57 protein-coding genes and 2 tRNA genes (2 of these 59 only partly in view) are annotated in these 55631 nt (G+C 70.5%); 18 read left to right on the top strand and 41 right to left on the bottom strand.

From position 1 onward, the window contains the following. Positions 1–528, top strand: the 3' portion of a protein-coding gene (locus HCT63_RS04935) for a sigma-70 family RNA polymerase sigma factor (RefSeq protein ID WP_167001648.1). The gene continues 45 nt to the left of window position 1, outside the view; 528 of the gene's 573 nt are visible here — the last part of the coding sequence; its start codon lies off the left edge, out of view; its stop codon occupies positions 526–528. After that, complete coding sequence (locus tag HCT63_RS04930) at positions 525–1517, top strand: DUF4349 domain-containing protein (RefSeq protein WP_167001646.1); 993 nt, start codon at positions 525–527, stop codon at positions 1515–1517. Before HCT63_RS04935 ends, HCT63_RS04930 begins: the two co-directional genes overlap by 4 nt. Before the next feature lie 99 nt (positions 1518–1616). Here HCT63_RS04930 and HCT63_RS04925 read toward each other — a convergent pair. From HCT63_RS04925 to HCT63_RS04895, 7 genes are all read right to left on the bottom strand, one after another. Next, positions 1617–1689: transfer RNA gene (locus HCT63_RS04925), tRNA-Ala, on the bottom strand. Between the two features lie 63 nt (positions 1690–1752). Further along, entirely contained in the window at positions 1753–2661 is a 909-nt protein-coding gene (locus HCT63_RS04920) for a hypothetical protein (RefSeq protein ID WP_167001644.1), read from the bottom strand. A gap of 88 nt (positions 2662–2749) precedes the next feature. Further along, positions 2750–3319, bottom strand: a complete 570-nt coding sequence (locus HCT63_RS04915) for a GNAT family protein (RefSeq protein WP_243842885.1) — start codon at positions 3317–3319, stop codon at positions 2750–2752. A gap of 35 nt (positions 3320–3354) precedes the next feature. Further along, positions 3355–3852: a MogA/MoaB family molybdenum cofactor biosynthesis protein gene (locus HCT63_RS04910; protein ID WP_167001642.1), complete on the bottom strand. Its 498-nt coding sequence runs from the start codon at positions 3850–3852 to the stop codon at positions 3355–3357. Beyond that, entirely contained in the window at positions 3849–4319 is a 471-nt protein-coding gene (moaC, locus tag HCT63_RS04905; RefSeq protein ID WP_167001641.1) for a cyclic pyranopterin monophosphate synthase MoaC, read from the bottom strand. Before moaC ends, HCT63_RS04910 begins: the two co-directional genes overlap by 4 nt. Then, a complete protein-coding gene (gene glp, locus HCT63_RS04900; protein WP_167001639.1) occupies positions 4319–5539 on the bottom strand; it encodes a gephyrin-like molybdotransferase Glp in 1221 nt (406 codons plus the stop codon). The genes moaC and glp overlap by 1 nt, the downstream gene beginning before the upstream one ends. Positions 5540–5549: 10 nt before the next feature. Next, a complete protein-coding gene (locus HCT63_RS04895) occupies positions 5550–6935 on the bottom strand; it encodes a UTP--glucose-1-phosphate uridylyltransferase (RefSeq protein ID WP_167001637.1) in 1386 nt (461 codons plus the stop codon). Between the two features lie 30 nt (positions 6936–6965). Here HCT63_RS04895 and HCT63_RS04890 point away from each other — a divergent pair, with 30 nt between their 5' ends. Next, the gene (locus HCT63_RS04890) at positions 6966–7538 is read left to right on the top strand and encodes a 5-formyltetrahydrofolate cyclo-ligase (RefSeq protein WP_167001635.1); all 573 of its coding nucleotides are present in this window, start codon (positions 6966–6968) and stop codon (positions 7536–7538) included. 67 nt (positions 7539–7605) lie between these two features. On the opposite strand, the gene HCT63_RS04885 is transcribed toward HCT63_RS04890, so the two are convergent. The 3 genes from HCT63_RS04885 to HCT63_RS04875 are packed head-to-tail and all read right to left on the bottom strand — an operon-like array spanning position 7606 to position 12621. After that, positions 7606–10179 (bottom strand): penicillin acylase family protein, encoded by a 2574-nt coding sequence (locus tag HCT63_RS04885; protein WP_167001633.1) that lies wholly within the window; start codon positions 10177–10179, stop codon positions 7606–7608. Positions 10180–10228: 49 nt separating this feature from the next. After that, entirely contained in the window at positions 10229–11275 is a 1047-nt protein-coding gene (locus HCT63_RS04880) for a hemolysin family protein (protein WP_167001631.1), read from the bottom strand. Then, positions 11272–12621 carry a hemolysin family protein gene (locus HCT63_RS04875; RefSeq protein WP_167001629.1) on the bottom strand — a complete coding sequence of 450 codons (1350 nt, stop codon included), beginning with the start codon at positions 12619–12621 and terminating at the stop codon, positions 11272–11274. Before HCT63_RS04875 ends, HCT63_RS04880 begins: the two co-directional genes overlap by 4 nt. Before the next feature lie 146 nt (positions 12622–12767). Between HCT63_RS04875 and HCT63_RS04870 the strand changes: the two genes are divergently transcribed. The 3 genes from HCT63_RS04870 (at position 12768) to mscL (ending at position 14347) form a co-directional block, all read left to right on the top strand. Beyond that, the gene (locus HCT63_RS04870) at positions 12768–13073 is read left to right on the top strand and encodes an FmdB family zinc ribbon protein (RefSeq protein WP_167001627.1); all 306 of its coding nucleotides are present in this window, start codon (positions 12768–12770) and stop codon (positions 13071–13073) included. A 140-nt stretch (positions 13074–13213) separates the two neighbouring features. Beyond that, a complete protein-coding gene (locus HCT63_RS04865) occupies positions 13214–13837 on the top strand; it encodes an SAF domain-containing protein (RefSeq protein ID WP_167001625.1) in 624 nt (207 codons plus the stop codon). A gap of 90 nt (positions 13838–13927) precedes the next feature. Further along, on the top strand, positions 13928–14347 hold the full coding sequence (gene mscL, locus HCT63_RS04860; protein ID WP_243842884.1) for a large conductance mechanosensitive channel protein MscL: 420 nt from the start codon (positions 13928–13930) through the stop codon (positions 14345–14347). 9 nt (positions 14348–14356) lie between these two features. Here mscL and HCT63_RS04855 read toward each other — a convergent pair whose 3' ends face one another. From HCT63_RS04855 to HCT63_RS04835, 5 genes are all read right to left on the bottom strand, one after another. Beyond that, positions 14357–14557, bottom strand: coding sequence for a hypothetical protein (locus tag HCT63_RS04855; protein WP_167001623.1), 201 nt, complete (start codon positions 14555–14557; stop codon positions 14357–14359). Next, complete coding sequence (locus HCT63_RS04850; protein ID WP_167001621.1) at positions 14550–15464, bottom strand: NAD(P)-dependent oxidoreductase; 915 nt, start codon at positions 15462–15464, stop codon at positions 14550–14552. Before HCT63_RS04850 ends, HCT63_RS04855 begins: the two co-directional genes overlap by 8 nt. Positions 15465–15569: 105 nt before the next feature. Next, complete coding sequence (gene mgrA / locus HCT63_RS04845) at positions 15570–16643, bottom strand: L-glyceraldehyde 3-phosphate reductase (RefSeq protein WP_167001619.1); 1074 nt, start codon at positions 16641–16643, stop codon at positions 15570–15572. Between the two features lie 14 nt (positions 16644–16657). Further along, complete coding sequence (locus HCT63_RS04840; protein ID WP_167001617.1) at positions 16658–17461, bottom strand: HAD-IIA family hydrolase; 804 nt, start codon at positions 17459–17461, stop codon at positions 16658–16660. Between the two features lie 84 nt (positions 17462–17545). Beyond that, positions 17546–18004, bottom strand: a complete 459-nt coding sequence (locus HCT63_RS04835; RefSeq protein ID WP_167001615.1) for a DinB family protein — start codon at positions 18002–18004, stop codon at positions 17546–17548. Positions 18005–18445: 441 nt separating this feature from the next. On the opposite strand from HCT63_RS04835, the gene HCT63_RS04830 reads away from it, so the two are divergent. Further along, positions 18446–19480 (top strand): LLM class flavin-dependent oxidoreductase, encoded by a 1035-nt coding sequence (locus tag HCT63_RS04830; protein WP_167001614.1) that lies wholly within the window; start codon positions 18446–18448, stop codon positions 19478–19480. Beyond that, on the top strand, positions 19480–19971 hold the full coding sequence (locus tag HCT63_RS04825) for a GNAT family N-acetyltransferase (RefSeq protein ID WP_167001613.1): 492 nt from the start codon (positions 19480–19482) through the stop codon (positions 19969–19971). The genes HCT63_RS04830 and HCT63_RS04825 overlap by 1 nt, the downstream gene beginning before the upstream one ends. A 5-nt stretch (positions 19972–19976) precedes the next feature. Here the strand turns inward: HCT63_RS04825 and HCT63_RS04820 are convergent, their stop codons facing one another. Further along, positions 19977–20564: a TetR/AcrR family transcriptional regulator gene (locus HCT63_RS04820; protein ID WP_167001612.1), complete on the bottom strand. Its 588-nt coding sequence runs from the start codon at positions 20562–20564 to the stop codon at positions 19977–19979. A 97-nt stretch (positions 20565–20661) separates the two neighbouring features. Here HCT63_RS04820 and HCT63_RS04815 point away from each other — a divergent pair, with 97 nt between their 5' ends. After that, on the top strand, positions 20662–21678 hold the full coding sequence (locus HCT63_RS04815; RefSeq protein ID WP_167001611.1) for a hypothetical protein: 1017 nt from the start codon (positions 20662–20664) through the stop codon (positions 21676–21678). Between the two features lie 2 nt (positions 21679–21680). On the opposite strand, the gene HCT63_RS04810 is transcribed toward HCT63_RS04815, so the two are convergent. Then, positions 21681–21753: transfer RNA gene (locus tag HCT63_RS04810), tRNA-Arg, on the bottom strand. A gap of 27 nt (positions 21754–21780) precedes the next feature. Continuing rightward, complete coding sequence (locus HCT63_RS04805) at positions 21781–22347, bottom strand: protein-L-isoaspartate O-methyltransferase (RefSeq protein WP_167001610.1); 567 nt, start codon at positions 22345–22347, stop codon at positions 21781–21783. 21 nt (positions 22348–22368) lie between these two features. On the opposite strand from HCT63_RS04805, the gene HCT63_RS04800 reads away from it, so the two are divergent. Further along, entirely contained in the window at positions 22369–22713 is a 345-nt protein-coding gene (locus tag HCT63_RS04800; RefSeq protein ID WP_167001609.1) for a hypothetical protein, read from the top strand. A gap of 11 nt (positions 22714–22724) precedes the next feature. On the opposite strand, the gene HCT63_RS04795 is transcribed toward HCT63_RS04800, so the two are convergent. The 3 genes from HCT63_RS04795 to HCT63_RS04785 all read right to left on the bottom strand — a co-directional run bounded on the left by HCT63_RS04795 (position 22725) and on the right by HCT63_RS04785 (position 26492). Further along, positions 22725–23261 (bottom strand): PGPGW domain-containing protein, encoded by a 537-nt coding sequence (locus HCT63_RS04795; protein ID WP_167001608.1) that lies wholly within the window; start codon positions 23259–23261, stop codon positions 22725–22727. Positions 23262–23311: 50 nt separating this feature from the next. Further along, on the bottom strand, positions 23312–25675 hold the full coding sequence (locus HCT63_RS04790; RefSeq protein ID WP_167001607.1) for a bifunctional diguanylate cyclase/phosphodiesterase: 2364 nt from the start codon (positions 25673–25675) through the stop codon (positions 23312–23314). 115 nt (positions 25676–25790) lie between these two features. Beyond that, entirely contained in the window at positions 25791–26492 is a 702-nt protein-coding gene (locus tag HCT63_RS04785) for a metal-dependent transcriptional regulator (RefSeq protein WP_167001606.1), read from the bottom strand. 393 nt (positions 26493–26885) lie between these two features. On the opposite strand from HCT63_RS04785, the gene HCT63_RS04775 reads away from it, so the two are divergent. Both HCT63_RS04775 and HCT63_RS04770 read left to right on the top strand, forming a co-directional pair. Next, positions 26886–27611 carry a hypothetical protein gene (locus HCT63_RS04775; protein WP_167001605.1) on the top strand — a complete coding sequence of 242 codons (726 nt, stop codon included), beginning with the start codon at positions 26886–26888 and terminating at the stop codon, positions 27609–27611. Positions 27612–27687: 76 nt separating this feature from the next. After that, a complete protein-coding gene (locus HCT63_RS04770; RefSeq protein WP_208322267.1) occupies positions 27688–29328 on the top strand; it encodes a glycoside hydrolase family 13 protein in 1641 nt (546 codons plus the stop codon). On the opposite strand, the gene HCT63_RS04765 is transcribed toward HCT63_RS04770, so the two are convergent. Further along, a complete protein-coding gene (locus tag HCT63_RS04765) occupies positions 29289–30119 on the bottom strand; it encodes a hypothetical protein (RefSeq protein WP_167001604.1) in 831 nt (276 codons plus the stop codon). The two genes, HCT63_RS04770 and HCT63_RS04765, sit on opposite strands and share 40 nt — an antisense overlap. 121 nt (positions 30120–30240) lie before the next feature. Here HCT63_RS04765 and HCT63_RS04760 point away from each other — a divergent pair, with 121 nt between their 5' ends. Continuing rightward, positions 30241–30825 carry a PadR family transcriptional regulator gene (locus HCT63_RS04760; RefSeq protein ID WP_167001603.1) on the top strand — a complete coding sequence of 195 codons (585 nt, stop codon included), beginning with the start codon at positions 30241–30243 and terminating at the stop codon, positions 30823–30825. 11 nt (positions 30826–30836) lie between these two features. Here the strand turns inward: HCT63_RS04760 and HCT63_RS04755 are convergent, their stop codons facing one another. Next, positions 30837–32102 carry an MFS transporter gene (locus HCT63_RS04755; RefSeq protein ID WP_167001602.1) on the bottom strand — a complete coding sequence of 422 codons (1266 nt, stop codon included), beginning with the start codon at positions 32100–32102 and terminating at the stop codon, positions 30837–30839. A 354-nt stretch (positions 32103–32456) separates the two neighbouring features. Here HCT63_RS04755 and map point away from each other — a divergent pair, with 354 nt between their 5' ends. Next, positions 32457–33224 (top strand): type I methionyl aminopeptidase, encoded by a 768-nt coding sequence (map, locus tag HCT63_RS04750; RefSeq protein WP_167001601.1) that lies wholly within the window; start codon positions 32457–32459, stop codon positions 33222–33224. Between the two features lie 7 nt (positions 33225–33231). Here map and pdxH read toward each other — a convergent pair whose 3' ends face one another. Beyond that, positions 33232–33873 (bottom strand): pyridoxamine 5'-phosphate oxidase, encoded by a 642-nt coding sequence (gene pdxH / locus HCT63_RS04745; RefSeq protein WP_167002367.1) that lies wholly within the window; start codon positions 33871–33873, stop codon positions 33232–33234. Positions 33874–33925: 52 nt separating this feature from the next. Here pdxH and HCT63_RS04740 point away from each other — a divergent pair, with 52 nt between their 5' ends. Beyond that, positions 33926–35044 (top strand): citrate synthase 2, encoded by a 1119-nt coding sequence (locus HCT63_RS04740; RefSeq protein WP_167001600.1) that lies wholly within the window; start codon positions 33926–33928, stop codon positions 35042–35044. Between the two features lie 69 nt (positions 35045–35113). Here HCT63_RS04740 and HCT63_RS04735 read toward each other — a convergent pair whose 3' ends face one another. The 6 genes from HCT63_RS04735 to HCT63_RS04710 all read right to left on the bottom strand — a co-directional run bounded on the left by HCT63_RS04735 (position 35114) and on the right by HCT63_RS04710 (position 43064). Continuing rightward, positions 35114–35929, bottom strand: coding sequence for a DUF559 domain-containing protein (locus HCT63_RS04735; protein ID WP_167001599.1), 816 nt, complete (start codon positions 35927–35929; stop codon positions 35114–35116). Positions 35930–36136: 207 nt separating this feature from the next. Then, a complete protein-coding gene (gene meaB, locus HCT63_RS04730) occupies positions 36137–37120 on the bottom strand; it encodes a methylmalonyl Co-A mutase-associated GTPase MeaB (protein WP_167001598.1) in 984 nt (327 codons plus the stop codon). Further along, positions 37120–39303 (bottom strand): methylmalonyl-CoA mutase, encoded by a 2184-nt coding sequence (gene scpA / locus HCT63_RS04725; RefSeq protein WP_167001597.1) that lies wholly within the window; start codon positions 39301–39303, stop codon positions 37120–37122. Before scpA ends, meaB begins: the two co-directional genes overlap by 1 nt. Further along, positions 39300–41147 (bottom strand): methylmalonyl-CoA mutase family protein, encoded by a 1848-nt coding sequence (locus HCT63_RS04720; protein ID WP_243842883.1) that lies wholly within the window; start codon positions 41145–41147, stop codon positions 39300–39302. Before HCT63_RS04720 ends, scpA begins: the two co-directional genes overlap by 4 nt. 85 nt (positions 41148–41232) lie before the next feature. Continuing rightward, positions 41233–42057, bottom strand: a complete 825-nt coding sequence (locus HCT63_RS04715; RefSeq protein WP_167001595.1) for an ABC transporter permease — start codon at positions 42055–42057, stop codon at positions 41233–41235. Beyond that, positions 42054–43064 (bottom strand): ATP-binding cassette domain-containing protein, encoded by a 1011-nt coding sequence (locus HCT63_RS04710; RefSeq protein ID WP_243842882.1) that lies wholly within the window; start codon positions 43062–43064, stop codon positions 42054–42056. Before HCT63_RS04710 ends, HCT63_RS04715 begins: the two co-directional genes overlap by 4 nt. A 55-nt stretch (positions 43065–43119) precedes the next feature. On the opposite strand from HCT63_RS04710, the gene HCT63_RS04705 reads away from it, so the two are divergent. Then, positions 43120–43980, top strand: a complete 861-nt coding sequence (locus HCT63_RS04705; RefSeq protein WP_167001594.1) for a TetR/AcrR family transcriptional regulator — start codon at positions 43120–43122, stop codon at positions 43978–43980. On the opposite strand, the gene HCT63_RS04700 is transcribed toward HCT63_RS04705, so the two are convergent. Beyond that, on the bottom strand, positions 43971–44843 hold the full coding sequence (locus tag HCT63_RS04700) for an alpha/beta hydrolase (protein ID WP_167001593.1): 873 nt from the start codon (positions 44841–44843) through the stop codon (positions 43971–43973). The genes HCT63_RS04705 and HCT63_RS04700 overlap by 10 nt on opposite strands. A 101-nt stretch (positions 44844–44944) precedes the next feature. On the opposite strand from HCT63_RS04700, the gene serC reads away from it, so the two are divergent. Then, a complete protein-coding gene (gene serC, locus HCT63_RS04695; protein ID WP_167001592.1) occupies positions 44945–46057 on the top strand; it encodes a phosphoserine transaminase in 1113 nt (370 codons plus the stop codon). A gap of 51 nt (positions 46058–46108) precedes the next feature. Here the strand turns inward: serC and HCT63_RS04690 are convergent, their stop codons facing one another. The 5 genes from HCT63_RS04690 to HCT63_RS04670 all read right to left on the bottom strand — a co-directional run bounded on the left by HCT63_RS04690 (position 46109) and on the right by HCT63_RS04670 (position 51343). Further along, entirely contained in the window at positions 46109–46999 is an 891-nt protein-coding gene (locus HCT63_RS04690; protein WP_167001591.1) for a hypothetical protein, read from the bottom strand. Positions 47000–47114: 115 nt separating this feature from the next. Beyond that, positions 47115–47882 carry a maleylpyruvate isomerase family mycothiol-dependent enzyme gene (locus tag HCT63_RS04685; protein ID WP_167001590.1) on the bottom strand — a complete coding sequence of 256 codons (768 nt, stop codon included), beginning with the start codon at positions 47880–47882 and terminating at the stop codon, positions 47115–47117. Between the two features lie 52 nt (positions 47883–47934). Next, entirely contained in the window at positions 47935–49350 is a 1416-nt protein-coding gene (locus HCT63_RS04680; protein ID WP_167001589.1) for an MFS transporter, read from the bottom strand. Continuing rightward, positions 49347–49760 (bottom strand): MarR family transcriptional regulator, encoded by a 414-nt coding sequence (locus HCT63_RS04675; RefSeq protein ID WP_167001588.1) that lies wholly within the window; start codon positions 49758–49760, stop codon positions 49347–49349. The genes HCT63_RS04680 and HCT63_RS04675 overlap by 4 nt, the downstream gene beginning before the upstream one ends. A 131-nt stretch (positions 49761–49891) precedes the next feature. Further along, positions 49892–51343 carry an NCS2 family permease gene (locus HCT63_RS04670; RefSeq protein ID WP_167001587.1) on the bottom strand — a complete coding sequence of 484 codons (1452 nt, stop codon included), beginning with the start codon at positions 51341–51343 and terminating at the stop codon, positions 49892–49894. Positions 51344–51542: 199 nt separating this feature from the next. Between HCT63_RS04670 and HCT63_RS20365 the strand changes: the two genes are divergently transcribed. Further along, positions 51543–51938, top strand: a complete 396-nt coding sequence (locus HCT63_RS20365; RefSeq protein WP_243842881.1) for a DUF2530 domain-containing protein — start codon at positions 51543–51545, stop codon at positions 51936–51938. 81 nt (positions 51939–52019) lie between these two features. Here HCT63_RS20365 and HCT63_RS04660 read toward each other — a convergent pair whose 3' ends face one another. The 5 genes from HCT63_RS04660 to HCT63_RS04640 all read right to left on the bottom strand — a co-directional run. Further along, a complete protein-coding gene (locus HCT63_RS04660; protein WP_243842880.1) occupies positions 52020–53585 on the bottom strand; it encodes an MFS transporter in 1566 nt (521 codons plus the stop codon). After that, the gene (locus tag HCT63_RS04655; protein WP_167001586.1) at positions 53582–54112 is read right to left on the bottom strand and encodes a MarR family transcriptional regulator; all 531 of its coding nucleotides are present in this window, start codon (positions 54110–54112) and stop codon (positions 53582–53584) included. The genes HCT63_RS04660 and HCT63_RS04655 overlap by 4 nt, the downstream gene beginning before the upstream one ends. 124 nt (positions 54113–54236) lie before the next feature. Beyond that, the gene (locus tag HCT63_RS04650) at positions 54237–55049 is read right to left on the bottom strand and encodes a DUF3027 domain-containing protein (RefSeq protein ID WP_167001585.1); all 813 of its coding nucleotides are present in this window, start codon (positions 55047–55049) and stop codon (positions 54237–54239) included. A 56-nt stretch (positions 55050–55105) separates the two neighbouring features. After that, positions 55106–55501: a cold-shock protein gene (locus HCT63_RS20650; RefSeq protein WP_167001584.1), complete on the bottom strand. Its 396-nt coding sequence runs from the start codon at positions 55499–55501 to the stop codon at positions 55106–55108. Positions 55502–55558: 57 nt separating this feature from the next. Then, positions 55559–55631 carry the end of an HAD family hydrolase gene (locus tag HCT63_RS04640; RefSeq protein ID WP_243842879.1) on the bottom strand. Its footprint extends 569 nt past the window's final position, so 73 of the gene's 642 nt are visible here — the last part of the coding sequence; its start codon lies beyond the right edge, outside the window; its stop codon occupies positions 55559–55561.

The following is a 55631-nucleotide window of genomic DNA, read 5'->3' as shown; positions in this document are numbered from 1 at the left end:
CTGCTCGCCCGTACGCGTCGGGGTGACCGCGACGCGTTCAGCGACCTGTACGCACGCCACGTCACGCCCGTCTACTGGCAGGCGTACCGGTTCGTTGGCACCGCCCACGATGCCGAAGAGGTCACGCAGGACGTCTTCGTGACCGCGTGGCGCCGGCGTGCTGACATCCACCTCGTCGACACATCGGTGCTCCCCTGGCTGCTCGCGACCGCGAAGTACGTCGCGCTCAACCTGCGCCGCAAGCGCAGCCGCAGGCTGTGGGCGGAGCTCGACGACTCGCTGCCCAGCGCGGACCAGGATCCGGTCGACGAGATCGTCTCCGCGATGCTGCTCGCCCGGGTGCGTGCGAGCGTCGCCGGCCTCTCGCCGCTCGACCAGCAGCTGTTCGAGCGCTGCGTCGTCGGCGACCGCACCTACGCCGAGGCGGCCGACGAGCTCGGCGTGAGCCACGGCGCCGTACGCAACCGTGTCGCGCGCATCCGTAGCCGGGTCCGCGCCGCCACCCACGACCTGAGGGGGCCCGCATGAGCATCCAGCCCGAGATCCCCGAGCTGACCGACGAGCAGGTCGACCGGATGTACCGCCGCGTCACCGGTCGGATCGACCTCGACGCGTCGCTCGCCCGTACGAGGAGCCGCAAGATCGCGCTCACGGCGGCGTCCGTCGTCGCCGTCCTCGGACTCGGCGGCGCGGTGGTCGGCGGTGCCGTCACGTTCCTGCCGCAGGGCGGCTCGGACCAGGCGGGTGACTCGGCTTCGATCGAGGCGCCGCCTGCGGCGGAGGACGCCGGGGGTGTCGCCGACGGGCCGAACGAAGGCATGTCGGATCTCAGCAAGTCGGGAGACGGGACGAGCGCCGAGGCCGGTGTCCGCGAGATCGTGACGACGGCGTCCGCTTTCGTCACCGTCGACGATCCCGCGGCCGCTGCCGACGCGCTCTCCCGTTGGGCAGAGGACGAGCGCGGCCGGGTCGAGTCGCGCTCCGAGTCGTCGGACGACGAGCGCTCGAGCGTCTCGCTCCGGCTGCGCATCCCTGCAGGCAGCACCGGTGACACGACGCAACAGCTCCGCGAGCTGGGCGAGGTCGCCGGCCTGTCGATCGACTCCGAGGATGTCTCCGCGCAGGGTCGCGACTTCGACGCGCGGATCAAGGCGCTCGAGATCTCCGTCGTCCGACTCCAGGATCTGATGGCGAAGGCGTCCACGACGGCCGACCTGCTCGCCGCCGAGCAGACCCTGTCGCAGCGCCAGTCCGACCTCGAGGCCCTCCAGGCCCAGCGCCGCGGGCTGTCCGACCAGGTCGCGATGGCCACGTACGACGTGGAGATCTCCTCCGAGGACAAGCCTGACGCACCGAGCAGCTCCGGATTCGTCGGCGCGCTCGAGGCGGGGTGGGACGTGCTGGTCGGGACGCTCGGGGTGGCCCTCCGCGTCGTCGGGTTCCTGCTGCCCTGGGCCGCACTCCTCGCCCTGCTCACGGCCGCGTACGTCGCCGGTCGCCGGCTGCTGCGGCACTGACCCGGCGGGCGTGCCCGGCTGGTCACCGCCGGGACGTCGGGACGCCGCAGACGCAACGACGAAGGCCGGATCCGCGGTGCGGATCCGGCCTTCGGAGGGTGGAGCTACGGGGATTCGAACCCCGGACCTTCTCATTGCGAACGAGACGCGCTACCAACTGCGCCATAGCCCCAAAGCGAGATTGAGATTACCACGCGACCCACCCGGATCCGAATCCGGGGGGCCGTCCCGGGCGTCAGTCGCCGACGGCCCGGCGGGACTCGGCGCGACCCTCGTCGGAGGTCACCGCCGTCTCGCCGAAGTCGACCGTCCGGACGGTCCGCGGAGCGGCCGGCTTCGTGACGTACGTGGGGAGGGTGACCGGCACCGGATCCCACAGCGTGACGCCCGACGTGGTCGTCATCGCCGTGGCGTCGACGATCTGCTGGTCGAGTGCTCCCTGCGGCAGCGGGGTCTTCTCCATGACGTTGCGGCGTTGCGGGTCGTGGTCCTCGAACTGGCCCGAGAGCACCACGGTCGTCTCGAGATCGGGATCCACCACGACCGCCTTCTTCTCCTCGCGCTCGGAGGCGGCACGACGCTCCGTGCGCCGGGCCGCGCGTGCCGCACTGCGCTCGGCGCGTGCCTCGGCGCGCACCTCGCCACCCCCTAGTCGCAGGATCTGCACGGGGCGTCCGATCTCGCTGCGCACCATCACACGGCACAGGACCAGCCAGGCGACGACGATCCCGGCCGGGATCGCGGGCGCCCACGGAAGCAGGAGTCCGGCGACAGCGAGCCCACCGACGATCGCGCAGGCCGCGAGCAGCACGAGCAGCACCCGGCGACGACGGCGGGCGGCGATGCGCGCCGCGCGCCGGTTGTACGGACGCCGCGGCGCTTCGGGCTTCGTCTCGACCGGCATCGCCGGCTCGGTCTCACCGGTGGAGTCCGACGTGGAGTCCGCCGAGGGCGAGTCCGGCGCGGTCGCCGTGGCCTCGACCGGAGCGGTCTCGTCCTTGCGCTGGGTGAGCACGCGAAGCGCCCCGGAGAACGACGTCACGCCCCCTCCGCGGGTGGCTTCCTCGTGTCGGCGCAGGAGCAGGGGTACGCCGTACGCCACCCAGATGGCGATCACGGCTGCGAAGATCAGGCCCGTACCCACAGACGAACCGTACGCGGTGCGAACGCCTCCGTTCGGGGACCTCGGTCGGTGTGTCGCAAAGCGATCACGGCAATGCGAGGCAATGCGCTCAGCGATCGACGCTGCGGGAGTCGACACGTGCGAGCAGCCCGCCCGGCACGACCTGCTCGGCGGTGATGGCGAACAGCATGTGGTCGCGCCACGCGCCGTCGATGTGCAGGTAGCGCGGCGCGACGCCGATGCGGTCGAAGCCCAGCTTCTCGACGATGCGCAGGCTGGAGCGGTTCTCGGGACGGATCGCGATCTCGACGCGGTGCAGGCCGAGCGCCTCGAAGCAGTGGTCGGCCGCCATCGCCACCGCGGTCGTCGTGATGCCACGACCCGCGTACGGGCGCGCGATCCAGTAGCCGATCTGCGCCCACCGTGCCGAGCCCCACGTGATCCCCGAGACGGTCACCTGGCCGATCATCTGGTCGCTGTCGTACGTCGTGACGAACGGCAGCGCACGCCCCTGCGACGCCTGCTGACGCAACGAGCGCACGGCGGCCCCGTACGAGCGTCCGGCCGAGGGCACCGTGCTGGGCAGGGTCGCCTCCCAGCGTCCGAGCCAGTCGGCGGAGTCCTGGCGCAGCCGAGCCCACGCTCGGGCATCGCTTCGCCTGATCGGCCGCAGTCCCACCGGCCCGTGGTGCAAGGTGGCGGGCCAGCCCGTGCTCAGGACGCACCGCCGTCGTCGGTGCGTTCGTGGTCCACGCCCGCGACCTGCTCCACGGCGTGCAGCAGCACGTCGGACAGGACCGTGAGCCCGTCCTTCACGCCACCGCGCGAGCCCGGCAGGTTCACGATGACCGTCTGGTCGGCGACACCGGCCATGCCGCGCGAGAGCATCGCCGACGGGACCCCGGCGGCGACCCCGTACGCCCGGATCGCCTCGGCGACGCCGGGCAGCGTCCGTTCGAGGACGGCTTCGGTCGCCTCTGGCGTCGCGTCGGTGGGGCTGATACCCGTGCCGCCGGTGGTGACGACGGCCTCGTAGCGCAGCTCGACCGCCTCACGCAGCGCCTCCTCGACCGGGAGGCCGTCGGGCACGACGAGCGGGTCGGCGACCTCGAAACCCCACGACCTCAGCGCCTCGACGATCAGCGGACCGGTGGTGTCCTCGTACACGCCCGCGGCGGCACGGTTGGAGCAGGTGACGACCAGGGCCTTCACGCCGACCAGTCCCCGCTCTTGCCGCCGGACTTCGCCCGTACGCGGACATCGGCGATGACGGCGTGCTTGTCGACCGCCTTGATCATGTCGACCACCGTCAGCGCGGCCACGCTCACCGAGGTCAGCGCCTCCATCTCGACCCCGGTACGGCCGGTGGTGCGGACGGTCGCGGCGATCTCCACACCCTCGTCGGTCACGTCCAGGTCGACCTCGACCCCGGTGATCGCGAGCGGGTGGCACAGCGGGACGAGGTCGGGCGTGCGCTTGGCGGCCATGATCCCGGCGACGCGCGCGACCCCGAGCGCATCCCCCTTGGGCACGTCGCCCGCACGCAGCAGCGCCACCACCTCGGGCGTCGTCCGGACGATGCCGGTGGCGGTCGCCTGCCGGCGGGTCTCGTCCTTGCCGGAGACGTCGACCATCCGGGCGGCACCCTGCTCGTCGAGGTGCGTGAGCCTGTCGCCCATCAGAACTCCCGGTCCAGGAACATCACCTTGGCGGTGTCACCGACGTGCAGAGCGGTCTCGTCCTCCTCGACGACGATGAGGCAGTTGGCCCGAGCCAGCCCCGCGACGAGGTGCGACCCCGGCCCGCTGACCCGGGTGACGCGCACGCCACGACCGTTCACCTCGAGCCAGCCGCGCAGGAACTGCCGACGGCCGGAGGGCGAGCGGATCTCCTCGGTCATCGTGGCCTGGACGAGCGGGCGTCGGTAGGGGAGTTTGCCCATCATCCGCCGCAGCATCGGCAGCACGAACACCTCGAACGAGACGTACGAGGACACCGGGTTGCCCGGCAGCGTGACGATCGGGGTCTTCTCCTCGCCGACCGTGCCGAAGCCCTGCGGCTTGCCCGGCTGCATCGCGACCTCGGCGAACTCGACGGTGCCCAGCTCGGACAGCGCCGCCTTCACCACGTCGTACGCGCCCTTGCTGATGCCGCCGCTGGTGACGACGAGGTCGGCGCGCACCAGCTGGTCGTTGAGCTTGTCGGCGAACTCGCGCGGGTCGTCCGAGGTGATCCCGACCCGGTACGCGATGGCGCCGGCGGCACGCGCGCAGGCGGCGAGCATGTAGGAGTTGCCGTCGTAGATCGAGTCGTAGTCCAACCGCGCCCCGGGCTCGCGCAGCTCGGCGCCGGTGGACAGCACGACCACCCGGGGGCGGGGGCGGGCGCGCAACCGGGCGAACCCGAGCGACGCCAGCAGGCCGACCTCTCGCGGCCCGAGGATCGTCCCGGCCTCGGCGACGATCTCCCCGGCGGCCACGTCCTCGCCGGCCGGCCGTACGTTCTCGCCGGCGCGGCGGGCCTGGTAGATCCGCACGTCGGCGTCGCCACCGTCGGTCAGCTCGATCGGGACGACCGTGTCGGCACCCGACGGGATCGGCGCCCCGGTCATGATCTTGACGGCGGTCTTGGCCGTGAGGGCGGTGGGGGTGCTCGAGCCGGCGGCCTGCTCCCCCACGACGGGCAGGACGACGGGGAACTCACGGTTGGCACCGACCACGTCTGCAGCCCGCACCGCATACCCGTCCATCGCCGAGTTCGTGAAGCGTGGCAGGTCGATCGGACTCACCACGTCGTCGACCAGCGGCAGCCCCAGCGACTCCAGCAACGGCTGGTCGTACGGCTGCAGCGGGCCGATCAGGTCGAGCAGCTTCTCGAGGTGCTCGTCGACGGTACGCATGGGCGACAGCCTATGACCCCTCGAGCGTCGTGCCGTCGGGGATCGTCCCTGTGGACCCCGCCGCCCCCACGCTGACGTCGCCCACGGCACGCACGTCCGCTCCGAAGGTCCAGTCGCCCTCGACGGCGAACGAGGCGGCGTCGACGAGGCTCACAGGCCCCTTCGGGAACCGCGTGTCGAAGTCCTGGACGAGCTTGTAGTAGCTCTTGTCCAGCCGCACGAGGGGCGACTCGTCGTGCGCGGCGACCAGGTGGAAGTCGTCGTCGAGCGTGTAGAAGTCCGACCGTACGAGCAGCAGGTCGTCGGTGGTCTTCACCGGCAGGAACCGGCTGCGCTCGACCTCGATCGCGGTCGCGCCGTCGAAGACCTGCACGATCGCACCCATCGCGGACTCGACCTGGATCACCGCCGGCGACTGCGGATCGGTCGGGTCGACGGTCTTCTCGTTGCGGATCAGCGGGAGCTCGAGGACGCCGCCGCGCTCCTCGATCACCGCGGCGAGGGCGTCGAGGTCGAACCACAGGTTGTTGGTGTGGAACCAGCGGTGGCGGGTGATGTCGTCGGCGACCGCCAGGTCCTCCTTCGGCGTCTGCGCGGTCTCGCGCAGCACGAGCCTGCCGTCCGACTTGCGGCGTACGAGGTAGCCGCCCTTCACGTCGGCGGGCGTACGCCGGCACACCTCGGCCGCGTACGGGGCTCCGGACTGCGCGAACCAGCCGGCGATCTTGGGGTCCGGGAAGCCGCCGAGGTTGTCGGAGTTCGACACCGACGCATAGCGGTAGCCCTGGTCGCGCAGCGCCTGCAGCGTGCCCGACGCGTCGAGCGCGGTGAACAGGTCCCCGTGGCCCGGCGGCGTCCACTCGAGGCTGGGGTCCTTCGGCCACGACACCGGCGTCAGGTCGTCGGCGCGGAGCTTGGGCTCCTTGTTCTGGAGGAAGTCCCGCGGGAGCCCGTCGACGGGGATGTCGGGGTACGCCGAGAGTGCCGCGAGCGTGTCCTCGCGGGTACGGAAGCTGTCCATGAGGATCAGCGGCAGCGTCACCCCGTACGCAGACCGGACGCGCCGCACCTGCTCGACGAGCACGTCAAGGAACGTCCGGTCGCCGCGCACGGGCAGGAGCGACTTGGCCTTGTCCATGCCCATCGACGTGCCGAGCCCGCCGTTGAGCTTGATGATCGCGGTCCGGCTCAGCGCTTCGCGCTGCGTCTCCTCGTCGACCTCGGCGTCAGCGAGCCGGGCCGGCGGGTCCAGCGGGACGATGTCGGACTCGGGGATCTTGCCGGTCGCCCCGGCCTCGAGCTCGCCGTAGTAGTGGGCGAAGACGTCGATCGCGCGCGGGGGGACCCTTGCTGCCTCCATCACCTCACGTGCTGCTGCCAGTCCCTCATCGCTCATGCGCCTCATCGTAGGCACTACCGTCGAAGCGTGAGCGCGAAGCCGCGACTGCGGGAGGCCCTGCTCGAGCGTCGGACGCACCTCAGCGCCGACGCGATGGTCGCTGCCGAGCGACGGCTCTGCGCGGGGGCGCTCGCGGTCGTGCGCGAGGTCGGCACGCCTCGTCGTGTCGCCGCGTACCTGTCGGTCGGGCGCGAGCCGCCGACATGGGAGCTGGTCGACGCGCTGCGCGCCGAGGGCATGGAGGTGCTCGTCCCGCGCTCGCTGCCGCGCCGTCAGATCGCCTGGGCCCCGTACGAGGGGCGCGACCGGCTGGTCCTCGGCCGCTTCGACATCCCGGAGTCGTCGGCACCGGTCGCCCCGGACGGGCTGGGCACCGTCGCGGTCGTGCTCGTCCCTGCGCTCGCGGTGGACGTGGCCGGCTTCCGCCTTGGTCGCGGCGGCGGCTACTACGACACCACGCTCGCGAAGCACCCGGAGCCGCTGCGGGTCGCGCTGACCTACGACCACGAGCTCGTCGACGACGTCCATCCCGAGGCGCACGACGAGCGGGTCGACGTCGTCGTCACTCCCGAGCGGACGCTGAGCCTGCCGCCACGCTGACCCCGCCTGTCGAGCCCCCCTCCGCCGGTCGAGCCTGTCGAGACCCTGGGTCTCGACAGGCGGGCCCCTACTGCTCCAGCTCGGCGGTCAGCCGCAGCTCGTCGCGTGCCGCCTTCTCGACGGCGTCCTCCGTGTAGCGCCACGGCAGCGTCTTGCCGTCCGCCCACAGCTCGGTCTGGTCGGTGTAGTTCCGGTGGAAGGCGTGGCCGGAGACACCGGTGAGGTTGATCCAGCGCGACTTGTCGAGGTCGCTGAGGTCCACCACCATCCGCATCGACGGCACGGCGATCACCTCGTACCCCTCGGCCGCGTCCCACCCCGTCGCGTTGACGATGCCCGAGCCGCCGCCGACCTCGTATGGGCCGCGGTTGAACAGCTTCTCGACCAGGGCGATGCCCGACGTGCCGAGCGTCTGGTTCTCCAGGGTCAGCGTGTGCACGTTGCCCCACGACCAGCGGTCAGGGTCCAGCGACTGCCGCCGCGTCATCTCGTCGCGGGCGTCGCGCATGGCGGTCCGGAGGATGTCGTCGCGGGTCTCGCGGACCGACTTGGTCGTCCGGTCGTCCCACCAGTCGCTGTCGGGGCTGTTGAGCAACCGGCGTACGACCTCGAACCACCGCTCTCCGCCGGCCGGCCACACGTCCTGCGGGAGGTCGTCGTGGAACGTCCGCGCAAGGAGGTTGCGCCACACGGCAGAGAAGTAGGCCGCTGCGGCCGAGTCACGATCCTGCTTCTGGTCGCTCCAGCCGCGCAGCAGCTCCTGACCGTCGGCGTAGTAGCCGGAGCCGAGGTCGATCTCGAGCAGGTGCGGCAGGAGCGTCGTGGCCTGCCCGTTGGTGGTGTCGTTCTGGATCGTCGTCATGTCGTCGACCGACAGCTTGGACGAGGACTGGAGAAGATCGATGATGCGCTGGCTGCGGTAGCCCGCGGCCTGGCCGGTCCCGAGCAGGTTCGGGTACTGCCGGCCGATCACCTGCTGGTTGGCGGTCACGACGTAGCCCTCGGCGGGATTGAGCACCGTCGGCAGCTCCTCGTACGGGATGAAGCCTTCCCAGCCGTACGACGCGTCCCAGCCCGGCACCGGCCACGTCCCGTCGCCACGCTTGCGGATCGGCACCTGCCCGGGTGCCTGATAGCCGATGTTGCCCTTCGTGTCGGCATACACGAGGTTCTGGGACGGCACCGCGAACAGCCGCGCGGCCTTGCGGAAGCTCGCCCAGTCGCTGGCCTTGTCGATCCCGAACAGGGCGTCCATCGTGCGCCCCGGCGTCAGTGCGGTCCACTGCAACGAGACCCCGTACGTGCTCCCGCCGCCGGCCCGTTCCCCGACCTCGGCGAGCGTGTCGTCGACGTCGGAGAGGATCGGGCCGCGTTGTGTCTCGCGGACGGTGATCGTCTCCGGCTCTCCCCCTGCGACCTCGAAGGTCTCCTCGCGCGTCGCCAGGGCGTGCCAGCGGCCGTCGTACAGGTAGCGGTCGCCCTGGATCTGCTCGATGTAGAGGTCCGTGACATCGGGATACATCGTGGTGATGCCCCAGGCGATGTCGGCGTTGTGCCCGACGACGACCCCGGGCATACCCGAGAACGTGAAGCCCGCGACGTCGAACGGGCACGCGTCGGTCACCTCGCGGCAGTGCAGGCCCATCTGGTGCCAGATACCGGGCATGCTCGGAGCGAGGTGTGGGTCGTTCGCGAGGATCGGCTCGCCGGTGGCGCTGCGCTCCCCCGAGACGGCCCATGCATTGGAGCCGATGCCGTCGCCGAACCCGAGCAGCGTCGGGAGTCCCTTCGCGACCTCCGCGACGCCCTGCATCGAGCCGAGCAGGCCACGCAACGCGACCTCGTCCGTCTCGTCGTCACCCGCGGGAGTGGTCTCGGGGACGTCCTCGGCGCGGTCGGTGTCGGCGTTGCGGCGCTGGCCGGAGGACTGGTCGAACGCGCCCTCGACCACATTGCCCTGCGTGACGATCGGGTCGTGGCGCCGGAACGGGAAGCCCGGATAGAGGGTGTCGACCTGCGCACGCGACAGCTTCTCCGTCGCGAGCACCCTGTCGATCTCGTCGCTCATGTTGCTGCGCAGGTCCCACGCCATCGCCTTGAGCCAGGCGAGCGAGTCGGCAGGCGTCCACGGCTCCGGCTCGTACTCCGGACCGCTGAGGGCCAGGACGGAGTACTCCAGGGAGAGCGCCGAGGCCTCCCGGTCGCCGATGTAAGCGTTGACGCCACGGGCGTAGGCCTCGAGATAGCGGCGCGTCGCCGGTGCCAGCTTCGGCAGCTCCTGCTCCGCGACTTGGCGCCACCCCATCGTCCGGACGAACTTGTCGGTCTCGAGCGCCGCCTCGCCGACGAGCTCGGCCAGGCGACCGGCGGTCACGTGGCGTCGGAAGTCCATCTCGAAGAAGCGGTCCTGCGCGTGGACGTAGCCCTGTGCCATGAACAGGTCCTCGGCCGAGTCGGCATAGACCTGCGGGATGCCGTGGTCGTCGCGCAGGACCGTCACATCCGCGCCCAACCCGGTCAGCTGTGCCGTCCCCTCCCGGTCGGGGAAAGGCTTGCGGACAGTGACGATGCCGAGCGCAGCGACCGCCACGAGCACCACCGCCAGGACGATCGCGAGGATCGCGAAGAGTCGGCGGGTCAAGACGGGTCGCAGTCGTAGGGCCAGGTCTCGCACTCGTGCATTGTGCCGCTCACCCGCCGTCGGTGGCACGGCGGGCAGGGTCGCGGACCTCGCCGACGAGCTCCTCCAGGACGTCCTCCAGCATCACGACGCCCAGCGCTTCACCGTCGTCACCGACGACGCGGGCCATGTGCGCACCGCGCTGCTGCATGTGCCGGAGCGCGTCGTACAGGCGTGTGCTGCGGCGTACGGAGCCGAGCGGCCGGATCCACTTCGCGGGGATCGGTCGGATCTCCTCGGACACCTCAAGCGCGTCCTTGATGTGCAGGTAGCCGACCAGCGCGTCGTGCGAGTCGGTCACCGGGAACCGCGAGAAGCCGGTACGGGCGCAGGCGGCCTCGACGTCGGCTCGCGTCGCCCCGACCGGGATCGTGTCGAGCGACGCACGGGGCAGGAGCACCCGCTCGACCGTGCCGGCCTCGAACCCGAGCGCCCCTGACACGAGCTCGTACTCCTCGGAGTCGAGCAGGCCCTCGCGGTGCGACTCGTCGAGGAGCCCCGCGACCTCGTCCGAGGTGAAGGTGGCCCCCACCTCGTCCTTGGGCTCGAGCCGCATCAGCCGGATCGCGCCGTTGGCGATCGCGTTGAGCGCGACCACGAACGGCTTGAGCAGCATGATGACGCCGAGCATGAACGGGCCGAGCCACAGCACGGCGCGGTCCGGCCCGGCGAGGGCGATGTTCTTGGGGACCATCTCGCCCAGCACGACGTGCAGGTAGGTGACGATGCCCATCGCGATCACGAACGAGATCGGGTGCACGAACGAGTGCGGGACGCCGAGCGCGTCGAAGACCGGCTCGAACAGGTGCGCGATCGCGGGCTCGCCCACAGCACCGAGGCCGAGCGAGCACAACGTGATGCCGAGCTGCGCGGCGGCCATCGCCAGGCTGACGCGCTCCATCGCGCGGATCGCGAGCCGGGCCGGACGCGACCCGGACTGCGCCTTCGGCTCGAGCTGCGTGCGTCGAGCGGAGATCAGGGCGAACTCCGCCGCGACGAACAGCGCGTTGAGGGCGAGGAGGACGACGACAAGACCGATCGCGAGCGCGGGGTTCATCGGCCCTCCTCCTCGTCCAGGTGGACATCGAGGATGACGCGGTCGATACGGCGGCCGTCCAGGCGGTCGACCCGCAGGCTGACGCCGATCGTCGCGACCTGATCGCCGGCGACGACGGGCACGACGAGGGCGACCTCGTCGCCGACCTCGGCCAGGCGTCCCAGGTGCTGGGTGAGGAGCCCGGCGACGGTCTCGTAGTCGTCGCCTTCGGGCAGCGGGACGCCGGTCTGGCTGCGGACCTCGTCGGGTCGCAGCATCCCCGAGAGCACCCATGTGCCGTCCGGCCGCGACCGCAGCTGCGCCGAGGACCGGTCGTGCTCGTCGGCGATGTCGCCCACGATCTCCTCGACGAGGTCCTCCAGGGTGACGACGCCGTCGGTGCCGCCGTACTCGTCGAGCACGACCGCCATCTGGAGCCGCTGCTCACGCAAGAGGACCAGCAGGGGGTCGAGCTCGATGGAGTCCGGGACGGTGAGGGCCGGCACGGCGAGCTCAGAGACCCGGACGGTCCGGCGCCGGTCGGGCGCGAGGGCGACGGCGTCCTTGACGTGGACGACGCCCACGAGGTCGTCGAGGTCGTTGCCGATCACGGGGAACCGCGAGTGGCCAGTCGCCCGGACGGCGTCGACGAGGTCCTGCGCGGTGTCGCGCCGGTCGAGGAAGTGGACGCGGACCCGCGGCGTACGGACGTCGGCGGCGGTCCGGTTGCCGAACGCGATCGAGCGCGCGACGAGGTCCGCGGTAGGGCGGCCCAGCGCTCCCTCGTCGGCCGAGCGCTGCACGAGCGAGCTCAGCTCGTACGGGGAGCGCGCCGAGCGCAGCTCCTCCTGCGGCTCGATGCCGAGGGTGCGCAGGAGCGCGTTGGCCGAGCCGTTGAGGCCTCTGATCGGCCACGCCATCGCCGTCGTGAAGCCGCGCTGGAGTCCCTGGACGGCACGCGCGGTGGCCATCGGGACCGAGAGCGCGATGTTCTTAGGGATCAGCTCGCCGACGAGCATCGTCACGAAGGTGCTCAGCAGCAGGGCGACCACGTACGACGTCGCCGACAGCGAGGCGCCGCTGACACCGAGGGACGAGAGGGGGTCGCGCAGCAGCTGGCCGATCGCGGGCTCGGCGAGGAAGCCGATCGCGAGGTTCGTGATGGTGATGCCCAGCTGGGCGCTGCTGAGCTGCGTCGACAGCGTGCGCAGGCCCTTGAGGAGCCCGGCCGCCTGGCGGTCGCCGCCCTGCACGGCGCGCTCGACGGACGGCCGGTCGACGGTGACGAAGGCGAACTCGGCGGCCACGAAGACACCGCAGGCGAGCATGAGGAGGAAGGAGGTGAGGAGCAGTAACCACTCGGTCATCAGGAGGTGATCGTACCGGGCGCTCGGGGAATCTCCCGCGCCCCGACTTGGTTGTGAGGAGTGGCGCCACGCACAATGGGCGCTGGAGATCGGTGCGGCCGCTGCGACGGGCGGCCGTTTCGTGCGAGTGCTGAGAAGGAACGACCGTGCCCACTTACCAGTACCAGTGCAACGACTGCGGCCAGCCGCTCGAGGTGCAGCAGAGCTTCAGCGACGACGCCCTGACGGTGTGCCCGTCCTGCGACGGACGCCTGCGCAAGGTGTTCAACGCGGTCGGCGTCGTGTTCAAGGGGAGCGGGTTCTACCGCAACGACAGCCGCTCGGGCTCGTCGTCAAGCACCAGCGCCAGCTCGCCGTCCACGTCGTCGTCGACGTCCGAGTCGAGCAGCACCAAGAGCTCCGACAGCAGCTCGACGTCGTCCACGACCACGGCGACGACGTCGTCCAGCTGACCCCTCCGCTGGTTCGAGGAGGGCGAAGAATGAGCCCGAATCGAGACCCCGGCCCCGCCTCCCCCTGTGGATGCGGGGCTGGCGCCTTTCCTGCTGTGGACGACGCGGCGCGGCACCCGCACCACCGTCCACAGTGAGTCATGGCCGATCTCCGAGCACCCGCCGCGCTCGCCTCCGTCCGCCGCCGGGTCCGGACCCACCGCCGTCCGCTCGCTGCCGCGTGCGCCGCGGCATCCGTCCTCGTCGCGATCCAGGCGGCTCGCCCCGACCCCGGCCCGACCACTCCCGTCCTGGTGGCTACCACCGCCGTCACGTCCGGCTCTCTCGTCCAGCCCGGTGACGTCGAGGTGGTCGCGATGCCGGCCGATCTCGTCCCGGAGGGCGCTCTGCGGTCCCACGACGAGATGCACGGCCGCGTGGTCGCCGCCCCGGTCCCCCGTGGCGGCGTGCTCACCGACCTCTCGCTCGTCGGGCCCGGGCTGCTCGAGGGCTACCGTCGCGGCACCGCGCTCGTGAGCGTCCGAGTGGCCGATGCGGCGACCGTCGACCCCGTACGGGTCGGCGACGCCGTCGACGTCGTCGGCACCGACCCTCGCGGCACGGCTGCACCGCGGTTGCTGGCGCGACGCGCTCGGGTTGCGGCGCTCCCCGGCGACGACGGGGACGACCGCGCCGTCCTCGTCCTCGCCGTCGACGCCGAGATCGCGCGGACGCTCTCGGGCGCGGCCGTGGCCTGGCATCTCGCCGTGACCGTCGTGCTGTGAGTCCGGTCGCCTGTGGTCGGAGGTCGCAGATCTCGGCGCTCTGTGGTGGGGTGGGTGGGTCCACCACCCTCCTCACGAACGGACACAGGCATGGCTGGGATGGTCGCAGGATTCAAAGAGTTCGTCATGCGCGGCAACGTCATCGACCTTGCGGTCGCGGTCGTCATGGGCACCGCGGTCACCGGGCTGGTCACGTCGTTCACCGAGGCGGTCATCGAGCCGTTGCTCGCTGCGATCGGCGGCGACGACACCCTCGGCTTCGGCTTCACGATCGTGAGCGGCAACCCCGCCACGTTCGTCAACATCGGCGCCGTCATCACCGCGCTGATCAACTTCCTCATCATCGCGGCGGTGCTCTACTTCCTGCTCGTCCTGCCCATGAACAAGTTCCGCGAGCGCTACCAGAAGCCGACCGACGACGCACCGCCGCCGGAGGACATCGCGCTGCTGCGCGAGATCCGCGACGAGCTGCGCGCCAGCCGCGGTGGCGGCACCACGCCAGAGAGCTGACCGCGCCCGTCAGCCGCCGTGGTGCGGGGGCACGTCCCGACGCAGCTCGTCGTCGCGGCTGCGGCTGCTGTCGCGCTCACCCCAGCCCTCGGCGGTCTCGTCGCGCGTGGTCTCGGGCACGACGTCGCCGAGCAGGCGCGCAGCGCGGAGCCGCCGACGCCGCTCCTCGGCGGCCGTACGCTCGCCCGGCGGGCGCTGCTCGTCAGGCACTGGCGGCCTCGACGACCATCGGGAGCAACCATCCTGCGTCGAACTGCGTATGCGACGCCGTCCAGCCGGTCGCCCGCGCGAACCGGTCGGAACTGACCCGCTGCGACCGGGTGAGCCACTCCAGACGGTCACCCCCGAGACGCAGCACCAGCCGCCGGTAGAAGCTGGCCTCGTCCTGACCGACGGCTTCCGCGAACGCGGCGACGAGCTCGCCGCGGCGTACAGGATCGGCCCCGACGTTGTAAGTGCCCGGAGGCGCGGTCAACGCGGCGAGGACCGCTCCGCCGATGTCGTCGGCGTGCACGACGTGCGTCCACGACTGCGGCTTGCCGAGCCCGACGGCCTGACCCGCGCGTGCCCGTGCGAGGCGCCACCGCGTGACGGCGTCGTCGCCGACGATCGTGCCGAAGCGCAGCACGACGGCCTCGCGCGTCGCGGAGGCATAGTGCTGGGCGTGGGTCTCCGCGAGCACGACCGGCTCGGCCGCGCACGAGACGGCGATCGGGCTGTCCTCGTCGATCCACCCCTCGCCGTGGTCGGCGTACAGGAAGGAGACGCTCTCCTGGACGAGCCGCCCGATACCGGCCTCGGCCGCCGCGTGCGACACGGTGCGGGAGCCCTCGACGTGGATGCGGTCGTTGGACTTCCACGCGCCAGGGCGCATCCCGCTGGTGCCGACGGGCATGTGGGTGGCGAGGTTGGCGACCGCGTCGCACCCCTCCATCGCCTGGACGAGGCTGGCACGGTCGAAGAGGCTCGCGCGTACGGACGCAACTCCGCGGTCGGCGAGGGTCGTTGCGCTCTCGTCGCTGCGGGCGAGGGCGCGGACCTCGTGCCCCGCGCCTTGCAACGCGTGGATCACGGACCGTCCCATGACGCCGGTGGCACCTGTCACGAAGACCTTCACCGTGATGCCGCTCCAGAGGTTTGTCGACGCAGGGCGCGCCAGGATCGGGGGGATTCCATCACAAAAGGATAACGGATAGGTCGCAGAACGGACCAGGGTGCTTGCTCAGGCCTCGCTGGACCCCGCCCAGATGTTGAGATGCCCGTCGACCGCGTGGGAGTCGATCCGCTCCAGCTCATCGGCACTGAAGGACAGGTTCTGCAACGCCCCGAGGCTGTCCTCGAGCTGCGCGACGCTCGAAGCACCGACGAGCGCCGAGGTCACCCGAGGGTCGCGCAGGACCCATGCGACGGCCATCTGGGCGAGGGTCTGCCCACGCTCTTGCGCGAGGTCGTTCAGCGCCCGCACGTGCGCGAGGTTGTCCTCGATCATCTGCGGGTCCAACGACTTGTCGGCCGCGGCGCGAGAACCTTCAGGGACGCCGTTGAGGTAGCGGCCCGTCAGCACGCCCTGGGCGAGCGGCGAGAACGCGATGCACCCTGCGCCCACGTCCTCCAGCACGTCCAGGAGCCCGTCCTCGACCCACCGGTTGAGCATCGAGTACGACGGCTGGTGCAGCAGCAACGGCGTGCCGAGGTCGGCGAGGATCGCCGCCGCCTCGCGGGTGCGCTCGGGACCGTACGAGCTGATCCCCGCGTAGCGCGCCTTTCCGGACCGTACGGCCGCGTCGAGCGCGCCCATCGTCTCCTCCAGCGGCGTGTGCGGGTCGAAGCGGTGGCTGTAGAAGATGTCGACGTAGTCCAGCCCCATCCGCTGGAGCGAGTCATCGAGGCTGCTCAGCAGATACTTGCGCGAGCCGAGGAACCCGTACGGGCCAGGCCACATGTCCCAGCCGGCCTTGGTCGAGATGACGAGCTCGTTGCGGTACGGGGCGAAGTCCTCGGCGAGGATGCGGCCGACGTTCTTCTCCGCCGCGCCGTACGGAGGCCCGTAGTTGTTGGCGAGGTCGAAGTGCGTGACCCCGAGGTCGAACGCGCGGCGGAGGATCGCCCGCTGCGTGGCCAGCGGGGTGTCGTCGCCGAAGTTGTGCCACAGCCCCAGCGAGATCGCGGGCAGCTGGAGTCCGGAGCGCCCGCACCGACGGAACAGCGCGGGCCCGCCGTCCGCGACGCTGTCATAGCGGTCGTCGGCCGCTCGGTAGAGGTCGTGGGGATCGAGGATCGTCCGAGGCACACTCATGTCGCCAGTATCGGTCACTCCGCGTCGACCGGCGGCGCGACGACGTCGTCGACGAGGTCCGCGATCGAGTCGACGATGCGGGTGGGGCGGTACGGGAACCGCTCGACGTGCTCGCGGCGCGTCGAGCCGGTGAGGACCAGGATGGTCCGCAGGCCGGCCTCCATCCCCGAGACGATGTCGGTGTCCATCCGGTCGCCGATCATCACCGTGGTCTCGGAGTGCGCGTCGATGCGGTTGAGCGCGTTGCGCATCATGAGCGGGTTGGGCTTGCCGACGAAGTACGGCTCGACGCCGGTCGCGCGGGTGATCAGCGCCGCGACCGACCCCGTGGCCGGCAGCGGCCCCGCCGGCGACGGGCCGGTCGGGTCGGGGTTGGTGGCGATGAAGCGCGCGCCGTTGACGATGAGCTGGATCGCGGTCGTGATCGCCTCGAAGGAGTACGTGCGGGTCTCTCCGAGCACGACGTAGTCCGGACGCGAGCGCGTCAGCACGTACCCGACCGCGTGCAGCGCCGTGGTCATCCCCGCCTCGCCGACCACGTACGCGCTGCCGTTCGGCCGCTGGTCGGACAGGAACTGCGCGGTCGCGAGCGCCGAGGTCCAGATCCGGTCCTCGGGGACGTCGAGCCCCGACTCGGCGAGCCGGGCCCGCAGGTCGCGCGGCGTGTAGATCGAGTTGTTGGTGAGGACGAGGAACTTGCACCCGGACTCGGTGAGGCGCTGGAGGAACTCGGCCGCCCCCGGGATGGCGTCCTCCTCGTGCACAAGGACGCCATCCATGTCGGTGAGCCAGGTCGCGACGGGCAGCTTCTCGGTCATGCCGGAAGTATCCCGTGCCGCCGGAGGGCGGGCCATCGCGCCCGCAGGTCGCGCGCGATCCGCGCGCGTGGTTCCCACGTGACATCACATTCGGCGCGGTACGGCTCCGTCCTGCCAGCGGTAGAGGTCGCGCAGCAGGGAGATCTCGGCGCCGTGATGGATCAGCTCTCTGTTGACGTGCAGGACGATGCTCTCCATGGGAAACCGCTCGGGACCCACGTAAGCGAATGTCTGAGAGTCGACGTCCTGGCCGCCGAAGTGCCATGCGACCCGATAGCCCAGGCAGGAGACGATGATGTGCGCCAGCCGCCAGGCAATCGTGGTCACCGGCGCCGGTACCGGGGCAGGGGAGGCGGAGTCCATCATCCACTCCCCCGAACCTTCCGACATCGGTGCGACCGACGTGCCACGTGGGCGGATGCTCCAGCAGTCGCGCACCGGCTCCCAGAAGTACTCCTCGTCGGTAAGACCCTCCAGCCGTGGCCGCAAGTTCTTGCGCCAGTACCAGTCCAACTGCTCCGCGAGCCGTTCGCCCCGTGCCATTTCCGCACACTACATACACGATGTCCCCCTGTGCCGACAGCTCGTCGAACCCGCCGAGGGGATCTGCACGGCAGATGGGCACTGGAGGACGGGATCGGCGCGCGATCAAGCACGAGGCTGCCTGCTGGGCGACGCGCCGGTCGCCGGCGTCAGCGACCGGTGTTCGCGCTGGCCGCGACGACACCGCTGTCGGAAGCGCTGGGGGCGCGCGTGCACGACGGAGTGCAGGCCGCTGCTGTCTCCGACCAGGATCCGCAGGTGACCCGAGCGCCGGCTGGCGGCCTGCACCTCGGCGACCGTCCCACCCCTCACCTCCCCCCGAAGCGCTTGCCGGAGGGAGGTTGGTACTGCCTGGGATCATGACTCTCATTCGGGTCGGGGGACGGCTCGAACGAGAGGAACGCCCGTCGCGCCATTCGTTCCCCACGCTACGGTCGTACGGTGAGTGAACCGCTCGAGCTCGGTCTCGACACCTTCGGCGACATCACCTCCGACGCCGACGGCGCCCTGGTCCCGGCGCCGGAGGTCCTGCGGCAGGTGGTCGAGCAGGCCGTCCTCGCCGACGAGGTCGGCCTGGCCTTCATCGGCCTCGGCGAGCACCACCGCGCCGACTTCTCGATTACGTCTCCCGACGTCGTGCTCGCCGCGATCGCCGGCCGTACGGAGCGGATCCGCCTGGGCTCCGCAGTCACCGTGCTCAGCTCCGACGACCCGATCCGGGTCTACGAGCGCTTCGCGACGCTCGACGCCCTGTCGCACGGACGCGCCGAGGTGATCTTGGGGCGCGGGTCCTTTACGGAGTCGTTCGGGCTGTTCGGCTTCGACCTCGGCGACTACGAGGTGCTGTTCAACGAGAAGCTCGACCTCTTCGCGGCGCTCCTGGACGAGCAGCCGGTGACCTGGTCCGGCACGACGCGACCGCCGCTGAAGGACCAACGGGTCTACCCGCCCACCGAGTCGGGCCGGCTGACGACGTGGATCGGCGTCGGCGGCACCCCTCAGTCGGTGGTCAGGGCGGTGCACTACCGGCTCCCGATGATGCTCGCGATCATCGGCGGACCACCGCTGCAGTTCGTCCCGTACGCCGACTTCTACCGCGAGACGCTGGAGAAGGACGGTGCCGAGGTGCTGCCGGTCGGGATGCACTCCCCCGGCTACATCGCCGAGACCGACGAGCAGGCACGCGAGGAGCTGTACGACCACTGGATCGCCCAGCGCAACCAGATCGGCAGCGAGCGCGGTTGGCCGCCCGCGACGCGCAACGAGTTCGCGCAGGCAGCCGGGCCGGACGGCGCCCTCTACGTCGGCTCGCCGGAGACCGTGGCCCGCAAGATCGCCCGCAACGCCGCAGCGCTCGGCGTGAGCCGCTTCGACATGAAGTACGCCAACGGGGCGATGCGCCACGAGCAGCTGCTGCGGTGCATCGAGCTGTACGGGGTGCAGGTCGCCCCGCTGGTGCACGACATGATGGCCTGATGCAGATCAGGGATGCCACGCGTTCCGACTGGGAGCGGATCTGGCCTTTCTTCGACACCATCGTCAAGGCCGGCGACTCGTACGCCTACCCGGCCGATCTCGACTCCGACTCTGCGCGCGGACTGTGGATGGAGGCGCCGCCGGGCCGTACGACCGTCGCGGTCGACGACGACGGCACCGTGCTCGGCTCGGCGAAGATGGGCCCGAACCGCCCGGGCCGTGGCGCGCACGTCGCGACGGCGAGCTTCATGGTCGACCCGACGGGGCGGCGCAGCGGTGTCGGCCGCACGCTGGGCGAGGACATGATCGCCTGGGCACGGGATCAGGGGTTCCACGGCATCCAGTTCAACGCGGTGGTCGAGGTCAACACCCCCGCCGTGCGGCTGTGGCGCAGCCTCGGCTTCGAGGTCATCGGCACGGTGCCGGACGCGTACGACCATGCGACGCTCGGTCTGGTCGGGCTGCACGTGATGTACAAGCCGCTGGGCTGAAGCCCTCAGGGCAGGACGCGCGTCACTGCGTCGAAGTATGCGGCCCGGTCGAAGTCGCGCACGGTCGCCGCATGGACGAGATAGCCCTGGCACACCGCGACGTACACCGGATACTCCGCCTGGGCGCGCGTCTGCGCCTCGCTCGTGGCCATGCCGCCGGCGACGTACCAGGCCTCGAGGTAGTCGCGGAACAGGCGCCCGATCTCGCCGACGGCGCCCTGCACCGTCTCCTCGAGCGCGGGATCGAGCTGCGCGTTCGCCCAGACCTGGACGATCAGGCCGGGCCTGACCACAGCCTCGGTGACGCCCTGGAGAAACTCCACCACCAGCTCGCTCGGGCGCAGTGTCGCCTTGCCCTCGCGCGCCCGCTCGAGCTCGGTGAACCGTCCGACGACGACGCTGCGCATCGCCTCACGGACCAGCTCGCTCTTGTTCGTGTAGTAGCCGTAGATGGCGCCGGCAGAGAGCCCGGACTCGCGGATGATGTCGGCCATCGACGTCGCGGCGTACCCCTTCTCCCCAAAGCAGCGCAGCGCCGCGCGGGCGATCTCCTCGCGTCGGGCGCGCTTGTGCTCCTCGGAGACCTTCGGCATGCCGCCACCGTAAAGCGAACGAACGTTCTTGACAAAGGTGGGCCGTCGTTCGACTCTTAAAGAACGATCATTCGTTTTTCTTCCTACGGAGGGACCCATGTCCACCGAGACCACCGCACCCCAGAGCTGGGGCCGCGTCCTCGGCGCCGCCACCCTTGCGGCGCTCGTCGTCACCCTCGTGGTGGCCGCCTTCACCTGGCCGGCCGCGACCACGACGCCGCAGAACCTCCCCGTCGCTATCACCGGCCCCGCTCCCGCGATCCAGACCGTCGAGCAGCAGCTCGAGACCTCTGCTCCGGGGCGCTTCGACCTCGTCGAGGTCGCCGACCGCGACGCCGCCGTAGCGGCGGTCGAACAGCGCGAGGTCTATGGCGGGCTCGTGCTTGGCGAGGAGCCCGAGGTGCTGACCGCCTCGGCGGCCGGTGGCGCCTCGCACCAGGCCATGACCCGGCTGGCCGACGAGCTCGGCCAGGTGTCGGCCGACATGCCGGTGACGATCAGCGACGTCGTCGGACTCGACGCCGACGACGCGCAAGGGGTCGGCATCACCGCCGCCGCCTTCCCCCTGGTCCTCGGCGGGATGATCGGCGGCATCGTCGTCGCACTCCTCGTCGGAGGCCGCAGCCGGCGCCTGGTCGCCGTCGGGGTGTACGCGGTCGTCGCCGCGACCCTGACGACGACGGTGCTGCACGGATGGTTCGGCATCCTCCCCGGTGACCCGCTCGCCCTGACCGCAGGGATCGGACTCTCCCTGCTGGCGACGAGTGCCCTGATTGCCGGTCTCGCGAGCGTCCTGGGCCCGCCCGGGATCGGCGTCGGCGCGGCGATCACGCTGCTCATCGGCAACCCGATCTCCGCGGCCAGCCAGCCGACAGAGTTCCTGCCGTGGATCTGGGGTGACCTCGGCCAGCTCTTCGTCCCCGGCGCCGCCGTCACGCTCGTCCGGAGCCTCGCGTACTTCCCCGACGCGGATCTCACCCAGTCGCTGATCGTGCTCGGCGCATGGACCCTGGTCGGGCTCGCACTGATCGTGGTGGGCCGGCGCGGTGACCGGCCGGTCAGCGCGGGTGCGACGTCCGGGACCGAGCCGGCGCGGGAACTCGCGGACGCCTGACGTGCCCCCGGCTGGATTCGAACCAGCGACACCCGCTTTAGGAGAGCGGTGCTCTATCCCCTGAGCTACGGGGGCGACACGGCCCAAGACTAGCGGGCACGCTCACCAGCCGATCAACGGCACGAAGCGGTACGCGCCGTGCTCGCTCACGTGCGCACCGCCGCCGTCCGCGAGCACCACGCGCGTCATCCGTCCGCGGACGGGGACGACCATCACGCCGCCGGGAGCGAGCTGGTCGACGAGCGGCGTCGGGAGCGATCGCGCCTGCGCAGACACGAGCACGCGGTCGTACGGAGCCGCCTCGGGCCACCCGAGCACCTCGATCGCGAGCTCGATCCGCACCCACGTCAGGCCGAGCCTCGAGAGCACCCCACCCGCACGCTCGCGCAGCTCGGGGACCACCTCGACACCGACCACCTCGCCACCGCCTCCGACGAGGTGCGCGAGCAGTGCCGTCGTCCACCCCGAGCCCGCCCCGACGTCGAGCACGCGCATGCCGGGCTCGACGTCGAGGAGGCGCAGCATCGCTGCGACCGTACGGGGCTGGGAGTTGGTCTGACCCCAACCGATCGGCACCGGTCCGTCAAGGTCGGCCATCGCCTTCTGATCGTCGGGAAGGAAATCCTCGCGCCGCACCTGCGCCATCACCTCGGTGACCTTGTCACCCATACCCACCAGTATCGTCGAGCCATGGAAACGCTGCGTCTGATCCTGCTGGTGCTCCACATGCTCTGCTGGGCATTCGTGATCGGCGCATGGGCGTCGCGCCTGCGGACCCCGGTCCCGATCGCGAAGGGCGTCGCGCACGCGGCCGCGGGCGCGCTCGTCACCGGCCTGCTCCTGGTCGGTCTCCGCGAGATGGACGACCTCCCCGTCGACAACGCCAAGATCGGCGTCAAGCTCGTCATCGCCCTGGCCGTGACCGTGCTCGCCTTCGTCGCCGACCGCAAGAGCGACCGTACGCCGGTGTGGATGGCTCACGCCGTCGGCGGACTCGCCGTCGTCAACGTGTTCATCGCCGTCCTCTGGCGCTGACCCGCGGACGGTCAGACGCGGTCGGTGGTGTCGGACTCCGGCTCGCCGTCCGCCTCTGAGAGCGCCTCGACCAGCTCGTCCTCGTCGAGGATCTCGAACGACTCGTCGTCATCGCCGTAGCGGAACCGCTTCATGCTGTAGACCACGAGCCCGAGCGCGATCAGCGACGAGAGCATCATGCTGAGCCCGGTCGCCCAGCCGTTGAAGGGCAACTCGTCACCGAACGGACCGATCTCGGGCACCGTCGGTCCGATCCACCAGATGACACCGACCCCCATCACGCAGAGTGCGCCGAGCACACTGAGCGCGATGCGCGGCCACGTCGCCACCCCGTAGCGCGCGGCGTCGAACGCCTTCGCCTTGATCGGCTCGACGCGACGCCTCGCCCACTCATAGCGGTTGGAAAGGATCGCCAGCCCCGCGACCATCATGAGGAGTCCGGGTCCGGGCAGCACGAGAGCGGCGATGCCTGCGATCACAAGAAGCCAGCCGGCCAGCTCGAGGCCGGTCAGGCGAAGCCAAGACGCAAACCCGCGAATCGCACTCATCAACCCTGACCATCCCATTCCCCCAGCATGCCAAACCCCCCGAAATCATTTCAGCGACGACGTAGCGACGCCGTCCGCGAGCGTTGAGCTTCCCATCGTACGAGGGTCGCGGGGCTCATCGGCCCGCCGAAGTAGTAGCCCTGGAACGCCAGCTCACCACCGTCGCCCGGGGCAATCGCACGGATGGCCTCGACCTGGGACTGGCGCTCGATTCCCTCGATGACCGTCCGCAGATTGAGCGCTGCCGCCATCTCCAGCATCGAGGCGAGCACCGCGGCGCTCTGCGGGTCGGTGTCGATCTCCTGGGAGAAGAAGCGGTCGAGCTTGAGGAGCTGCACCGGCAGTCGCCGGAGGCGCTCGAGCGAGGAGAACCCGACTCCGAAGTCGTCGACTGCGAAGGTGACACCGCGCTCGAGCAACCGCTCCATCACGCCCGAGGCGATGAGCTCCTCGCTGATCCAGCCGGTCTCGGTGATCTCCAGGGTGAGCCGGTGGGGCGCCAGCGCCTCGACGGCGCGCTCGACGGACGCGACGAACTCCGCAGACCCGAGCTGCGGCGCGGAGAGGTTCACGGCGATCGCGGTCTCGGGCGCCAGAGCGTGGTCGAGCTGCTGGCGGTCGTCGCACACCTGCTCCAGGACGAGGGCCCCGATCGACTCGATCAGATTGGCATCCTCGGCCAGCGGGATGAACTCCGCAGGCGAGATGACCTCCCCGTCCTCGGTCCACCGCGCGAGCGCCTCGATCGCGAGCAGGTGCTGGTCGACGGCAGAGACGATCGGCTGGTAGACGACCCGCAGTCGGCGCTCGTCGATCGCGCGACGGAGCCTGTCCACCAGCTCGAGGGAGCGCACCCGCTCGACGCCCATCGCCGCACTGTAGACGACAACCCTGTCCCGTCCGGCTCGCTTTGCCGCGTACATCGCGATGTCGGCGTTGCGCAGCAGGTCGGCGGCCGTGTCGACCGTCGGGTGCCCGGCCACCGCGGCCGCCGTCGCGACCCCGATGCTGACCGTGATGTCGATCGAACGGGCGTCGACGCGAAGCGGCCGCGAGACGACCTCGCGGACGGTCTCGGCGACATCGCGCGCGCTGGCCTCGAGCATCTGCTCCCCGCCCTCGCTGGACACGAGGATCGCGAACTCGTCGCCCCCGAGCCGCGCCAGGTGGACATCGGCCGGCAGCTCCGCCGACAGCCGCCGCGCCACCTCGATCAACGCACCGTCGCCGCTGGCGTGGCCGAACTGGTCGTTGACCTTCTTGAAGCCGTCGAGGTCGCAGAACAGGATCGCGCACGTCCGCGAGCCGGTGTCCACCGCGCGACCTCCCGCCATCTCCGCGGCGACGGTCTCGAGGAAGACCGAGCGGTTGCGCAGCTTCGTCAACGGGTCACGCTGCGCATTGGCCACAAGGTCCCTGTTCATCCGCATCCGCGACAATGCCTCCTCTGCCTGCTGGGCGATCGACTCGAGCGCCTCCGCCCACCTTAATGTGCTCGCTGGCGGTCCATCCTTGGTCTGGATCACCAACCAGAAGACCTCGTCACCCGAGATGAACAGGCGCCGAAGGTCCGGCGAGTCGGGGAGCTCCGTCCGCAGGCCCGACCCGGGTGTCTTGCCGAGCTGCCGGACGCCGAGGTCGAGCGCGGCGAGCACCTGTGCCTCGTTCGATGCCGAGTGCAGCGCGCTCGCCGTCTCGAACAGCACGTTGAGACGGCGCGCCGTCTCCCGCTCGCGCGTGAGCCCCTTGACGGCGATGAGCACGATGCCGAGCGCCGGCACGACGGCGAGCAACGCCCACGGCGACTCGGTGCGATACAGGAGCACGCACACATAGCCCATCGCGTTCACACCGACGTACACCCCGTACAGCGTGAGGACTTCGTACGCCCGCGCCGCGAGCGCACCGCCGGCAGGCATGGCGACGTCGTGGACCCAGACCACCGACGCCCCGATGTCGACGACGAACGCCAGCGTGAACGCGAGCAGGACGGTGAGGACCTCGGCGTAGCCGAACGTCCCGACATCCAGCGCCGCGACGACGGCGACCGCGAGTCCGCCGCACACGATCGACAGCGCCGGGTCGAACACCCGGCGGCTGCGGGGCAGACCGAGCACCTGCGCAAGGACGACACCGGCGATCCACAGCACGAGCGCCTGCGGCCAGGCGACGGTCAGCGACAGGAAGACGAGCACGCACAACTCGGTGCCGACGACAAGCCAGTCGTCGTACCGGTCGAGGTAGAGCGGCGCTGCACTCGCCAGCACGATCGCCGGGAGGCTGAGGAGCCACCACGGTCCGATGTCCCACCCGCGCTGGACGACCGCGACCACGGCGACGACGGCGATCGCACCCGCCGCCAGCACGACGACGAGGGTGAGGAGCGTGCGCGCGAGACGCGGCGCTCCAGTCATCGACGTTCCCCCCGTAGTCCGACGGCCGGCGTTTCACCGCCGGGGCATCATCACCATCCAATCAGCCGGCGCACGTCGCGACCGAGAGTTGTCGCGTTCGGCGCGCCGACGGCGGTCACGGCCTCTCGACGAAGATGTGGGACGCGGCTTCGGGGTCGATCTCCGCTGTCTCCCCACCGCGCGCGACGACGACCCCGCCGTCGGGTGCGGGCGACACGAGAACGTCGTTGCCAGGCAGGACGCCGACACGACGGAGCACCGACATCGCGGTGGTGTCCTTCTGGAGCTCCTCGCCGATGCGGCGCACGACCAGGCGCGACGCGTCGCCGTTGCCGGACAGCGCCGCCGTCAGGTGCATCACGCCGTCGCCCAGGAACGCCTCAGCGACCTCGTCGGTCTCACCGAGCTCACCGAGACCCGGGATCGGCGTGCCGTACGGGGACTCGGTCGGGTGCTCCAGAAGGGCGACGAGCTTGCGCTCGACCTGCTCGGAGATGACGTGCTCCCACCGACACGCCTCCTCGTGGACGTACTCGATCTCGAGCCCGATGACGTCGGTGAGGAGCCGCTCGGCCAGCCGGTGCTTGCGCATGACGCGGGTGGCGAGGGCGCGCCCCTGCTCGGAGAGCTCGAGGTGACGGTCGCCCTCGACGGTGAGCAGGCCGTCGCGCTCCATCCGGGCGACCGTCTGGCTCACCGTGGGTCCGCTCTGGTGAAGGCGCTCGGCGATCCGGGCGCGGAGGGGCACGATCCCCTCTTCTTCGAGCTCGTAGATGGTCCGGAGGTACATCTCGGTGGTGTCGATCAGGTCGCTCACGGCGTCTATTGTTCCAGATCAGACAGACTCGCCGCGCACCCACGAAGATGGGCGGATGCCACAGGGCCGTACGGGCTTCCCGTTCGTCGACGCGGGGATGCGTCAGCTGCTCGCGCAGGGCTGGATGCACAACCGCGTCCGGATGGTCGTCGCGAGTTTCCTCGTCAAGGACCTCCACCTGGAGTGGCAGCACGGCGCGCGGCACTCCCGGTCACGCAGGGCAAGATGTTCGACCCTGACGGCACCTACGTCCGGCGCTGGGTCCCCGAGCTCGCCGACGTCCCGCCCCGCTGGTCGACCACGCCGAGGAGCGGCGCGAGGCACTGCGCCGGTACGAGGAGCTGCGTTGAAGGCCCACGACGCCCGGGCCCGCGGACGTGAGAGCGTGGGTTGATGACGAGCACGACGATCGACCCCCGTTACAACGGCCCCGACCGCTCCGGCAACGGCGGCTACGTGGCAGGCCTCGTCGCACGGCCGATCGCGTCCCCGGGCGCGGTCGTGACATCGACGCTGCGGGTGCCGCCGCCGCTCGGCGTCCCGCTCGCGCTCACGGTCGACGACGGCCGTGCGGTGCTGTCCGACGGTGCCACCGTCGTCGGAGAGGCGAAGGCGGGAGCCTTCGACGTCGACCCGGCACCTTTCGTCGGAGCGACCCTCGCCCGCAAGGGGTACGAGGCGTACGAAGGACGCGTGGAGCACCCCTTCCCGCACTGCTTCACCTGTGGCACGGCACGAGCGCCGGGCGACGGTCTGCTCGTCTTCCCCGGACCGGTCGACGACGCCGCGTACCCCGACACCGTGGCCGCGACGTGGACGCCTCATCCGGCGTTCGGCAACACCGACGGGCACCTGCAGCCCGAGGTGACCTGGGCCGCGATCGACTGCCCCGGCGGCTGGTCCGCGCACATCGACGCGACACCGATGGTGCTCGGGCGGATGACCGGACAGGTGGTCAGCACCCCCGCCGCCGACCGCGAGTACGTGGTCGTCGGCGCGTTCCGCGGCGCGGACGGACGCAAGCACCGTACGGGCACTGCCCTATACGAGGCGGACGGCACGCTGGTCGCGCGTGCCGAGCAGACGTGGATCGCGATCGACATCGGCACCTTTCGCTGAGGCGTCCCTAGACTGACAGGGCTCGCAGCGCGGCGGGCCAGACGACCGAACCCTGCGCACCTCTGGAGGACTTCTCGTGGCCTCAGCCCCGTCCCGTTCGACCCCGTGGTGGCGTGACGCGGTCTGCTACCAGATCTACGTCCGCTCGTTCGCCGACGCGGACGGAGACGGCGTGGGCGACCTGCGCGGCATCACTGCTCACCTCGACTACCTCGAGCGCCTCAACGTCGACGCCCTGTGGCTGACCCCGTTCTACACGTCGCCGCAGGCCGACCACGGTTACGACGTAGCCGACTACCGCGACGTCGACCCGCTGTTCGGGACGCTGGCGGACTTCGACGAGATGCTCGCCGGCGCGCACGCGCGTGACCTGCGGGTGATCGTGGACCTCGTCCCCAACCACACGTCGTCGGCGCACCCGTGGTTCGTCGCGGCGCTCGCCGACGGGCCCGACAGCGCGGCGCGCAAGCGCTACCTCTTCCGCGACGGGCGCGGGCCCGACGGTGCCGAGCCGCCGAACAACTGGCAGTCGGTGTTCGGCGGCCCCGCGTGGACGCGCGTGCCCGACCCTTCGACGGGCTCAGGACATCGCGGCCAGTGGTATCTCCACCTCTTCGACCCCGAGCAGCCCGACCTCAACTGGGACGACCCCGACGTCGGAGACGAGTTCGAGTCGGTGCTCCGCTTCTGGCTCGACCGGGGCGTCGACGGCTTCCGCGTGGACGTGGCTCACGGGCTGTTCAAGGAGACCGGGATGCCCGACGTCCGCGGCGGCGCGGGGACGGGGCCGACCCTCGACGACACGATGTCGCAGTGGGACCGCCCGTACTGGGACCAGCCGGGGGTCCACGACGTCTACCGGCGCTGGCGCCAGGTGCTCGACTCGTACCCGGGCGACCGCATGATGATCGGCGAGGCCTGGGTCGGCTCGCCCGAGTCGATGGCGCAGTACGTCCGAGCGGACGAGATGAATCAGGTCTTCAACTTCCACTGGCTCTCGACGCCGTTCTCGGCCCCGGCTCTGCGTGACGTGATCGCGGAGACGTACGCGGCCGTCGGGCCCGTGGGCGCGACCCCGACGTGGGTGCTCTCGAACCACGACGTCGTCCGTACCGTGACCCACTACGGCGGTGGCGACCTCGGACTGGCGCGTGCCAAGGCGTCGATGCTCGCGATGCTCGCCCTGCCCGGGTCTGCGTACGTCTACCAGGGCGAAGAGCTCGGACTCCCGCAGGTCGACGTGGCCCCGGCGGACCGCCAGGACCCGACGTGGCTGCGCGGTGGCGGGGTCGGGCGCGACGGGTGCCGCGTACCGCTTCCATGGTCCGGGCAGGCGCCCCCATTCGGGTTCTCCCCGGACTCTCCACAGCCCGTACGGACGTGGCTGCCCCAGCCCGGGTGGTTCCGCGACTACACAGTCGAGCGCGAGAGCCACGACCCGTTCTCGACGCTGTCGTTCATGCGGTACGCGATCGCTCGGCGGCGCGGGCTCGTGGACCGGCTGTCGCACGAGCTGGAGATGCTCGATCGCGGCGACGACGTCGTGGCGTTCCGCCGCGCGGGCGTCGACGGTGCCCCCGGGCTCGTCTGCGTCGTCAACTGCGGGACGGTCGACGTGCCTGTGGACGACCTCGGCACGGCGGTCGTGCTGTCGTCGGCGCTCGCCGAGGGGACGGGTCAGCTGCTCCCGGACTCCGCCGCCTGGTTCTTGTCCTGACGCTCGACCTCGATCATCTCCTCGAGCCGTGCGAGATCGCCGACGAAGTGCTCCGCAAGGCCTTGCGGCACCCCGCCCTCACGAGCCGTGCGTCGCCGTAGGCGTGCGGCGTCGATGACCATCACAGCGTCGGCGGGGGTGGAGCGCAGGACGGTGTGCTCGATGCGCAGCGGCCCGGCGAGGAGCCGGCGACGTCCGCTGCGGGTGAGGTCGCGGTGGGTCAGCCCGGGCGGCATCCCGCCCATCCCGGTGACGACCAGGTCGGCATCGGGGCCCCGTACGCCGGGCCGCACCCGCTCCTCGCCCTCCCCTCCGACGACCAGGTTGGTGAGGCTCGCCCCGTTGATGAGGGCGGCCAGCGTCTCCATGAGCAGCATCGCGCCGGAGGACTGGCCGTGGCTGGCGACGGCGAGCACGCGTCGGACGGTCCGGGGTGGCTTGCTGCGCAGGACCTGGACCGCCACGGCGGGCCACTCCGGGGTCGCGAGCCGCGCGATCGCGTCGATGGCCGACAGCAGCACCCCGTCGGCCGAGAACAACGACGACGGGATCGTCACGTACGCCGCGCGGTTGTCACGGGCGATACGCAGGATGCGGTCCACCGTGAGTGTCGGCACGGCGGTCTCGAACATCGTCTCGCGGGCGTCCTCCGGCGGCGACGCGACTCGGAAGACGAGGACGGTCACCTCGGTCAGGGCGCTCACCCGTTCGAACGCCTGCTGGGCGGGCGCCGACCCGTCGTGCGCGACGACGTGGACGACGGGAAGTCGCGACCCTAGCTCCACCATCACGCCCCCACCTGTGCGCCGCTTCCATCGTAGGCAGAGCGAGACGATCCGACTGGGTTGCATAACGATATATCGCGATGTACTGTTGACGCATCGTGAGATTCGAACAACGAAAGGACATCTCATGCGAACCCCAGAATTCGACCCCCGTACGGGCTTCGACCCGACCTCCGCCCGACGCCGACCTGGCCCCGGGCGACGCGACCCCCGCGGTCACGGCCGAGGCTTCGGCCCCGGTTTCGGTCCCGGCTTCGGCGAAGGCCGCCGAGGCGGGCGGGCACGGCGAGGCGCCGTGCGGCTCGCCGCACTGTCGGTGATCGCGGACGCCCCCACCAACGGCTACGGCCTCATCAGCGCGTTCGCCGAGCGGACCGACGGCCGGTGGCGCCCGAGCCCCGGCTCGATCTATCCCGTGCTGCGACGCCTGACAGAGGACGGGCTCATCGAGCCCACCGACGAGGAGGCCACGCAGTTCCGCATCACCGAGGCAGGCACGGCCTACCTCGCCGACCGCGCCGACGAGGTCGCCCAGGCGTGGGAGAGCACGCACCCACGCTCCCAGACCCAGGAGGACCTGCACACCAGCGCACGCAAGCTCGTCCGCGCCGCACGTCAGCTCGACGAGGACGGCACCGACGACCAGCGTGAGCGCGCGGTCGCGATCCTCGACGAGGCGCGGCGCAGCATGTACGGCCTGCTGGCCGAGTGAGCCGGTGAGCGCTAAGGCGTGGGGCGGCGCGCGTCGTACCGCAGGAAGCCACGCTGCCACGTGACGACGAGCAGCGTGGCGACCACGCACGCGACCCCGCCATAGAGCATCGCCTCCGCCTCCGAGGTGAGCTCGGCGACCGACCCCGCCACGAACTCCCCCAGCCGCGGCCCGCCCGCGACCACCACCGTGAAGACCCCCTGGAGCCTCCCCCGCAGCTCGTCGGGCGCCGCCTGCTGGAGCATCGTGCTGCGATAGGCCGAGCTCACCATGTCGGCCGAGCCGGAGAACGCCAGCATCACGACGACGAGCCACAGGACTCCCGGCACCCCGATGGCGGCCACGCCGGCGAGCGCGACGGACATCCCGTAGGCGACGATCGCGAGCACGACCGCGATCCCCTGCCGATGCACCCGGCTGATCCACCCCGAGAAGGCGAACGCGACGAGCGACCCGATTGCCGGCGCCGCCTGGAGCAGCCCGAGTGCCGACGGCCCTCCCGCGTACACCGTCAGCGCGAGCGCCGGGAAGAGCGCGCGGGGCTGCGCGAGCACCATCGCGCAGAGGTCCACCACGAACGTCATCCGCAGGTTCGGGGCACGGCGCAGCCACCGGATCCCCTCGACCACGGACCGCAGGCCCGGCACGCGGTCTGGCTCCTTCGCCGGCGGGATCGGCGGGAGGCGTACCAGCGCGTACAGCGCCGCCGTGAACGTCAGCAGGTCCACCGCGTAGGTCGACGCGACGCCCCACCACGCGATGAGCACGCCGCCGAGCAGCGGACCGACCGTGAAGCCGAGATTGAACGCGGCCATCCCCAGCGCGTTGGCGGCGGGCAGCAGGTGAACGGGGACCAGCCGCGGGATGATCGCCGAACGGGCGGGGCTGTTGACCGCGAACAACCCGCTCTGCACCGCGACCACCCCGTACAGGAGGCCGACGGACTCGCTGTCGAGCAGCGCCTGCGCCAGGAGGGCTGCGGTGCACAACCAGAGCCCGGCCGCGGTCCAGAGCGCGACCTTGCGGCGGTCGTAGTGGTCGACGAGAGCGCCGCCGTACAGGCCGAGCGCGATCAAGGGGACCAGGGCGACGATCCCCAGGGTGCCGACGGCGAACGGCGACTCGGTCAGGACCCAGACCTGGTAGGCGACCGTGACGGTCGCCATTTGCTGGCCGAGCTGCGACACGGTCTGGCCGACCCACAGCCTCCGGAAGTCGGCCGACTCGCGAAGCGGACGGACGTCGGTTAGCAGCCGACCCCACCCGCGTCTCGCCACGAACCGATTGTCCTCGGCAACCAGCTCGGGCCCGGAGCAGGTCCAGATAATGGGTTGGCTGCCTCCTACCCGAGGCGTACGGTCGGTCGTACACAGGAAGGAGGTGGTCCGGAGAATGATTGACTTCAGGACAAGTGAGGTGGCTGTCCGCTAGCCACGGTGCAGGGACCACCCGCATCGCGCGGCGAATCCCAGCAGCCACCCGACCCGCGGGGGCCGAGATGTTGTCCACTCGGTATCCAACCCCCGCGGGTCGTCCTTTTCCCGCCGACCCTCCGCCGGTCGAGCCTGTCGAGACCCCCCTCCGCCGGTCGAGTACGGGCCGGGAACGAGACCCCGACGTACGCTGATCCGGTGATCGAGATCAAGACGCCCGCGCAGATCGCGCAGATGCGTGAGGCGGGACGCATCGTCGCCCGTGCCCTCGCTGCGATGAAGGCGGGCGCCGCCGTCGGGGTCGCTCCCAAGGAGCTCGATGCCGTCGCGGCAGGTGTGCTCGCCGATGCTGGCGCGACGTCGCCGTTCCTCGACTACTACCCGGGCTGGGCCCCCGTCCCGTTCCCCGCGACGCTGTGCTTCAGCGCGAACGACGCGGTCGTGCACGGGATCCCCGGCTCCACACCGCTGGCCGACGGCGACCTGGTCAGTCTCGACTTCGGCGCGATCCTCGACGGCTGGGCAGGAGACGCCGCGATCAGCTTCGTCGTCGGCGAGGCCGACCCCGCCGACCTGGACCTCATCGCGGCAACCGAGAGCGCCCTCCACGCCGGCATCGCGCAGGCGGTCCCGGGCAACAAGCTCGGCGACGTCGCCCACGCGATCGGTACGGTCGCACGCGGGGCGGGCTACGGGCTCCTCGCCGACCACGGCGGCCACGGCATCGGACGCACGATGCACGAGGACCCGCACGTGCCGAACGAGGGTCGCGCCGGACGCGGGCTCACCCTGCGACCCGGACTCGTGCTCGCGATCGAGCCGATGCTCATCGCTGGCGGGATCGACGACTACGTCACGGACCCCGACGGCTGGACCCTCCGTACGGTCGACGGCAGCCGCGCCGCACACGTGGAGCACACGGTCGCGATCACCGAGGACGGGCCGCAGATCCTCACGTTGGAGTGACTCGCGGTCAGGGGGCGAGGCGTTCGCGCACCCAGCTGTCGCCGTCGCGGCGAAAGCGGATGCGGTCGTGCATGCGCCCCGAACGCCCCTGCCAGAACTCGATCGCGTCGAGCGCGACGCGGTAGCCGCCCCACCACGGGGGCCGCGCGACGGCGTCCGGGTACGTCGCCTCCGCCGCGTCGTACGCCCGCTCGAGCGCGACGCGGTCGGCGACGACCCGCGACTGGTTCGATGCGACCGCGCCCAACTGCGACCCGCGCGGACGCGAGGCGAAGTAGGCGTCGGACACGGCCTCGCTCACCCGTGTCACCGCGCCCTCGATCCGGACCTGCCGCTGGAGCGGATGCCAGAGCAGCGTCAGCGCGGCGTGCGGATTGATCTCGAGCTCGTCACCCTTGCGGGACTCGCGGTTGGTGTAGAAAACGGCGCCATCGGCGTCGAACCCCTTGAGCAGCACGATCCGCAGCGAGGGGCGGCCCGCGGGCGTGGCCGTGGCGAGCGCCATCGCGTTGGGATCGTGGATGCCCGAGGCGACCGCCTCGTCGAACCACCTCCCGAACAGCGGGACGGGGTCGTGCCCTGCCTCTGCCTCGGTGAGGCCCGCAGCCTCGTACTCCTCGCGCAGTGCCGCGATCGCCTCCGACTCCATGAACAGCACCCTACGAGACTCCGCTGGTGCAAAAGAGAGCACAATGACCGGCATGACTGACGTACCCGAGACGGCGACGGTCCACGAGGGCCTCGAAGGCGTCATCGCCTTCGCCACCGAGATCGCCGAACCCGACAAAGAGGGCTCGTCGCTGCGCTACCGCGGCGTCGACATCGAGGAGCTCGTCGGCCGCGTGCCGTTCGAGAAGATCTGGGGCCTGCTGGTCGACGGCGCGTACGAGCCGGGCCTCCCGCCGGCCGAACCGTTCCCGATCCCGGTGCACTCCGGCGACATCCGCGTCGATGTCCAGAGCGCGATCGCGCTGACGGCTCCGGCCTGGGGCCTCGGCCAGCTGTACGACATCGAGCCCGAGCAGGCACGCGACGACCTCGCGCGTACGGCCGTGATGGTGCTGTCGTACGTCGCGCAGGCGGCTCGCGGGATCGGCCAGCCGATGGTCCCGCAGTCCGAGATCGACAAGGCGACGACGATCACCGAGCGGTTCCTGACCCGCTGGCGCGGCGAGGCCAACCCCGACCACGTCAAGGCGATCGACGCCTACTGGGCCTCCGCGGCCGAGCACGGCATGAACGCCTCCACCTTCACCGCTCGCGTGATCGCCTCGACCGGTGCCGACGTCGCCGCGGCGCTGTCCGGTGCGGTCGGCGCGATGTCCGGCCCGCTGCACGGAGGCGCGCCGTCACGCGTGCTCGGCATGATCGGCGACGTCGAGAAGACCGACGACGCGCGCACGTACGTCAAGGGTCTGCTCGACTCCGGTGAACGTCTGATGGGCTTCGGGCACCGCGTCTACCGCGCCGAGGACCCGCGCGCCCGCGTGCTCCGCCGTACGGCGCGCGAGCTCAACGCTCCGCGCTATGCGGTGGCCGAGGCGCTGGAGGAGGCCGCGCTCGCTGAGCTGCGTGAGCGTCGCCCGGACCGGGTGCTAGAGACCAATGTGGAGTTCTGGGCGGCGATCGTCCTCGACTTCGCTGAGATTCCCCCGCACATGTTCACGTCGATGTTCACCTGCGCCCGGACCGCCGGGTGGAGCGCGCACATCCTCGAGCAGAAGCGTCGCGGCCGCCTGATCCGCCCGTCGGCGATCTACACCGGCCCGCCCTCGCGCCCTGCCGAGAGCGTCGACGGCTGGGACCCGGCCTGGGCGTAGTTGCCCTGTCCGCCCCCGCGATTTGACGCCTTGTCCACCCTCTCGACAGCCGCCGAGGTGGATAGGGCGTCAAATCGCGGGGCTGCGGTCGAACCATCTGGCCCACATCACATTGAAGACGGGCGCAGGGCCGTCGTACCCGCGCTCCTGCAGCGCCCTGTGGACCCGCCACACCACCCGCCGAAGGCGCGGAAGGTCGTCATCGAGAACAACGATCACGATCCATCCGTCCCGCTCGAGGTTCTCACGGCGCGTACGGTCGTACGCGCGCTGTTTCCGCGAACGCTCGTGCCACGCGCCGTCGTACTCCACGACGACGCGGTAGGCCCAGTAGACGAGGTCGCACCGCCCGAGGAAGCGCCCGGCCGCGTCGCGTACGTCCGGGTTCGGTTCGGGCTCTGGCAGCCGGGCGAACACCAGCGCGAGGCGCACCAGAGTCTCCATCGGGCTCTCGACGTGCTCGCGCACGAGCGCGAAGGCACGCCGCGCGCGCAGGACGCCGTCGATGTGCGTCCGCTCGAGATACGCCTTCATCTCGTCGTACGACGTGTGTGCCGCGTGCAGGAGATGCTCGGCGGCCTGGACGAGTTCGACGATGCCGACGATCGTCGCGCAATCGACGTAGGTCCGATCCGGGCCGAGGCACGGAACACCGAAGCGGAAGAGCACGTTGAGCCGTCCGCGTCGCCGATGGAGCCTGAGGTCGCGGCGTCGCCGATGACGCGTCGTGTTCGTCGAGAAGTGGAGGGGGAACAGCGCGCGCAGCTCGAGGCCGTACAACCTCAGCGCGGTGAGGTGGCTCGCCGCGGCGTCGCTGGGAAGCAGCAGGAGTGCCGCACTGATCCAGCAGAGCAGGTCGGGTTCGACATCGGCAGGGATGTACACACCGCGAAACAAGCGGCGAAAGCCCGGGCCTTCAAGCCGGCGAGCACTGATGCCCGCGTCGCGACCCTGGGCTGCGGTGAACGGCAGCATCCCCGCAGGGTGACGGGTTTCGCGCCGGCGCCGTCAGCGCTGTCCACAGGCCCCGCGGCGCCCCCCCGATTTGACGCCGCATCCACCTCACCAAGGCGGAATCGGGTGGGGCAGGCGTCAAATCGTGGGGCGACGGTCGTACGCGGCGAGGATCGCGTCAGCGGCACTCGTGGCCGGCATGTCGCCCGCAAGAACCCCGGCACGCACCTCGTCGAGGACGCCGCGTACGGAGTCCGAGCGGCGCAGGCGCTGGTCGAGCTCGTCGCGCACCAGCGCCCACATGAACTCCAGCTGCTGACCAGCACGCTTCTCGCGCAGGCCGACGGCGCCGAGGAACTCGCGATGCCGCAGCACCCGCAGCCACACCGTGTCGACCTCGGTGCCCTCCAGCCCCGAGCACGTGAGCACCGGCGGTACCCAGCCGGTCGTCCCGGCGTGCACGAGGCGGATCGCGCCGGCGAGGTCTCGGGCGGCGACGCGCGCCTCGGGCTCACGGTCGCCGTCGGCCTTGTTGACGGCGATGACGTCGGCGATCTCGAGGATGCCCTTCTTGATGCCTTGGAGCTGGTCGCCGGTCCGCGCGAGCGTGAGGAACAAGAACGTGTCGACCATCCCTGCCACTGTCACCTCGGACTGGCCGACTCCGACGGTCTCGACGAGCACGACGTCGAACCCGGCCGCCTCGAGCACGAGGATCGCCTGCGTGGTCGCGCGGGCGACGCCGCCGAGAGTGCCGGCCGACGGCGACGGACGGATGTACGCCTTGGGGTCCGCGGCCAGCTCCGGCATCCGGGTCTTGTCCCCGAGCACCGACCCGCCCGTACGCACGGACGAGGGGTCGACCGCGAGCACGCCGACCTTGTGGCCCGTCCCGGTCAGGTACGTGCCGAGCGACTCGATGAAGGTCGACTTGCCGACGCCGGGGACGCCTGAGATGCCGACCCGCACCGCGCCCCCCGCATGCGGGGTCAGCAGGGCGAGCAGCTCACGCGCCGCTTCGCGGTGATCGTCGCGACGCGACTCGACGAGCGTGATGGCACGTGCCACGGCAGCGCGCTCACCAGCCCGTACGCGCTCAGCGAGATCCGCGACGTCGACCATCAGTGCTGCAACGTCGCCCGGAGCTTGTCCAGCAGCTCCAGCGCCGACTCGGCGATGACCGTGCCCGGCAGGAACACCGAGGCCGCCCCCATCTCCTTGAGCGTCGCCACATCGTCCGGCGGGATCACGCCGCCGACGACGACGAGCACGTCCGGGCGCCCGAGCTCGGCCAGCGCGTCGCGCAGCGCGGGCACGAGCGTGAGGTGGCCAGCGGCCAGCGACGACACGCCCACCACGTGGACGTCCGCGTCGACGGCCTGCTGCGCCACCTCTTCGGGCGTGGAGAACAGCGGGCCCACGTCGACGTCGAAGCCCATGTCGGCGAAGGCCGACACGATGACCTTCTGGCCGCGGTCGTGCCCGTCCTGGCCCATCTTGGCGACCAGGATGCGTGGACGACGGCCCTCTGCTTCCTCGAAGGCGTCGGTCGCCGCGATCACGCGCTCGACGTTCTCGGCCTTGCCGGCCTCGGATCGGTACACACCAGAGATCGTACGGATGACCGCCTTGTGGCGTCCGTAGACCTTCTCCAGCGCGTCGGAGATCTCACCGACGGTCGCCTTGGCGCGGGCGGCGTCGACCGCGAGCGCGAGAAGGTTGCCGTCGAGCGAGCCGTCCTTGCTCGCGCCGCGACCCGCCGACTCAGTCAGCGCGTGCAGCGTACGGCGGACCTCGTCGCCGTCACGCTCGGCGCGGAGCCGCTCCAGCTTGGCCACCTGCGCGGCGTACACGGCACGGTTGTCGACCTTGAGGACCTCGAACGGCTCCTCGGTGTCGACGCGGTAGGTGTTGACACCGATCACGGCCTGCTGGCCGGAGTCGATCCGCGCCTGCGTACGGGCGGCCGCCTCCTCGACCCGCATCTTCGGGATACCCGCCTCGATCGCCTTGGCCATGCCGCCGGCCTTCTCGACCTCCTGGATATGGCCCCAGGCGCGCCGAGCGAGGTCGTGCGTGAGCTTCTCGACGTAGTACGAGCCGCCCCACGGGTCGATCGTCGCCGTCGTGCCGGACTCCTGCTGGAGCAGCAGCTGCGTGTTGCGCGCGATGCGGGCCGAGAAGTCGGTCGGCAGCGCGATCGCCTCGTCGAGCGCGTTGGTGTGCAGCGACTGGGTGTGCCCCTGGGTCGCGGCCATCGCCTCGATCGCGGTGCGCTGCACGTTGTTGAAGACGTCCTGCGCGGTCAGCGACCAGCCAGAGGTCTGCGAGTGCGTCCGCAGAGAGCTCGACTTCGGGTTCTTCGGGTCGAACTCGGCCACCAGCCGTGACCAGAGTGCGCGCGCCGCACGCATCTTGGCGATCTCCATGAAGAAGTTCATCCCGATCGCCCAGAAGAACGACAGCCGCGGCGCGAACGCGTCGATGTCGAGCCCGACGTCGAGGCCGGCGCGGATGTACTCGACGCCGTCGGCCAGCGTGTACGCGAGCTCGAGGTCGTTCGTCGCCCCGGCCTCCTGGATGTGGTAGCCGGAGATCGAGATCGAGTTGAACTTCGGCATCCGCTGCGCGGTGTAGGCGAAGATGTCGGAGATGATCCGCATCGACGGCGCCGGCGGATAGATGTAGGTGTTGCGGACCATGAACTCCTTGAGGATGTCGTTCTGGATGGTCCCCGCGAGCTGCTCCGGCTTCACCCCCTGCTCCTCGGCCGCGACGATGTAGAGCGCGAGCACCGGGAGCACCGCGCCGTTCATCGTCATCGAGACGCTCATCTTGTCCAGCGGGATGCCGTCGAAGAGCGTACGCGTGTCATAGATCGAGTCGATCGCGACGCCCGCCATGCCGACGTCGCCGACCACGCGTGGGTTGTCGGAGTCGTACCCGCGATGCGTCGCGAGGTCGAAGGCAACCGACAGGCCCTTCTGACCCGCCGCGAGGTTTCGGCGGTAGAACGCGTTGGACTCCTCGGCGGTCGAGAACCCCGCGTACTGGCGGATGGTCCACGGCTGCGTCGTGTACATCGTCGGGTACGGCCCGCGCAGGAACGGCGCGAGTCCCGGGTAGGTGTCGAGCGCGTCGAGACCGCTCAGGTCCGCGGCGGTGTAGAGCGGAGCAACGTCGATGCCCTCGGGTGCGGGCCACGGCTCGGCGCCGTCGGTGGCGCGGTCGTACGCGGCACGGTCGGCCTCGTACGGGGCCTCCGGGTCGAGCGGCAGTCCGGCGAAGGACTCGGGGATGCTCATGCGTCGGCTCCGTTCTCACCAGCGGCCGCGGTGGCCACCGATCCCGCGCCGAGGCGGCCGCGGGTCTCGTGCAGGAAGGTCAGCGCGTCGACGCCCATGGCTGCGGTGCCGTCGACCTCGAGCCCGTCGACCGGCTTGCCCGCGAGGATCACCCACTGCGCTCCGGCCTCGCGCAGCGCCGTCACGAGGTCAGCACCCCATGCGGCGTAGGCGGAGTCAGGCCCCGCCAGGCAGACCACCGGCGCGCCGTCGTACGCGGCGAGGACCTCGTCGACGCTGCTCGTCGCACCGGCGGCGACGGTCTCGATACCGCCTGCGGCCAGCAGGTTCGCGATGAACGTGACGCGGGCGGTATGCGCCGAGACCGGCCCCATCGTCGCGAGGAAGACCGGCGTGGCGACCGGGTTGTCGCGCAGCGCCTCGAAGGCGGCACCCCAGCGCTGGAGCGGCTCGGCGCCTTCGGGGTACGGGGTGCGCTCGGGCAGCACCTCGCGCAGGTTCGGGAACTCCGAGAGGCCGGTCATCGGACGCTCGCGGCGGGCGATCTGCGCCTCGCGCTCGCGTGCGACCGCAGCGTGGCGGGCGGTCAGCGAGCCGTCCTCGATCGCGTCCCGCACGCCGCCGACGGCCTCGATGCGGCCGAGCTCCACCCACCCGGCACGCGCGAGGTCGTCGGTGATCCGCTCGACCGCGTACGCACCGCCGGCCGGGTCGGTCACGGCGGCGACGTGGGACTCGGCGATGAGCAGCGACGAGGTGTTGCGCGCGATCCGGCGGCTGAAGCCGTCGGGGAGACCGAGCGGGGCGTCGAACGGCAGCACCGTCACCGAGGCCGCGCCGCCGACACCGGCCGCGAACGCCGCCACCGTCGTCCGGAGCATGTTCACCCACGGGTCGTACTTGCTGAGCATCACGCGCGACGTGACCGCGTGCTGCACCTGGCCTCGGGAGACGTCGGCGGCACCGGACAGCTCCGTGAGCCGGTTCCACGTGCGCCGGGCGGCCCGGAGCTTCGCGATGGTGGTGAACTGCTCGTCGGTCGCCGCGAACCGGAACTCGACCAGCGCGAGCGCCTCGTCGACCGAGAATCCGGCGCCTGCGAGGATCCGCAGGTACGCAGCACCGACGGCGAGGGCGTACCCGATCTCCTGGGCGTCGGACGCTCCCGCGTCGTGCGCGGCGGTGGCGTCGACGACGAACGCAGCGATCCCCCGCCCGGCCGCCTTGCGGGCACCCTCGACGACGACGGTCTCGAGGTGCAGCCCGCTGCCGTACCCGCGCAGCGTCGCGCCGATCGGGTCGAGGCCGAGGTTCGTGCCGGGTGCCGGGGTGACGGCACGCTCATCGAGGTAGCGGCAGAACGCGTCGGCGGCGCCGAGGGCGTCGGCACGACCTTCGATGACGACAGGCGCCAGGTCGACGAAGACACGGTCGAGCACGGTGGCGAGTGCGGCCGGGTCGAGCGCCTCGGGCCCCAGCCGCAGCCAGAGCGAGGTCGCGCCGTTCTCGAGATCGGTGAGGATCGCCTCGGCGGCCTTGGTCGCGTCGGGATCCTCGTGGAGCACGCGCACGTCCCACGCTCCGTCGGTTCGGCGGGCCTGCGCCCCCCGGACGTACGGGGCCTGGCCGGGCAGCCCGGGATCGGCGACGTCGGCCACCAGCTCGGGCGTGCCGAGCGGCGTCACCGCGATGTCGTCGAGCGTGCGAGTCGCCAAGGCGTCCCACACGGCCGCGTCTGGCTGGTCTTCTTTCAGCCTCCCGGACTTGCGGAGGACGGCGGCCGCGGACTTCTCCCAGGCTTCACGGGAGTAGGTCGCGTCGCCGCTCAACGACAACTCGCTCATGGTGCGCATCGTACGGATGACGCTGGTGTCACAGCCACCCGTCGGAGTACGGTGTGACATTCCGCACCCCGACGGGTGGCATGACTCAGATCGTGCGCTTGACCTTCCAGATGCCGACCCACAGGCCGACGGCGCAGGTCGCGAACGCCGCGAGGAGGCCCCATGCGACGGTCGAGTCCCACATCGTGCCAGCGAACAGCGTCCGCTCGGCGTCGACGATGTAGGTGAGCGGGTTGAACTTCGAGACCGCCTGCATCCACTCCGGCCCGGCCTCGAGCGGCAGCATCATGCCGGCGAGCAGCAGCAGCGGGAAGATCAGCGACTGCTGCACACCCCAGAAGACCCACTCGCGGTTCTTCGAGGCCAGCCCGAGGGCGTACGACAGCGAGCCGAGCCCGATGCCGAAGATGCCCAGGATCAGCAGCCCGAGGAGCACGTGCGCCGGGTAGAACGACAATCCGAACGGGATCGCGACGACGGTGATCAGCAGTGCCTGTACGACCAGCGGCGCGAACTCCTTGAGCGCACGCCCCACCAGGATCGAGGAGCGGTCGAGCGGGGTCGCGAGGATCCGCTCGTACGCGCCGGTCATCAGCTCGTACAGGAGGTTGCCGCCGACCATGCCCGTGCCGAAGATCGCGATCATCACGAGCACGCCCGGGAGGAACCACTGCAGCGCTGACTCGCCCTCGATGGACCCCTCGCCGAGCATCCCGTCGAGCAGCGGGCCGAACAGTCCGAGGAAGACCAGCGGTTGCAGCAGCGAGAAGATCAGCGTGAACGGATCGCGCAGGGTCACGAGGATCTCGCGGACGAACACCACGGTGGTGTCGTGGACCCACTTCGCGGCCCGCGTCCGCTGCGGAAGCGGGCTGGCGGTCGGGGAGAGAGTCTCGGTCGTGGCGGTCATGCTGCCTCCTCGCGCAGGCTCCGGCCGGTCAGGTTGAGGAAGACGTCGTCGAGCGACGCCTGCTTGACGTCCGCGGAGCCAACGGTGACGCCGACCGCCTCCAGCGCGCGGAGCACGGGCGGGACGAGATCGGGTCCGTGATTGGTGGCCAGCACCAGGCGTACGGAGCCGTCGGCGTCGACCTGGTCCTCGACTCGGCTGACGTCGCCGGGGAGCACCGAGCGCGCCTTCTCGAGGACGACCGCGGCGGTGTCCACTCCGGTGGCGAGCCCGAGCGTCACCACGTCGTCGGCGAACTCACGCTTGAGCTGCGAGGGTGTCGCATCGGCGATGACCGTCCCGTGGTCGATGAGCACGATGCGCTCGGCCATCGAGTCGGCCTCGTCGAGGTAGTGCGTCGTGAGCAGCATCGTCATCTTGTTCTCGACGCGCAGGCGCGTGATGTGCTCCCAGAGGTTCGCCCGGGCGTGCGGGTCGAGGCCGGTGGTCGGCTCGTCGAGGAACAACAGCCGGGGATGGTTCATCAGCCCCATCGCGACGTCGAGCCGTCGGCGTTGGCCGCCGGACATCGAGAGGACGGTGCGCTTCTCCATCCCCGAGAGCTCGAGCGCCTCGAGGAGGTCGGCCGCCCGTTTGCGTGCCACGTCGGCCGGCACCGAGTAGAAGCGACCTTGGTTCATCAGCTCGTCGCCCACCCGGTACGAGTAGCCGCCCGCGTTGCCCTGCCCGATGTAACCGATGCGCGCCCGCACCTCGGCGGGGTCGCGGACCACGTCGTACCCGGCGACCGTGGCAGTCCCGGACGTGGGTCGCAGCAGCGAGGTGAGCATGCGCAGCGTCGTGGACTTGCCGGCACCGTTCGGGCCCAGGAAAGCCACGAGCTCGCCGTCGGCGACGTCGAGGTCGACCTCCTTGACGGCCTCGACGACCTCCTTCTTGCGCCTGAAGGTCTTCGTGAGACCCCGCGCGGCGACCATACTTGTCGTACGGCGTACTGAATCTGTCATGTTCGCAACGGTACGCTGTACGATAAAGGGTGGCAGCCCCTTTTCGAGGAGAGCGATGACGCACGAAGAACCGGACGCGGCACCCGGTCGCCCCGAGTCCGACCCTGAGCCCCCGCAGCACCGCTATGCCTCGCTCTGGAGTCCGCCTGTCACCTCGACCCGAGGCCGACCGGCTCGAGTGAGCCGTGCCGAGGTCGTCGACGCCGCCGTCGCGATCGCCGATGCCGACGGGCTCGACGCGGTCTCGATGCGCTCGGTCGCCCGTGCGCTCGGCGTGGGCGCCATGACGCTCTACTCCCACGTCCCCGGACGCGACGAGCTCGTGGACGCGATGGTCGACCGCGGGTATGCCGACTTCGACCTGCCTGACCCCGGTCTGCCGTGGCGGCCCGCACTCGAGCTCTATGCGCGGGGCTACTGGTCACTTCTGCGTCAGCACCCGTGGCTGCTGGACGTGAACCCGTGGCGCCTCCCGCTGGCGCCGCACGTGTTCACGGTCCAAGAGGCGGGATACCGGATCCTCGTCGACACCGGCCTCACCGCGAGCCAGGTCATCGAGACGCTCGACATCGTCAACAACATGGTGGCCGGGTCAGCCCGGTCGGCCGCCGCCGAGGATGCCGACCGGCGCACCCAGGGGACCGACTACGCCGCCTACTGGGAGGCGACGGGCGACTTCTGGGAGCGTACGTTCGACCCCACACGGTTCCCCACCATGACCCGGCTGTGGAGCGTCGGCGCGTTCGACACCGCCTCCACTCCCTTCGAACCGCAGGTCAAAGGCCTGCTCGACACGCTCGAGCTGCTGATCGAGCGTGCCCAGTCCGAGGGGGGCGCGACGATCCCCACGTTCGAGGAGTGCATGGACAGGTACGACGAGGCCGTCGCCCAGCAGCTGGGCGACGCTCAGTCGTGAGCGAGCACCTCGCGCAGCGTCGCGGCGAACGCGTCCGGCTCCCCGGTCTGTCCGTACTCGCCGCCGAGAAAGCCGGCGTGGTCGCCCGGAAACACCGTGACGCTCGTACCGAGCTGCTCGGCGAGCCCACGGGTGGCCCTGCACGCGAGCTGCTCTCCCGAGCCCGCTCCGACCGCCAGCACCAGACGCGCCGGGCTCGCCCGCAGCGCGTCGAGGTCGGGTTCGTAGTGCGTGCACGTGAGCAGGTTCTGCCCGAGCAGCACGTCGGCGCGTGACCCGTCGTCCTCGTCCGGCAGCCCAAAGGTCTGCGGGTCTGGCGCGGGCGTGTCCGTGAACCCGTCGGGGACCGGCCCCTCGTGGGTCACGAGAAGGATGAAGCGCACCATCGCGGCGCCGAGTCCCTCGGCGTCGTAGATGCGGCCGATCTGCTGGCACGCGGCGAGCGCTTGCTCGCGGTCCGGGACCAGCCTTGCGAGCGGAGGCTCGTGCGCGACCAGCGTGCGGACGTCGTCTGGGTAGCGGCTCACCAGTGCCAACGCGTTCACGGCACCTCCGCTGCTGGCCATGAGGTCGACCGGCCCGCCGACGGTCTCGATGAGCCGGTGCAGGTCGTCGGCATGCTCGTCCGGCGTCGTCTCGGTGGAGGGGTCGTCCTTGCTGCTGCGCTCCACCCCGCGCGGGTCGTACGTGATCACCGGCCGGTCGGTGAAGTGTCCCGCCAGCGTGCCGAAGCCCGCCGCCCCCATCGGCGACCCGATGACCAGCAGCGGCGTCAGGTCGCTGTCCGGTACGGGCCGCACGTCGTACGCCAGCGTGGCACCCGATACGTCCAGGCGGTCCTTCTCGATCTCGGTCTCGGTCATCGCCGTCTCCTCGTCATGGGCAGCCTTTGCACCCCCCGACCGTGTCGTACGCGAGAGCTCATTGCACCTCGCCCCGCCGCGTGGCTCGGGCAGCAGCAAGAATGAGTCCCGTGCAGATCCCGAAGAAGCTCCTCCCGTCCGACGGCCGGTTCGGCTCCGGGCCGTCCAAGGTCCCCCACGACGCCATGCAGGCCCTCGCCACGTCGCCGCTGATCGGCACGTCGCACCGCCAGGCGCCCGTACGCTCTCTGGTCGGCTCGATCCGTGAGCAGCTTCGTACGCTCTACTCGCTGCCCGACGACTACGAGGTCGTGCTCGGCGTCGGCGGGTCCACCGCGTTCTTCGACGCCGCGACCTTCGGGCTGATCCGCGAGCGCAGCCAGCACCTCTCGTTCGGCGAGTTCGGGGCGAAGTTCGCCAAGGCCGCCGCCCGTGCCCCGTTCCTCGAAGAGCCGACCGTGCTCGCCAGCGACCCGGGCACGCACTCCGACGCGGAGGCCGAGCCAGGCATCGACGTGTACGCCTGGGCCCACAACGAGACCTCGACAGGGGTCACGGCGCCCGTCCGCCGTGTCGAGGGAGCCGACGACGACGCGCTGGTCGTCATCGACGGGACGTCGGCGGCGGCGGGCATCCCGGTCGACATCACCCAGTGCGACGTCTACTTCTTCGCTCCGCAGAAGGCGCTGGCCTCCGACGCCGGGGTGTGGTTCGCCGTCATGTCTCCCGCGGCGCTCGCGCGGGTGGAGGAGATCGCTGCCAGCGGGCGCTGGATCCCCGCGTTCTTGGATCTCGCCGCGGCGGTCGAGCACTCCCGCAAGGACCAGACCTACAACACGCCGCCGCTCGCGTCGCTGGTCTGGACCGACCACCAGCTGCGGTGGATCCACGAGAACGGCGGGCTCCCGTGGGCAGTCGCACGCTGCGAGGACTCGTCGTCACGCCTGTACGGGTGGGCCGAGCAGACCTCGTACGCGACGCCGTTCGTCGCCGATCCCGGCAAGCAGTCACCGACGGTCGTGACGATCGACCTCGAGGGAGTCGACGCCAAGGCGGTGACCGCCGTCCTGCGCGAGAACGGCATCGTCGACATCGACGGCTACCGCGGCCTCGGCCGCAACCAGCTGCGCATCGCGACCTTCCCGGCGATCGAGCCCGACGACATCTCGCTGCTCACGCGGTGCCTCGACCACGTCGTCGAGCACCTCGCTTAACGCCTCGCGAGTCGCTCCGGCGCGGCACGCGCGGGTGGTCGCCGGCGACCCTCAGTCGAGGTCGATGACACCGCTCGCCGGCGCGAGCATCGCGGCACGCTGGTCCTCGGGCAGCGTCACGCGGCGGATCGGCGAGGGGAGCCCTTCGCTGCCGATGAGCACCGAGGTGCCGTCGGGCTCGACGGCGAGCGACTCGCTCTGGCCGGTCTCGGGGACCGTCGACGACCAGGTCTCCCCCCACGTCGCGGCGTCGAGGACGTGGACGCCGAGGTAGGTCCGCAGGACGATGCCGGCGCCGTCGGGGAGATAGTCGCCGTCGGTCACCAGCGCGGGCACCTGAGCATCGGCGACGGGCTCGGCGACATTCACCTTCTTGGGGTCGAGCGTCTCGGGCAGGTGGTAGAGCTGTCCGCCGAGCAGACCCTTGGAGACGATCGACATGCCGCCTGCGGGGTCGGCGAGCAAGGCCTCGGCATCGGTGTTCCCGTCGGCATAACGGACCCGGTAGCGCTTCGGCTTGACCTGCTTCGTCCCGACCACCGGCTCGGTGAGCGCATAGAGCGCCACGGTGGACCGTACGGCGTCGTTGTCACCGATGTCGGCAACCCAGAGCCTGCCCGTACGGTCGATGGCCAGCGCCTCCACGTCGACGACGTTGAACCCCACGAGCCGCGTGGACCCGACGACCTCGCCCGAGGCCACCTCGATCGTGAACACCACCGGCTCGTTGCCGGAGTCGTTGACGGTGTAGGCGAGCGACGGGTCGCGCTTGCTGATGACGAGGGCGCTCGACTCCCGCAGACGGGCGTCAGTGATCGTGCTGACCTGCTCGATCGGCGGCTCGTCTGCGCGCGCCTCGCGCGCCAGCGCGGTCACGAGGACGATCACGAGGAGGACGACGAGAAGGCCAGGGATCAAGGCCCTGCGGTGTCGCGGATTCATCGACTCGGGGTCACTCCTGCTCGTGCTCACCACTTCGGAACAAGCCACTACCCCCGACGAACGAGAATAGCCCCTGGGCCGCCCCGCCGTACAGCCGCCGCGAGGTGCCCCGGCGTCATGTCCCGGCCTCGGCGAAGCGTCCTTCGAGCTCCTTGAGCAGGTCCTTGCGCCCGTCGAGCACGAAATCGGCCGGCCCCCTCCCCCACAGCCAGAGGTAGACCGCGTGCGGCGAGCCCTCGAGGCTCAAGTCGACCGGTGCGTCGTCATCCTTGCGGACCACGACCTCGTGATGGGAGAGAGCGAGCGTCCAGGCCCGGTCGTCCGCCACGATCCGGATCCGCGCGTCGACGGGGAAGCCCGTGAGCTCCTCGTCGTCGTCCCACCAGGGACCACCGACGAAGATGGTCAGGAACTCGTCGATGCCGTCGAGCGCGACCTCAGGCTCGATCGGTGTCACCTCGGTGCCCGCCGCCTGCTCGGCGTCGACGCGATGGACCGTGGCCTCCAGGGCCATCCGTCGGAACCAGAACCCGTTGGACCGGTCGTCGGGGAACCACGTGTGCCGGACCTCTCGAGGGCCGCGCTGCTGGAGCTCGGCGAGCAGCGTCGCGGTCTCCTCCGCAAGCAGGCGGCGTACGTCGCTCGTGTCGAGGCCGGTCAGCGGCCAGGGCGGCTCGCTCGCGGTACGCATCGACTCGACCTTGTGCCGGAAGACCAGCCCAACGTGCTCGAAGAGATCGCGCGCCGTCCAGCCGGGACACCCCGGCACCGCGGCGTCGAGGTCGTCGGTCACCTCGAGGGCGCGGTCGACCTCGATGCGGATCACCGCGAGGTAGAGGTCCCAGGGAAGGCGGTTCTCGGCGTCGTGCTGCCTCGGAGCCATGCCTCCAGCGTGCCACGCCGCTCGCGAGGCACCAGCCTTTCTCGCGTGCTGGTCAACGACGCGCGGAGCTCGCAGGCAACACGTCCGGTGCCGGATGGGGATCGTCCGCGGGCGCGGGCGGGCTCCCCGCCTCTCCGGCCTCGAGACGGCCGGCCTCGTCCAGCGCCTCGACCGCGTCCGTCGTACGGACGGCCGCACGGGGGTCGCGCGGGACGACGAGGATGCGGGGCCTGTGACGCAGGTCGACGTGTAGCTGCATGCCGGCGCGGAGCAGGTAGAAAGCGGTGGCCGCGAGGATGCCGACTCCGGCGACGAGCCCGCCGAGGATCAGCGTCCAGCGGGCACCAAAGGTCTCGCCGATCCATCCGATCACCGGGGCACCGAACGGTGTGCCACCCATGAACACCATGAGATAGAGCGCCGCGACCCGACCCCGCATCTGCGGGGTGACCGTGAGCTGGATGTAGGCGTTGGCCGCGGTGATCATCGTGAGGGCGCTCAGCCCGAGCAGGGGAAGGACGAGCGCGAACGCGAGGTACGTGGGCATGAGGCCGGAGGCGACCTCCACGACCACGAAGACGAGCGCAGCACCGACGACGAGACGGCGGGTCGGACGCTCGCGGCGGGCGGCCACCAGCGCACCGGCCAGCGAGCCGATCGCCATGATCGAGCCGAGCACCCCGTACGCCTGCGCGCCCTTGCCGAAGACCTCGGTCGCCATCAGCGCCGACGTCATCTGGAAGTTCATGCCGAAGGTCCCCACGAAGAACACCGTGGTGAGGATCAGGACGAGATCGGGTCTCGACCGTACGTAGCGGACGCCTGCACGCACGGCTCCCCTCCCGCGGGACGCGGGGGTCACCGGCCGCAGGTCACGGACCCGCAGGGCGACGAGCGAGAGGAAGACCGCGAAGTAGCTGATCGCGTTGAGCAGGATCACCCAGCCGGTCGCGACGACGCCCGAGCCCAGAGCGGCGATCATGAGGCCCGCGATCGCGGGGCCGATCATGCGGCCGGAGTTGAACGAGGCGCTGTTGAGGCCGACCGCGTTGGCGAGGTCCTCCTTGCCGACCATCTCGACGACGAACGACTGGCGCGCCGGTGCGTCGAAGGCCGTGCCGACGCCGAAGAGGAACGCGAGGACGTACACGTGCCACGCCTCGGCGACCCCGGTGATGGCCAGGATGCCGAGCAGCGCGGCCGGGACCGCCATCATGGCCTGGGTGATCATGAGGACGCGCCGCTTGGGGAAGCGGTCCGCGACGAGCCCCGCCACCGGCGAGAACAGCAGAGCCGGCAGGAGCTGCAGCCCGGTGGTGATCCCGAGCGCGGTGGCGCTGCCCGTGAGCGCGAGCACGAGCCAGTCCTGGGCGACACGCTGCATCCACGTACCGACGTTGGACACGAGGGCACCGCTGGCGTAGATGCGGTAGTTGCGGACGGACAGCGAGCGGAACGTGGGGCTCACTCGCTCACCACCAGCTTCTCGAGGAGCACGGTGGCATCGCGGAGAACCGCCCGCTCCTCGGTGGTGAGGGTGGAGAGACGGGCAGCCAGCCAGGAGTCGCGACGCGCACGCTCGGCGTCCAGCACGGCGACGCCTTCGGCGCTCAGGGACACGACGACCTGACGGCGGTCGGTCGGATGGGCCTGGCGCTCGGCCAGCCCCTTTTCGACGAGGCAGTTGAGGGTGCGGGTGGCCGATGGTGGCTGGACCTGCTCGATCGAGGCGATCGCCCCCGGGCTCAGCGGTCCGTGCTTGTGGAGCGTCGCCAGCACGGCCATCTGGTTCGGGGTGAGCTCGGAGTGCCGCTCCTGTCGGAGCCTGCGGTTCAGACGGGCCACCGAGGACGCAAGCTTCTGGGCATCGGTAGGCATACGACCATGATAGGTCGTTAGCGATGTTAATTAAACACGTTAACGAATGACCCTCCTCACGTACCATCCCCCGAACCACCCCGTCGGTGCGCGGGCGGCGCGGCCGACGAGGTGGTGCGGGTGGACGAGGGTCAGCTGATCCAGCGCGTGATCGGGTCGATCGCGAAGTAGAGCAGGAACATCGCCGCGACGATCCACATCAGCAGGTGGACCTCACGCGCCTTGCCTCGCACGACCTTGATCAGCACGAAGGTCAGGAACCCGGCGCCGATGCCGACCGTGATCGAGTACGTGAACGGCATCAGGGCGATCGTCAGGAATGCCGGGATCGCGAGCTCGACGTCCTTCCACGGGATGTCGATCACTTGCTGCATCATCAAGAAGCCCACGAGGACGAGAGCCGGCACGGCCGCCTCGTTCGGGATGTGCGCGACGACCGGCGAGAAGATCGTGGCCAGCAGGAACAGCACGCCGGTCACGATGGCCGCAAGGCCCGTACGCGCGCCGTCGCCGACTCCCGACGCCGACTCCACGTACGCGGTGTTGCTCGAGACGCTGGCAGCGCCGCCGGCGACCGCACCGAGCGAGTCGACGACGAGGATGCGCTGAGCGTTCTCGGGAGTGCCCTCCTCGTCGTTGAGCCCCGCCTCGGCACCGATCGCCGTCATGGTGCCCATCGTGTCGAAGAAGTCGGCGAGCAGGAGCGTGAAGATCAGCAGCACCGCGGTGATGGCGCCGACCTGCTCGAACGAGCCGAGCAGCGAGAAGTTGCCCAGCAGCGAGAAGTCAGGCAGATCGATGAACGAGTCGGGCATGCTCGGGACGTTGAGGTTCCAGCCCTTCGAGGTCGGGTCGCCGCCGGAGCCGCCGGTCTCGGTGATCGACTCGACGACGACCGCGATGACCGTCGTGACGAGGATGCCGATGAGGATCGCGCCGCGGACGCCGCGTGCATACAGGCCGATCATGAGGAGCAGGCCGATGCAGAACACCAGGACCGGCCAGCCCGAGAGCGTGCCGCCGACGCCGAGGCCGATCGGGGGCGAGGCGTTGCCGGTCGTACGGACGACGCCGGCGTTGACGAGTCCGACGAGGGCGATGAACAGGCCGATGCCGACCGAGATCGCCGTCTTCAGCGGCAGCGGCACCGCGTCGAAGACCGCCTTGCGGAAACCTGTCAGCACGAGGACCAGGATGATGAGGCCCTCGAGCACGACGAGGCCCATCGCATCGGCCCACGTCATCTGGCTGGCGATCGAGTATGCGACGAACGCGTTGAGCCCGAGCCCCGCCGCCATCGCGAGCGGGAAGTTCGCGACGGCACCCATGAGGATGCTCATCACGCCGGCGACGAGCGCCGTACCGGCCGCGACGAGCGCGAACGCCTGGGCCTGCGAGCCGCCACCGAGGTAGTTGCCCTCGGCGTCCTGGACCCCGGCGATGATGATCGGGTTGAGCACGATGATGTACGCCATCGTGAAGAAGGTGACGACGCCGCCGCGGATCTCGCGGCCGACGCTCGACCCTCTCTGCGAGATCTTGAAAAACCGGTCCAAGGTTCCGGTCGCGGTCTGGGTGGACATGACGCTCCTGACGGTACGAAGTAGGACTGTTCCCCCAGGGGGGTACTGTAAAGGCGTGGCTTCAGGCAAGCGAAAGTTGACATCGGACGCGTCATCGAAGCGTGGCCGTGGTCACAATGAGTCCCGCCGGGCCGGGGGCCGCCGCGCCGATCGTCCCGTGCCCGACGCCTCTCCCGCAACTCCTCCCGAGACGGTGGCGGTGACCCCGCCCAAGCCGGTGGCGGCGACTCCGCGCGTCGAGGCGCGCGAAGAGCGCGAATCCGCTCCACGCCGCCGCACCCGCGGCCTCGACAAACCTCAGGTCACTGAGCTCGAGATCGGGAGCACGGTCCACAAGGTCGTGCCCGATCCAAAGCCGCTGGACGTCGACGGCATCCGCACGATGACGGTCGGCTCGATCCTGTGGCTCGCGGCGCTGCTCGGGCTGCTCCCCTTCCTCGGCACGCTGCAGCGCAACGGTGACGTGTGGTGGCTGTGGACCTGTCTGGCCGGTTTCGGCCTGGGCCTCATCGGCGTCGAATACTGCCGCCGCCGCAAGGTCGCGCTCGACTCCGATACCGAGGCCGACGCCGACGCTGAGTTCGACCGCTCCTGACGCGGCACCGTCCGCACCCGCACCCCTGACACAACGAAGGGCCGCTCCCGTGCTCGGGAGCGGCCCTTCGTACGGCGTGCGTCAGGCGACTGGCTCGCGCTCGCGCTCGGCGTCCACCGGCTCCTCCTTGCGGAGCGTGGTCCGCAGCGGGACCTCCTTGATGAACGAAACCGCGATGAGCGCGATCACGGCGACACCGGCGGCCACGAGGAAGATCTCGCCCGTCGCGTCGCCGTACGCCATCCGTACGACGTCGGCGATCGGCTCGGGCATGTGGGCGAGGTCGAGCGTGCCGCTCGCGGCGGACTCCGACGCAGGGATGCCCAGCTGGTGCAGTCCGGCGGCGATCTTCTCCTTCACGCTCGAGGCGAGGATCGCTCCGAGGACGGAGACGCCGATCGTGCCGCCGAGGGAGCGGAAGAACGCCACCGCACCCGACGTCATCCCGACCTCGGTGATGTCGACCGTGTTCTGCACCGCGAGCACGAGGTTCTGCATGAGCATGCCCATGCCGAGGCCCATCAGCGTCATGAAGATCCACATCTGCCACAGCGGCGTCGCGTGGTCGATCGTGCCGAGCAGGCCGAGTCCGCCGATCAGCAGCGCGGCACCCGAGACGAGGAAGATCTTCCACTTCCCGTGCCGGACGATGAGCTGGCCCGACCCGATCGTGCCGACCAGCGATCCGAGCATGATCGGGATCGTGATGAGGCCTGCCTCGGTCGGCGAGTAGCTGCGCGCGACCTGGAGGTACTGGCCGAGGAAGACCGAGCTGCCGAACATCCCGATGCCGACCGCGATGCTCGCGACGATCGCGAGCGTCGTGGTCCGGTCGGTGAAGACCTTGAGCGGGACGAGCGGCTCGCGGACCTTCGACTCGACGAGGACGAACGCGGCGGCCGCGACGAGCGTCCCGCCGACGAACAGGGCACTCTGCCAGGAGACCCACTCGTACGAGTTGCCCGCGAAGGTCACCCACAGCAGCGGGAGGCTGGCGGCGATGGCGATGAGGACGGCACCGACGTAGTCGACGCTCACGTCCTTCACCAAGGTCGTCAGCTTGAGGTAGCGCTGGAGCACGAAGAGGCTCACCACGGCGAACGGGACGCACACGAAGAACGTCCATCGCCAACCGAGGGAGGAGTCGACGATCACGCCACCGACGAGAGGGCCGCTGACCGTGGCGAGGGTCATGACCGCACCCATGTAGCCGCTGTAGCGACCGCGCTCACGCGGCGGGATGATCGAGCCGATGATGGCCTGCGCGAGCGCCGTGAGACCACCCATCGCCAGACCCTGGAGACCGCGTGCGACGAGAAGCGTCGGAACGTCGTGGGCAAAGCCCGCGAGGACCGAGCCGACGACGAAGGCGATCAGCGCGATCTGGACCAGGAGCTTCTTGTTGAGCAGGTCCGAAAGCTTCGCCCAGATCGGCGTACTGACCGTCATCGCCAGCAGCGAGGTCGTGACGACCCACGTGTACTGCGACTGGGTGCCGTCGAGGTCGCCGATGATCGTCGGCAGCGCGTTCGCGACGATCGTGCTGCTGAGCATGGCGGTGAAGAGCGCGGCCAGCAGGCCGACCATCACCTCCATGATGGCGCGGTGGTCGAGCTCGTCTGGACTCTTGGGTGGAGCGGTGGTCACGAGGTGCGGTTCCTCTCGTTCGTACGGTCGAAGGCCGCAGCGGCGGACGCCACGACCGGGTCAGTGTCGAGGTGTCCCTCGAAGTGCTCGAGATCTAAAGCCAACCGGTCCGCGAACTCGTTGATCAGGTCGGCCATGCGCGCGGCCTCGGCGTCGTCCCAGTCGGCGAAGACCGACCTGACGAAGCCGGCGTACCTGCGCGTGGCGTCCTCGAGGCGAGCGCTGCCGTGGTCGGACAGGCGGATCAGGCCGACGCGCGCGTCGGCGGGGTCGCTCCTTCTCTCGACCAGGCCTTCCTGCTCGAGGGCGGCGATCTGGCGGCTGATGACCGACGCGGTCACGCACTGCGCATCCGCGAGGTCGCTCATGCGCTGCTCGCCGTGACGCTGGAGTCGTCGCAGCACGGTGTGATCCTGGCGTCGCATGCCGCCGTTGAGCCGCTCCCAGCGGTGGCTGGACGACCGCAGCGCCCGGCTGAGCTTGCCGAGGACGCCGACCATCCGTTCTGCCGTCTCGGTCGTGAGCATGCAGGGCCCGCCTCAAGGTTAGTTGGTTTTGCTATGCAACCTTAAAACGAATGCTTTCAGCACACAACTAATGAGGGCGCGATTCGTGTCACACCGACCCTGGCGGGCCGGAACGGACGAGGGGTCAGACGGGCTCGACGTCCGAGACGTCGTCGACGGTCACGGTGTCGTGCACCGGCGCCGGCCCGGGGCCGGTCTGGCGCTTTACGCGCGCCTCTGAGTGGGCACCGCAGCCGTGGTCGAACGACACGACCTGGCCGTCGTCGTTGGCCATGGCGTTGGCGCACACCCCGAACAACGATCCGAGCGGGGGGCTCAGCCAGACCATGAAGCCGCACGTGCGGCAGCGCCCGGGCGCCTGCTGGGTCAGGAGCGTGTCGGGGCCTCGAGAGCCGTCGTACCAGCGCTGAGCGGCAGCGTCGCGACCCTCGAGCGAGAGCACCTCGACGCGGCCGAGCCCGACCTCGTCCGCGATCGGGCGCACCGACGTCGGATCGACCTCGGCGTCGACCGCGTCGTCGCCCACGAACCACGCCGGCGCGAGGCGAGGATCGTTCTCCTCGGGCGGCAGGAGGTCACCGGGGTTCATGTCACCCGACCGCACGCGGTCCTTGTAGGGCGTCCAGACCGGCGAGACGATCGCGTCCTCACCCGGGAGGAGGACCACCTCGTCGACAGTGACCTTCTTCTGGCGCAGGGCGCGCGCCACCGTCACCGACCAGTGCCAGCCCCGGTAGCCGGGCATCGCGGCCGCGAACAGGTGCGTGACCACCCGGTCACCCTCGGCACGAGCACCGAGGTGCTCACCGACCTGCTTCTCCCCCACCTCGTCGACGAGCGCGGCACGCGCGACGTCGATCGCACCCGCCGCGACCGCGTCGAGCTTCGGCGCGCGGGCCGAGGACGCACGGGTTGGCGCAGTATGAGGGGCAGACATATGACCATTCTTCCGTACGTGGCAAGCCACCACCACGCAGGGTCGCCGGGCTGGGGTCAGGTCGCGAGCTCGTCGGCGAGCGCCCTCAGGAGCGCCGCCGTCTGTTTGGCCGTACGGCTCTCGGGGTGGCGGCCGGCACGGTACGTCTCGCCGACCCCGTCGAGGAGCCGGATCGTGTCCTCGACGATGACCGCCATGTCCTCGGCGGGCTTGCGGCGCGCCTTGGCCTGCTGCTTGGAGACCGAGGGCGTCGGGTCGAGCACGCGGACCTGAAGCGCCTGGTCGCCACGGCGTCCGGCGACGATGCCGAACTCCACGCGGGTGCCTGGCTTGAGCGTGGTCGCTCCCGCGGGCAGCGCGTCGGCACGGACGAAGACGTCCTCGCCGCCCTCGCGGCTCAGGAATCCGAACCCCTTCTCAGGGTCGTACCACTTGACCTTGCCAACAGGCACGGCTTGACCTCACCTTCGTCGCGCGTGGGCGGCGGTGCCGCGGGGACCAGGCCAAGCCTAGGCCACCTCGGTCGCAGGCCACACCGCGTCCAGATGGTCGGGCAGCTCGAGGAGCGTGGCGAGCACGATG

The organism is Mumia sp. ZJ430, assembly GCF_011751845.1.
In the GTDB taxonomy this organism is placed as follows: domain Bacteria; phylum Actinomycetota; class Actinomycetes; order Propionibacteriales; family Nocardioidaceae; genus Mumia.
This window is presented reverse-complemented; position numbering and strand designations above follow the sequence as displayed.

Coding starts and splice junctions, on each gene's coding strand:
- HCT63_RS04930 (WP_167001646.1), top strand. CDS start 525: ATGAGCATCCAGCCCGAGATCCCCGAGCTGACCGACGAGCAGGTCGAC.
- moaC (WP_167001641.1), bottom strand. CDS start 4,319: ATGGGCGACAGGCTCACGCACCTCGACGAGCAGGGTGCCGCCCGGATG.
- glp (WP_167001639.1), bottom strand. CDS start 5,539: ATGCGTACCGTCGACGAGCACCTCGAGAAGCTGCTCGACCTGATCGGC.
- HCT63_RS04895 (WP_167001637.1), bottom strand. CDS start 6,935: ATGAGCGATGAGGGACTGGCAGCAGCACGTGAGGTGATGGAGGCAGCA.
- HCT63_RS04880 (WP_167001631.1), bottom strand. CDS start 11,275: ATGAACCCCGCGCTCGCGATCGGTCTTGTCGTCGTCCTCCTCGCCCTC.
- HCT63_RS04875 (WP_167001629.1), bottom strand. CDS start 12,621: ATGACCGAGTGGTTACTGCTCCTCACCTCCTTCCTCCTCATGCTCGCC.
- HCT63_RS04865 (WP_167001625.1), top strand. CDS start 13,214: ATGGCCGATCTCCGAGCACCCGCCGCGCTCGCCTCCGTCCGCCGCCGG.
- mscL (WP_243842884.1), top strand. CDS start 13,928: ATGGCTGGGATGGTCGCAGGATTCAAAGAGTTCGTCATGCGCGGCAAC.
- mgrA (WP_167001619.1), bottom strand. CDS start 16,643: ATGAGTGTGCCTCGGACGATCCTCGATCCCCACGACCTCTACCGAGCG.
- HCT63_RS04840 (WP_167001617.1), bottom strand. CDS start 17,461: ATGACCGAGAAGCTGCCCGTCGCGACCTGGCTCACCGACATGGATGGC.
- HCT63_RS04835 (WP_167001615.1), bottom strand. CDS start 18,004: ATGGCACGGGGCGAACGGCTCGCGGAGCAGTTGGACTGGTACTGGCGC.
- HCT63_RS04825 (WP_167001613.1), top strand. CDS start 19,480: ATGCAGATCAGGGATGCCACGCGTTCCGACTGGGAGCGGATCTGGCCT.
- HCT63_RS04820 (WP_167001612.1), bottom strand. CDS start 20,564: ATGCCGAAGGTCTCCGAGGAGCACAAGCGCGCCCGACGCGAGGAGATC.
- HCT63_RS04815 (WP_167001611.1), top strand. CDS start 20,662: ATGTCCACCGAGACCACCGCACCCCAGAGCTGGGGCCGCGTCCTCGGC.
- HCT63_RS04805 (WP_167001610.1), bottom strand. CDS start 22,347: ATGGGTGACAAGGTCACCGAGGTGATGGCGCAGGTGCGGCGCGAGGAT.
- HCT63_RS04800 (WP_167001609.1), top strand. CDS start 22,369: ATGGAAACGCTGCGTCTGATCCTGCTGGTGCTCCACATGCTCTGCTGG.
- HCT63_RS04795 (WP_167001608.1), bottom strand. CDS start 23,261: ATGAGTGCGATTCGCGGGTTTGCGTCTTGGCTTCGCCTGACCGGCCTC.
- HCT63_RS04790 (WP_167001607.1), bottom strand. CDS start 25,675: ATGACTGGAGCGCCGCGTCTCGCGCGCACGCTCCTCACCCTCGTCGTC.
- HCT63_RS04775 (WP_167001605.1), top strand. CDS start 26,886: ATGACGAGCACGACGATCGACCCCCGTTACAACGGCCCCGACCGCTCC.
- HCT63_RS04760 (WP_167001603.1), top strand. CDS start 30,241: ATGCGAACCCCAGAATTCGACCCCCGTACGGGCTTCGACCCGACCTCC.
- pdxH (WP_167002367.1), bottom strand. CDS start 33,873: ATGGAGTCGGAGGCGATCGCGGCACTGCGCGAGGAGTACGAGGCTGCG.
- HCT63_RS04740 (WP_167001600.1), top strand. CDS start 33,926: ATGACTGACGTACCCGAGACGGCGACGGTCCACGAGGGCCTCGAAGGC.
- meaB (WP_167001598.1), bottom strand. CDS start 37,120: ATGGTCGACGTCGCGGATCTCGCTGAGCGCGTACGGGCTGGTGAGCGC.
- scpA (WP_167001597.1), bottom strand. CDS start 39,303: ATGAGCATCCCCGAGTCCTTCGCCGGACTGCCGCTCGACCCGGAGGCC.
- HCT63_RS04720 (WP_243842883.1), bottom strand. CDS start 41,147: ATGAGCGAGTTGTCGTTGAGCGGCGACGCGACCTACTCCCGTGAAGCC.
- HCT63_RS04715 (WP_167001595.1), bottom strand. CDS start 42,057: ATGACCGCCACGACCGAGACTCTCTCCCCGACCGCCAGCCCGCTTCCG.
- HCT63_RS04710 (WP_243842882.1), bottom strand. CDS start 43,064: ATGACAGATTCAGTACGCCGTACGACAAGTATGGTCGCCGCGCGGGGT.
- HCT63_RS04705 (WP_167001594.1), top strand. CDS start 43,120: ATGACGCACGAAGAACCGGACGCGGCACCCGGTCGCCCCGAGTCCGAC.
- HCT63_RS04700 (WP_167001593.1), bottom strand. CDS start 44,843: ATGACCGAGACCGAGATCGAGAAGGACCGCCTGGACGTATCGGGTGCC.
- serC (WP_167001592.1), top strand. CDS start 44,945: ATGAGTCCCGTGCAGATCCCGAAGAAGCTCCTCCCGTCCGACGGCCGG.
- HCT63_RS04690 (WP_167001591.1), bottom strand. CDS start 46,999: ATGAATCCGCGACACCGCAGGGCCTTGATCCCTGGCCTTCTCGTCGTC.
- HCT63_RS04685 (WP_167001590.1), bottom strand. CDS start 47,882: ATGGCTCCGAGGCAGCACGACGCCGAGAACCGCCTTCCCTGGGACCTC.
- HCT63_RS04675 (WP_167001588.1), bottom strand. CDS start 49,760: ATGCCTACCGATGCCCAGAAGCTTGCGTCCTCGGTGGCCCGTCTGAAC.
- HCT63_RS04670 (WP_167001587.1), bottom strand. CDS start 51,343: ATGTCCACCCAGACCGCGACCGGAACCTTGGACCGGTTTTTCAAGATC.
- HCT63_RS04655 (WP_167001586.1), bottom strand. CDS start 54,112: ATGCTCACGACCGAGACGGCAGAACGGATGGTCGGCGTCCTCGGCAAG.
- HCT63_RS04650 (WP_167001585.1), bottom strand. CDS start 55,049: ATGTCTGCCCCTCATACTGCGCCAACCCGTGCGTCCTCGGCCCGCGCG.